Annotated in this window: 42 protein-coding genes, 2 tRNA genes and 1 pseudogene; 6 read left to right on the top strand and 39 right to left on the bottom strand. The window is 54.5% G+C overall.

Translation table 11 applies throughout. The features are described from left to right. The 33 genes and pseudogenes from GXP52_00225 to GXP52_00065 all read right to left on the bottom strand — a co-directional run. A partial coding sequence (locus tag GXP52_00225) for a cyclic nucleotide-binding domain-containing protein (protein NOY85715.1) occupies positions 1 to 226 on the bottom strand: 226 nt, incomplete at its 3' end. A 219-nt stretch (positions 227 to 445) separates the two neighbouring features. Then, positions 446 to 520, bottom strand: a tRNA-Gly gene (locus GXP52_00220). A 92-nt stretch (positions 521 to 612) separates the two neighbouring features. After that, the gene (pgsA, locus tag GXP52_00215) at positions 613 to 1197 is read right to left on the bottom strand and encodes a CDP-diacylglycerol--glycerol-3-phosphate 3-phosphatidyltransferase (protein NOY85714.1); all 585 of its coding nucleotides are present in this window, start codon (positions 1195 to 1197) and stop codon (positions 613 to 615) included. 85 nt (positions 1198 to 1282) lie between these two features. Next, positions 1283 to 1822 carry a lytic transglycosylase domain-containing protein gene (locus GXP52_00210; protein NOY85713.1) on the bottom strand — a complete coding sequence of 180 codons (540 nt, stop codon included), beginning with the start codon at positions 1820 to 1822 and terminating at the stop codon, positions 1283 to 1285. 199 nt (positions 1823 to 2021) lie between these two features. After that, the gene (gene mobB / locus GXP52_00205) at positions 2022 to 2528 is read right to left on the bottom strand and encodes a molybdopterin-guanine dinucleotide biosynthesis protein B (protein NOY85712.1); all 507 of its coding nucleotides are present in this window, start codon (positions 2526 to 2528) and stop codon (positions 2022 to 2024) included. Then, a complete protein-coding gene (gene uvrC / locus GXP52_00200) occupies positions 2528 to 4372 on the bottom strand; it encodes an excinuclease ABC subunit UvrC (GenBank protein NOY85711.1) in 1845 nt (614 codons plus the stop codon). The genes mobB and uvrC overlap by 1 nt, the downstream gene beginning before the upstream one ends. Positions 4373 to 4382: 10 nt before the next feature. After that, the gene (gene uvrB / locus GXP52_00195) at positions 4383 to 6413 is read right to left on the bottom strand and encodes an excinuclease ABC subunit UvrB (GenBank protein NOY85710.1); all 2031 of its coding nucleotides are present in this window, start codon (positions 6411 to 6413) and stop codon (positions 4383 to 4385) included. Between the two features lies 1 nt (position 6414). Next, positions 6415 to 7809, bottom strand: a complete 1395-nt coding sequence (locus tag GXP52_00190; GenBank protein ID NOY85709.1) for a VCBS repeat-containing protein — start codon at positions 7807 to 7809, stop codon at positions 6415 to 6417. 31 nt (positions 7810 to 7840) lie between these two features. Next, the gene (locus tag GXP52_00185; GenBank protein ID NOY85708.1) at positions 7841 to 8545 is read right to left on the bottom strand and encodes an ABC transporter ATP-binding protein; all 705 of its coding nucleotides are present in this window, start codon (positions 8543 to 8545) and stop codon (positions 7841 to 7843) included. Positions 8546 to 8806: 261 nt separating this feature from the next. Then, a complete protein-coding gene (locus GXP52_00180) occupies positions 8807 to 9463 on the bottom strand; it encodes an ABC transporter ATP-binding protein (protein ID NOY85707.1) in 657 nt (218 codons plus the stop codon). A 270-nt stretch (positions 9464 to 9733) separates the two neighbouring features. Next, positions 9734 to 9985 (bottom strand): annotated as a pseudogene (locus GXP52_00175) (ATP-binding cassette domain-containing protein). Positions 9986 to 10005: 20 nt separating this feature from the next. Then, positions 10006 to 11022, bottom strand: a complete 1017-nt coding sequence (locus GXP52_00170; GenBank protein ID NOY85706.1) for a branched-chain amino acid ABC transporter permease — start codon at positions 11020 to 11022, stop codon at positions 10006 to 10008. A gap of 103 nt (positions 11023 to 11125) precedes the next feature. Next, on the bottom strand, positions 11126 to 12019 hold the full coding sequence (locus tag GXP52_00165) for a branched-chain amino acid ABC transporter permease (protein ID NOY85705.1): 894 nt from the start codon (positions 12017 to 12019) through the stop codon (positions 11126 to 11128). A 147-nt stretch (positions 12020 to 12166) separates the two neighbouring features. Continuing rightward, positions 12167 to 13330 (bottom strand): ABC transporter substrate-binding protein, encoded by a 1164-nt coding sequence (locus tag GXP52_00160; GenBank protein ID NOY85704.1) that lies wholly within the window; start codon positions 13328 to 13330, stop codon positions 12167 to 12169. A 456-nt stretch (positions 13331 to 13786) separates the two neighbouring features. Further along, entirely contained in the window at positions 13787 to 14560 is a 774-nt protein-coding gene (truA, locus tag GXP52_00155; protein ID NOY85703.1) for a tRNA pseudouridine(38-40) synthase TruA, read from the bottom strand. 115 nt (positions 14561 to 14675) lie between these two features. Further along, the gene (locus GXP52_00150) at positions 14676 to 15485 is read right to left on the bottom strand and encodes an energy-coupling factor transporter transmembrane protein EcfT (protein ID NOY85702.1); all 810 of its coding nucleotides are present in this window, start codon (positions 15483 to 15485) and stop codon (positions 14676 to 14678) included. A 123-nt stretch (positions 15486 to 15608) separates the two neighbouring features. Next, on the bottom strand, positions 15609 to 16631 hold the full coding sequence (locus tag GXP52_00145) for an aspartate-semialdehyde dehydrogenase (protein ID NOY85701.1): 1023 nt from the start codon (positions 16629 to 16631) through the stop codon (positions 15609 to 15611). Between the two features lie 51 nt (positions 16632 to 16682). Next, positions 16683 to 17852 carry an aminotransferase class I/II-fold pyridoxal phosphate-dependent enzyme gene (locus GXP52_00140; GenBank protein ID NOY85700.1) on the bottom strand — a complete coding sequence of 390 codons (1170 nt, stop codon included), beginning with the start codon at positions 17850 to 17852 and terminating at the stop codon, positions 16683 to 16685. Between the two features lie 69 nt (positions 17853 to 17921). After that, on the bottom strand, positions 17922 to 18437 hold the full coding sequence (gene tsaE / locus GXP52_00135) for a tRNA (adenosine(37)-N6)-threonylcarbamoyltransferase complex ATPase subunit type 1 TsaE (protein ID NOY85699.1): 516 nt from the start codon (positions 18435 to 18437) through the stop codon (positions 17922 to 17924). 193 nt (positions 18438 to 18630) lie between these two features. After that, positions 18631 to 19086: a CBS domain-containing protein gene (locus tag GXP52_00130; GenBank protein NOY85698.1), complete on the bottom strand. Its 456-nt coding sequence runs from the start codon at positions 19084 to 19086 to the stop codon at positions 18631 to 18633. Positions 19087 to 19107: 21 nt separating this feature from the next. Then, a complete protein-coding gene (locus GXP52_00125; GenBank protein NOY85697.1) occupies positions 19108 to 20661 on the bottom strand; it encodes an NAD(P)H-hydrate dehydratase in 1554 nt (517 codons plus the stop codon). 1 nt (position 20662) lies between these two features. Beyond that, positions 20663 to 21040 carry a holo-[acyl-carrier-protein] synthase gene (gene acpS, locus GXP52_00120; GenBank protein ID NOY85696.1) on the bottom strand — a complete coding sequence of 126 codons (378 nt, stop codon included), beginning with the start codon at positions 21038 to 21040 and terminating at the stop codon, positions 20663 to 20665. Then, the gene (locus GXP52_00115) at positions 21037 to 21780 is read right to left on the bottom strand and encodes a pyridoxine 5'-phosphate synthase (GenBank protein NOY85695.1); all 744 of its coding nucleotides are present in this window, start codon (positions 21778 to 21780) and stop codon (positions 21037 to 21039) included. The genes acpS and GXP52_00115 overlap by 4 nt, the downstream gene beginning before the upstream one ends. Positions 21781 to 21840: 60 nt before the next feature. Continuing rightward, entirely contained in the window at positions 21841 to 23208 is a 1368-nt protein-coding gene (locus tag GXP52_00110; GenBank protein ID NOY85694.1) for a phosphoglucosamine mutase, read from the bottom strand. Between the two features lie 62 nt (positions 23209 to 23270). Further along, positions 23271 to 23954 carry a hypothetical protein gene (locus GXP52_00105; protein NOY85693.1) on the bottom strand — a complete coding sequence of 228 codons (684 nt, stop codon included), beginning with the start codon at positions 23952 to 23954 and terminating at the stop codon, positions 23271 to 23273. Then, positions 23920 to 24756, bottom strand: coding sequence for a TIGR00159 family protein (locus GXP52_00100; GenBank protein NOY85692.1), 837 nt, complete (start codon positions 24754 to 24756; stop codon positions 23920 to 23922). Before GXP52_00100 ends, GXP52_00105 begins: the two co-directional genes overlap by 35 nt. Beyond that, positions 24756 to 25958 carry a dihydropteroate synthase gene (folP, locus tag GXP52_00095; protein NOY85691.1) on the bottom strand — a complete coding sequence of 401 codons (1203 nt, stop codon included), beginning with the start codon at positions 25956 to 25958 and terminating at the stop codon, positions 24756 to 24758. Before folP ends, GXP52_00100 begins: the two co-directional genes overlap by 1 nt. Beyond that, positions 25921 to 27867 (bottom strand): ATP-dependent metallopeptidase FtsH/Yme1/Tma family protein, encoded by a 1947-nt coding sequence (locus GXP52_00090; protein ID NOY85690.1) that lies wholly within the window; start codon positions 27865 to 27867, stop codon positions 25921 to 25923. Before GXP52_00090 ends, folP begins: the two co-directional genes overlap by 38 nt. A 97-nt stretch (positions 27868 to 27964) precedes the next feature. Then, complete coding sequence (gene tilS, locus GXP52_00085) at positions 27965 to 29386, bottom strand: tRNA lysidine(34) synthetase TilS (protein NOY85689.1); 1422 nt, start codon at positions 29384 to 29386, stop codon at positions 27965 to 27967. A 119-nt stretch (positions 29387 to 29505) separates the two neighbouring features. Further along, positions 29506 to 29973, bottom strand: coding sequence for a ferritin family protein (locus GXP52_00080; protein ID NOY85688.1), 468 nt, complete (start codon positions 29971 to 29973; stop codon positions 29506 to 29508). Positions 29974 to 30262: 289 nt separating this feature from the next. Beyond that, positions 30263 to 33160: a heavy metal translocating P-type ATPase gene (locus tag GXP52_00075; GenBank protein NOY85687.1), complete on the bottom strand. Its 2898-nt coding sequence runs from the start codon at positions 33158 to 33160 to the stop codon at positions 30263 to 30265. 43 nt (positions 33161 to 33203) lie between these two features. Next, on the bottom strand, positions 33204 to 33365 hold the full coding sequence (locus tag GXP52_00070; protein NOY85686.1) for a hypothetical protein: 162 nt from the start codon (positions 33363 to 33365) through the stop codon (positions 33204 to 33206). A 43-nt stretch (positions 33366 to 33408) separates the two neighbouring features. Further along, complete coding sequence (locus GXP52_00065; GenBank protein ID NOY85685.1) at positions 33409 to 33675, bottom strand: metal-sensitive transcriptional regulator; 267 nt, start codon at positions 33673 to 33675, stop codon at positions 33409 to 33411. A 166-nt stretch (positions 33676 to 33841) separates the two neighbouring features. Between GXP52_00065 and GXP52_00060 the strand changes: the two genes are divergently transcribed. The 4 genes from GXP52_00060 (at position 33842) to GXP52_00045 (ending at position 41089) form a co-directional block, all read left to right on the top strand. Then, positions 33842 to 35491 (top strand): NAD+ synthase, encoded by a 1650-nt coding sequence (locus GXP52_00060; GenBank protein NOY85684.1) that lies wholly within the window; start codon positions 33842 to 33844, stop codon positions 35489 to 35491. Between the two features lie 18 nt (positions 35492 to 35509). Next, on the top strand, positions 35510 to 36634 hold the full coding sequence (locus tag GXP52_00055; GenBank protein NOY85683.1) for a peptidylprolyl isomerase: 1125 nt from the start codon (positions 35510 to 35512) through the stop codon (positions 36632 to 36634). A gap of 142 nt (positions 36635 to 36776) precedes the next feature. Beyond that, positions 36777 to 37802 carry a hypothetical protein gene (locus GXP52_00050; protein NOY85682.1) on the top strand — a complete coding sequence of 342 codons (1026 nt, stop codon included), beginning with the start codon at positions 36777 to 36779 and terminating at the stop codon, positions 37800 to 37802. A 710-nt stretch (positions 37803 to 38512) separates the two neighbouring features. Continuing rightward, positions 38513 to 41089 carry a bifunctional aconitate hydratase 2/2-methylisocitrate dehydratase gene (locus GXP52_00045; GenBank protein NOY85681.1) on the top strand — a complete coding sequence of 859 codons (2577 nt, stop codon included), beginning with the start codon at positions 38513 to 38515 and terminating at the stop codon, positions 41087 to 41089. Between the two features lie 77 nt (positions 41090 to 41166). Here GXP52_00045 and GXP52_00040 read toward each other — a convergent pair. From GXP52_00040 to GXP52_00015, 6 genes are all read right to left on the bottom strand, one after another. Then, positions 41167 to 41243: transfer RNA gene (locus GXP52_00040), tRNA-Met, on the bottom strand. Between the two features lie 36 nt (positions 41244 to 41279). Then, entirely contained in the window at positions 41280 to 41420 is a 141-nt protein-coding gene (locus GXP52_00035) for a hypothetical protein (protein NOY85680.1), read from the bottom strand. Between the two features lie 11 nt (positions 41421 to 41431). Continuing rightward, positions 41432 to 42373: a signal recognition particle-docking protein FtsY gene (gene ftsY / locus GXP52_00030; protein NOY85679.1), complete on the bottom strand. Its 942-nt coding sequence runs from the start codon at positions 42371 to 42373 to the stop codon at positions 41432 to 41434. Between the two features lie 39 nt (positions 42374 to 42412). Next, on the bottom strand, positions 42413 to 42775 hold the full coding sequence (locus tag GXP52_00025; protein ID NOY85678.1) for a hypothetical protein: 363 nt from the start codon (positions 42773 to 42775) through the stop codon (positions 42413 to 42415). Beyond that, positions 42775 to 46347: a chromosome segregation protein SMC gene (gene smc, locus GXP52_00020; protein ID NOY85677.1), complete on the bottom strand. Its 3573-nt coding sequence runs from the start codon at positions 46345 to 46347 to the stop codon at positions 42775 to 42777. The genes GXP52_00025 and smc overlap by 1 nt, the downstream gene beginning before the upstream one ends. Positions 46348 to 46517: 170 nt before the next feature. Then, positions 46518 to 47666: a deoxyguanosinetriphosphate triphosphohydrolase gene (locus GXP52_00015; GenBank protein ID NOY85676.1), complete on the bottom strand. Its 1149-nt coding sequence runs from the start codon at positions 47664 to 47666 to the stop codon at positions 46518 to 46520. A 284-nt stretch (positions 47667 to 47950) separates the two neighbouring features. Between GXP52_00015 and GXP52_00010 the strand changes: the two genes are divergently transcribed. Together GXP52_00010 and GXP52_00005 are read left to right on the top strand one after the other, a co-directional pair. After that, positions 47951 to 49330, top strand: a complete 1380-nt coding sequence (locus tag GXP52_00010) for a class II fumarate hydratase (protein NOY85675.1) — start codon at positions 47951 to 47953, stop codon at positions 49328 to 49330. A 66-nt stretch (positions 49331 to 49396) separates the two neighbouring features. Continuing rightward, entirely contained in the window at positions 49397 to 49969 is a 573-nt protein-coding gene (locus GXP52_00005) for a nitroreductase family protein (GenBank protein ID NOY85674.1), read from the top strand. The last annotated feature ends 318 nt before the right edge of the window (positions 49970 to 50287 follow it).

Here is a 50287-nt window from a genome sequence, read left to right as displayed (position 1 = left end):
TCTGTTCCCTGCCCCCTGCGCTTATCTTCGAAAGCTTGATCCTTCCCTCAACCAGAAGGTAGAATCCCACAGCAGGGTCCCCGTCCTTGAAGAGAACTGCTTTTTTCCGGATGGAGACGATGCGGCAAAGGCGCGCAAGCTCCAGGAGCAGGGTTCTGTCCAGCCCTGCAAACAGGGGAAAGCGCCCCATCTCGTCTGCTTTTTCTTCAAGGGACCATGATCTCATTGTTTTCTCCGGGTATTCGGTAGGGACCGGTCATTAAGAAAAGCTGTGGTAAGTTGGATTTTGACCTTCGGGATTGCTTCCGTCTACCTTTTCGGCTCCGCATGAGATTGCCGCGCCTGCGGTTTCACTCGGGCTCGCAATGACAGCAAAACAATAAAGATACGCATTAACCGAATGAACCAGAAAAAAAGCTCCGACGAGGGAGCCTGAAAAAACGCATGGAGCGGGAAACGGGATTTGAACCCGCGACATCCACGTTGGCAACGTGGCGCTCTACCACTGAGCTATTCCCGCCGGAAGCGGTGTATATATAACAAAATAGACGGCCCTTTTCAACATCACATTGCATTGTTCCTTGAAGCATGGCGTAGAACTCCGAAAAGCTCCTAGGAATCCTGCGTGGTTTGCTCCTGAACCTCCTCGGACCGGCCCCGGAAATCCTTGAAAAAATCGGCGAAATACTCATATCCGGACCACAGTGTGGCAGCGAAAGCCGCCAGGAAAAGGACGAAACCAACCTCGCCGAAAGGGAACCCCCAGAGATGATAGTTGACCAGAAGCCCAATGATGGCGAGGACCTGGAGCGTCATTTTGATCTTTCCCGTGAACCTGGCCGAAACAACCACATTTTTGGTGCCTGCATATGCCCTCAGGCCGGAAACCGCGAATTCCCTGGAAATGATGAGGGCTACCATCCAGGCTGGAACCCTGTCGAGGTGGACGAGCATTATCATGGCCGAAGCCACGATAATCTTGTCGGCGATGGGATCTACCAGCCTCCCGAAATCACTGACCTGCCCCGTCTTTCGGGCAATAAACCCGTCGAGAAAATCGGTGATGGCCGCGAGGGAAAACACAATGGCCGCAGCGACACCGAACCCCTTTTCGGGGAAGGAGGCGAGAACCAGAATAGCCGGCAGGAAAAGAATACGGCCGATGGTAAACCAGTTGGGAAGAGTATTGAAGGGCATGGGTGACAGGTTAAATCAGATGCCGCGTATTGTCCACCGTTGATTTTAAAGCCGTATCTTAACTACCCTTCCGGGGGAAAGTAACCTACTCGCTGATGCCCGAGTAGGTTCGATAACGGGCCATCACCTTCGTTACGTATCTCCGGGTCTGCGGAAAGGGAGGAATCCGGCCGTATTTCACCACATTTCCCGCGCCGGCATTATAGGCCGCGAGGGCGAGGGACAGGTTGCCGGAAAACCTTCCCATGAGACTCTTCAGATACCTTGTGCCTCCCATGATATTCTGCCTGGGGTCGTAGGGATTCCTGACGCCCAGATACCTCATGGTGGCGGGCATCAGCTGCATCAGCCCTCTGGCACCTGTGCTGGAAACCGCGAAACGGTTGTAATCGGATTCCACTTCCATAACAGCACGGATGAGCGACTCCTCGATCTTGTAAACAGTGGAGGCATTTTGCACCTCGTCCCGGTAAGGGTAATAGCCGATTGCCAGAAGGGGTCTGGAAACGCCGTCCCTGAGATAAACCTCGTAGCCGGCGTTCCCGGGGTTGTCCGTGAAGTTTACAACCCCTCGCTCATCCACATAACGGTAGATATCCGCACCGGCCCGGTTTCCGGTGGCCATGACAAGGAAAACCGGAAGAATCAGGAGAAACATGAGTGTCCATGGTCTTTTCAAAGCACGAATACCCCATGATAATGGAAAAATTTCATCGGCCAGGTGACATTTTTGGGCCATTTCGCGGTCATCAACCCCCTCCATGTGCGGTGCCATGGTGGAAATGCAAAATTAATACCCAATTGGTTTCTGTGCCCCGGCGGCATCATCTTTCCAGAAAACGCTTTACAATAAAATCGCAGACCACGCCTGCATTATCAAGCGGTAAAACCGGAACATCGACCTCAAGGGGCGTGTCACTTGCGATGGCCTCGAGAAAGGGGTCACGGGTCCCACCCCTGCAAAGGAGCTCCGGACCCAGACATTCCCTGTGGATCTCGATCTTTGGATAGGGAGCCTGTTTGTGTCCTTCAACCAGCATGATATCCAGATCCGTCAGACCATACCGTTGGACCATGGCGTCGATGGAAAGGTCCTCCTCGGCCTTTCTTCGCAGCGCCACGGACCCGGGGGAGGAGATAACGGTTACGTCGGCTCCAGCCCTGGAGAACCTCCATGAATCGCTCCCCTCTTTATCGAAGGCGACCGAATGACCCGTGTGTTTCATGGCCCCGACTTTATACCCCCTACCCTTCAGCCCAATGACAACCTTCTCCAGGAGGGTCGTCTTCCCAGCGCCTGATGGGGCCACGAAAAGAAGGATCGGGACCATCAAAGGTCCCCTTTCAGGGTCTCTTTAATCTTTTCGGCAACCTTCATGTTCAGCCCCCTGAGAGAAGCAAGTTCGTCCAGGCGGGCCGCCTTGATCTCATTAAGCGACCTGTAGTGCGTCAAAAGGACCCTTCGCCGGGCAGGCCCCACCCCGTCAATGCCATCCAGAACGCTCAGGAGGTCGGCCTTCCCCCTGCCGCTCCTGTGGCCCTTCAGCGCGAACCGGTGAGCTTCATCCCGGAGCATCTGAAGAACGTGCAGGGCACCGGAGTTGCGGGGCAAGCGCTTCGGATTGGACCTTCCGGGAAGATAGATCTCATCAACGGCATTCGCGCCCTCTTTTTGTTTCGCAGACCTGGCCTTGGAGATGGCTGCCAGGAAAGGGGCCTCCACCCCCAGGGAGCCCAGGACCCCGGAAACCCGTGAAAGCTGCCCTTTTCCACCATCGATCAGAAGGAGATCCGGCGTTTCGAGTTCGCCTGCCGCCGACCCGGTGAACCGCCGGGTGATTACCTCCTCCAGGGCCGTGTAATCATCACCTGGAGCGCCGCCGTCGCGGATTGAAAAGAGCCGGTATCCGCTTTTGTCCAGTTCACCCGCTTTCCACGAGACGATGCTGCCGTACGCAAGTCGTCCTGATGTATGGGAAATATCCATGCACTCGATATGTTTCGGGGACGACTCCATACCTAGGGATGCGGCTATTTCCGAGGAGAGATTCGAGGCCGTCTTCCTTCTTGCGCTGAAAGCCTCGAAAGCCTGTCGGGCGTTTTCCTCCGCCAGGTGAAGCAGCCGGACGCCCTTTCCCCTTAAAGGCCGCTGAATCCTGACCGCCCTTCCCGCCAATTCCGAAAGTATCTCCTCATGCTCCGGCGCAAACTCCAGGCCAATGGGAAAAAGAATCCTGTTGGGTACGGCAACACCTTTCCTATAGTGTGAAGAAACGAAAGCCTCCATGGCTTCTTCCGCACTGTACCGCCCCTCAAGGGCCATCTCCTTACGCCCGACGATGAGCCCTGACCGTACGAAAAGACAGATGAGGACCGACAGGGATTCGGAGACCGTGTACCCCAGTATGTCGAGGTCATCTCCCGGGTCTCCCACCGCGTTCTGCCCCTCGAGGATGCTGTTTAACGCCGTGACCCTGTCCCGTATAACGGCCGCCTCTTCAAAACGGAGGTCCGACGAAAGTCTGACCATCTCCCTTTCCCATGAAGCGGCGATTCGTCTCCCCTTCCCCTTTAGAAAGTCGACAACCCCATCCACCATCTTACCGTATTCCCCTGCGCCGATCTCCTCGCCGCACGGTCCAGTGCAGCGACCCATCTGGAAATCAAGACAGGGGCGGCCGGGGGTGGCCCGCCCGCCGGGCTTCGCGCCCTTGCAACGTCTGAGGGGAAAAGCCCTGTGAAGGTACCTCATCATCCTGCGTGCGGAACCAACATCGGTGAAGGGACCGAAATAGGCGCTTCCGTCCTTGAGGACACGTCGTGTGATCTCCAGCCTTGGGAACTCTTCCCTGATCGTAATTCGAAAATAGGGATAGCTCTTGTCGTCCTTGAGATCTATGTTGTAGCGGGGCCGGCGGGTCTTGATAAGGTTGGCCTCCATAAGGAGGGCCTCTTTTTCGGATTCGGCGACGATGATTTCCACCGAATCGATATTTGACACCATGACCGCCGTCCGGATGTTCTGCTTTCCAGTGAAGTACTGTTTGACCCTTTTGCGCAGGTTTTTGGCCTTCCCAACGTACAGAGGGTTTCCTTCCGCGTCCCGGTATATATAGACCCCAGGCGTACTTGGGAGATGCTTGAGCTGTTCCGTAAGCCTTTCATCCATTTCCATATGGGAATCCCTACTGCTGTTTTTTCCTCTTTTTGCCCTTCCCTTGAATCGTCCTGGCAGGAGCGCCCAACATTATCTGCCTGCCTTCAAGCTGTCGAATTCTGTCCCTGATTTCAGCGGCTCGTTCAAACTCGAGCCGGGTCGCGGCATCCATCATCTCGGCCTCCAGGGCCTTGATGGTCCCCTGGAGATCCTCCGGTTGAAAATCACCCTCAACCTGGGCCAGGGTCACGTAATCCACCTCCTCGACGGAGGACAAAACATCGTGAATCCGGCTCCTGACCGATTCGGGTGTTATTCCATGCTCGTTGTTATATGATATCTGAATGGTCCTCCTTCTCTGGGTTTCGGCCATCGCCCTCTTGATGGAATTGGTAATCACGTCCGCATATAAAATGGCCTGCCCCTCCACGTTTCGCGCCGCGCGGCCCATGGTCTGAATAAGGGATGTCTCCGAGCGAAGAAAACCCTCCCTGTCCGCGTCCATTATTGCAACCATGGATACCTCCGGCAGGTCCAACCCCTCACGTAGAAGGTTTATCCCAACGAGCACGTCGAATACCCCCAGGCGCAGTTCCCGTATGATCCGGACCCTTTCAAGGGTATCGATATCCGAATGAAGGTACTGGACCTTTATATCCAACTCCCCCAGATAGCTGGTCAGGTCCTCGGCCATCCTTTTCGTAAGTGTGGTCACCATAACACGGCTGCCCCGGGAAATTACCTCCTTGATCCGTTCCACGAGATTATCCACCTGATGGCCCGCCGGCTCAATGATCACCATTGGATCGATCAACCCGGTCGGCCTGATGACCTGCTCGACAATCTCACCGCCGGTCTTCCCCAGTTCGTATGGTCCCGGGGTGGCGGAGACAAAGATCCTTGGGAGTTTGACAGCCTCGAATTCCCTAAAGGTAAGGGGGCGGTTGTCAAATGCCGAAGGCAGGCGAAAACCGTACTCAATCAGGCTCTCTTTGCGTGACCGGTCACCATTGTACATGGCCCGAACCTGTGGCACAGTCTGGTGGCTCTCGTCGATAACCATCACACTGTCGCCGGGGAAGTAATCAAGAAGTGTCGGGGGCGGCTCCCCCACACTTCGGCCCGTCAGGTGTCGTGAGTAGTTCTCAATCCCCTTACAGTAACCCACGATCTGCATCATCTCCAGATCGAATGCGGTCCTTTCAGCGATCCTCTGCGCCTCCACAAGCCTGCCGCGAGACCGGAAATACTCGACACGCTCTTTCAGCTCATCCTCTATCCCAAGGATGGCTTCCTTCATCCCCGCCTCAGGAATAACATAGTGACTGGCGGGAAAAACGCTGACATCACCGACTTCCTGCGAGGCTTTGAGGGTCAGGGGGTCCAGGTAGACCAGGCGTTCGATATGGTCATCAAACAGCTCGATTCTCAGTCCGTTCTCCTCGTAGGCGGGAAAGAGGTCAATCACGTCGCCCCTGACCCTGAAGGTCCCACGGTGAAAATCGAGGTCATTCCGTTCGTAACGCATTTCCACGAGGCTCGAAAGTATCCCCTCTCGGGTTACCTTCTCCCCAACCTTGAAGTTGACCAGCATATCCCGGTACGCTGCCGGAGAACCCAGGCCAAAAATGCAGGAAACGGAAGAGACAACCAGGACGTCCCGTCTGGTGAGCAATGATCGCGTGGCCGAATGACGCAGACGGTCAATTACCTCGTTTATGGAACTGTCCTTCTCGATGAATGTGTCGGTCTGCGGAACGTAGGCCTCCGGCTGATAATAATCGTAGTAGGAAACAAAATATTCGATGGCGTTGTTGGGAAAAAAGGCTTTGAATTCCTGGTAGAGCTGCGCCGCGAGGGTTTTATTGTGAGCGAGGATAAGCGTTGGACGCTGGATTTCGAATATGACGTTGGCGAGGGTGAATGTCTTTCCGGAGCCGGTGACCCCAAGAAGGACCTGGTAATCCTTTTTTTCCGAAATTCCCCTGGAAAGGGCCTCTATCGCCCGAGGCTGATCTCCCCTGGGAGAATAGTCGGAAACAAGCTGGAAACTCAATATCCTACCGTCCCAGTAGAAAGACTATGGTTCCGTCCTCGTATCCAGCCGCGAGGTCGCCTTTCCCGTCACCGTTAAAATCACCCGAACACAGGTTCGTCGAAAGCCTTTTACCGCTGACAAGGATAGGCGTTTCCTTGATACGGTTCTTCTCAAGGAAAAAGAGCTCAAGAGTCTTTCCCGTTTCATCAGGAGCGATCAGGTCATTGTACCCGTCATTGTTGAAATCGCCTATGAGAGCCAGGTCCAGATTACGTGATCCGGCAATATGGGTTGAAATACTGTTCTTTCGGACCAGCCGGGTCGTAGCCAGATCGGTCCTGAACAGCTCCAGATCGCCCATTCCCGAGGGGTTGGCCACTGTAATAATAAATTGGCGGTTCTCATCTCCAAATGCCGATTTTCCAAGGACCTGAATAAATGATTTGTCGGCTGCCACAGGACTCGTCCTGACTTCCGTCAACCGTCTTTTTGCAAATGAAAAGACTCTGATCGAGGACCCTTCCCCCTCGTTGGTGACGGTGGCCAGGATCTCCTTTCCAGGTCCATCGTAGACATCCGCGAGAACGGGCGTGAGATCCTCGAAGGCTTCTGAGGAATCCAGTTTGAATTCATCCAGGAGCTTGATGATACTTCCGTCCCAGGAGAAGACCGCGACCCCTTGGGCCTCTGTCTCATCACCCAGGCGTCCAAAACTGAACCTGTCGGTAGGCATGGAAAAGGCAACCGCCTCGAGTTTTCCGTCACCGTTAAGGTCCGCCGCCGAAATGCGCGTATCGGGAAGGAGGACCGTGCTGTTGTCCGTTCTTGTGACGTTCCTGCCGGTAACGACGGTAAGGCGGCCTTCATCACTAACCCCCACGATCTCGTCGGTCCCGTCCCCGTCCAGATCGACTGCAACCGGAGGGGTCAGAAGGGAAAAACCATCGGCGATCCTGCTTGATCGGCCCCTTTCTGAACCAAGCGTTTGCAGGACTCCATGATCACTGACGGCAATGATCTTTTCATTGACTGCAACGGTTTTTGAATGAAGGATGACGGGTGGAGCTTGTGCGGAGATCCCTTCAACCGTCCACCTTGTGCTGATGGTTTTATCTTCGGGCCGCAGAAGGCGCAGCGAGCCATTATCGAAAAGTACCAGGGCCTCGTCCGCCCCGTCTCCGTCAAGGTCCCCCGAGACGATCCACCGGGGGCGTTCGTTTGTCCTGATCCTTATGCTTTTGCCGCCCGTCATATCCCCGTTTAAATAAACAATGGGGTTAGACTCCAATGGTCCTCCCATCATGGGGCCACGGGGTTGCTCCAGGCTGTGGTAAACAGGCTCGTAGGCCGGAGCGGGCGCAACCGTCATTGACAGGACGAAAATCGGTAGCGTAATTCCAAAGAGAATCCTGTTCATGACAACTCTCCTTCACCCCGGGACGGCTCACCTACTCCCCCAGATACGCTTCCTTGACCTTGGGGTTGCTCAGGAGGGCGTCCGAGGTGTCCTCGAGGACAACATTCCCTGTCTCGATAACGTACCCCCTTTGGGCAACCTGAAGGGCCATAAAGGCATTCTGCTCGACGAGGAGGATGGTGGTACCCTGCTTGTTGATCTCCTGAATGACGGTGAAGATCTTTTCAACGACAATGGGAGCGAGTCCAAGAGATGGTTCGTCAAGAAGAAGAAGCTTCGGATTTGCCATCAGGGCCCTGCCGATTGCCAGCATCTGCTGCTCTCCGCCGGAGAGTGTGCCACCATCCTGGTTCCTTCTCTCCTTCATTACCGGAAAGAGCTCAAAAACCATTTCGAGGCTCTCTTTCACACCCTCGCTGTCCTTGCGGATGTAGGAACCCAGGAGGAGATTTTCCCTCACCGTGAGATGGGGAAATATACGCCTTCCTTCAGGCACCTGTGAGATCCCCATCCTTACTATGGCGTCAGGTTGAGACCGGGCGATCTCCACATCCTGAAACATGATGGACCCCTTTTTAGGGTGATATACCCCCGAGACGGACATGAGAGTGGTGGATTTCCCGGCGCCGTTGGCGCCGATCAGGGTGACGATCTCGCCGGCACCAACATGAAAAGAGATCCCTTTCAGGGCCTGAATGTTTCCGTAAAAGGTCTGAATCCCATCAACTTTCAGCATCGGTTTTGACAACCTCGTTAAGGATCATCCTGTAAATGAATACCTGATGTGAAACCATGGTGAAATAATAGACACTTCCAAAGCCCATTTACCACAGCGTGACCGTTCGAAGGTCACACCACAGGGTTACACAGAGTTACACAGGGTAAAACCAGAGATTAGTAGTTTTAAACCTTATTTACCTCCTTTTAAACCCTGTTTTTAAACCCCGTGGGGCAGCCTGTGAGTGGCTGCACTGTGGTGGTCACGCCATTGGCGTGACTACTTCGCCGCATATGCCGACCCCAGATAGGCCTCTACCACACGACGGTCGGATTTGATCACCTCCGGCTCACCCTCGGCGATTTTTTGGCCATGATCAAGCACAATGATCCGATCTGAAATCTTCATGATCACTTTCATGTCATGCTCGATAAGGAGAATGGCTATACCGCTTTTCCTGATCCTCTCAATGAGCCGGATGAGCATGGCGGTCTCCTGAGGATTCATTCCGGCGGCAGGCTCGTCCAGCAGAAGAACCTTTGGATTGGTGGCCAGGGCCCGGGCAATTTCGAGGGTGCGCTGTTCACCGTAGGGCAGGTTGGATGCCAGGAACCCGGCCTTGTGCCGAAGACCGACGAACTTCAGGGTTTCCATGGCCCATTCCTTCGTTTCCCTCTCCTCTTTACGCTGAAACTTTGTGCCCAGAACTATGGAAAAGACGTTGGTTGAGGTCCTGCAGTGCCGTCCCAGCATCACATTCTCCACAACCGACAGGTTGGAAAAGAGACGGATATTCTGAAAGGTCCTGGCTATGCCGAGTTTGGTTACCGCGTCAGGTCGGGTGAAGATGCCAAAAAGTGATTTTACGTCCTTTCTCAGGAGGTTAATAAAATAATACCCCGGGTAGGAGATCATGAGAATCGCCGTGGGAATCATGAAATACTCCAGAGGAAAAAATCCAAAGAAGGATTTATCGGTATACGACTCGGCAAACTTCACCAGCAAAACCGCGCCTATTCCCGCATCGAGGGTGGCAAAAAGCAGGGTAACCCCTCTTGTCCAGGGCACAGCGTGCCGAAGCCTTGCTCCGAGAAAAAGACGGAAAGCTCCTACACACAGCATCGCAATGACAAACTCAGTCTGAAACTCGACACTGTCCAGGTAGGTGGACAACATGAGAACTGTCCATAGTATAGAGGTTAAAATAAAAAATCGGCTCATCCCGGCAAGCCGGGTCAGAAGGTTGATCCTCGGCGGCGGAACCAGATCCTCACCCATAAAATTGATCGTTCCCGAGGATGGAATGGTAATGCCTGTAAGGCAGTTAAAGAAGGTGGTTTTACCCGCGCCATTAGGTCCTATGAGGCCTACGATCTCACCCTCGTTGACTGTGAGATCAACATTCTCCAGCGCCGCCAGCCCCCCAAAGACCTTCCCGATACCAGAACCCTGAAGCAATGTTTTGCGCTCAACCACCGTCAGATGTCCTTCACCTTGTCTATTGACCTCATGTCGTAAAGAGAATCATCTTCCGCATCCCGCTCGGAGTCATCCGGATGCATTTCAGCCTTGATCCGGGCAACGGGAAAAAGGCCCTCGGGTCTGAACCTCATCATCAATACCAGGATAAGTCCAAAAACCAGGTACCTGGCCTGGACCAGGTTCTGGGCCGCTTCAACCGGTATGTGGATACCCACATAAGACATGATTCGAGGAAGACTCTGGAGCACGGACCTGAGCACCTCAGTCATGGGGATAAGAATGCCGGCGCCGAAAAGGACCCCTTTTATGTTTCCCATACCACCGAAAACAATAAGACAAAGGATCAGGATGGACTCCCAGAATTTGAACATGTCCGGGTGAATAAAAAGAAACCATCGGGCAAAAAACGCACCGCCCAAAGACCCGATGGAGGCACTGATGGCAAAAGCGATAATCTTGTAGTTGATGATATTGATGCCCACACATTCGGCCGCTATCTCATCTTCCCTGATGGCGAACCATGCCCTCCCGAGTCGCGAGTCCTCGATGCGGCGGACAACAAAGAGCACCAGGCCGAGAAGGGCGAGGATAAGGAAGTAAAACTCCCATCCGCTCCTCAGAACGTGGCCGAAAAAAACAGGGGGCTTAATCCCCGGCAATCCCATTGGACCCCGGGTCAGCCATATCTCGTTTCTGATAAGGAGGACCACCAGCTCGGAAAAACCGAAGGTAACAATGGCAAAGTAATCCCCGGTAAGCCTGAGGGTGGGCGCACCAAGAAGAATCCCCCAAAGGGCCCCGTTCATGGCTGCCAGGGGAAGTATCACCCAGAAGGAGATCCCATAGTGAACAGTCAGCAGCCCAGCCGTATAGGCGCCGATCCCGTAGAAACCTACGTATCCAAGATCCAGCAGCCCGGTGAACCCGACAACAATATTGAGACCCAATGCCAGGATCATGTACAGCATGGTTAAGGTGAGGATTCTGAGAAAATAGGATTTACCGCTTCCCATGGGCAGGAGGGGGAAAATGACTACGAAAAAAAGAAAACAGGCCGCAGCCGTTTTTCCGCTCAGCAATCTGCCTGGATTGAACCTATGAAAGCTCAATGACATGTCAGACCTTTTCCGCCGTCGATTTGCCCAGTAAACCAGCCGGTTTGAATATGATGACAAGTATCATTACAGCGTAGGCGATCCCATCCCTGTATGGCGAAGATATGTATCCGGCGCCCATGACCTCCGCCATGCCCAATATTCCGCCGCCGAGCATGGCGCCGGGGACGGAACCTATGCCCCCGAGCACGGCGGCCGCAAACGCCTTGATGCCGGCGATGTACCCCATGGTGGGCCAGATGGCGTTGTAGTACATCCCCACGAGGATGCCGGCCACACCGCCCATGCCCGAACCGATGGCGAAGGTAAAAGAGATGACGCGATTGACGTTGATGCCCATAAGGGAAGCTGTAACCTTGTCCTGGGCGATGGCACGCATGGCGGTTCCCACCTTGGTCCGGTGGATTATGGCGTGCAGTCCGGCCATTATCACGATTGCAACGCCAAGGATAAAGACCTGGAGCCAGGTGACCTGTATGCTTCCGATGGTTAAAGCGACCTTTGAGAAAATGGGGGGCAACTTGGCCCGGGGGAAGGATTTTATCTCCGCTCCCCAGATCACAAGAGCAAGGTTCTGAAGGAAAATCGACATCCCGATGGCTGTAATAAGGGCGGCTAATCGAGGCGCATTCCGTAAGGGCCGATATGCCACGATATCCAGGATGACCCCCATGACGGCACAGAGGGCGATGGCCACCGGGAACGCCACCCAGATGCTCAACCCCATGGAAGTTACCATGGTGAAGGAGAAAAACGCTCCCATCATGTAAACTTCGCCATGGGCGAAATTAATGAGTTCTATAACACCATAGACCATGGTGTAGCCCACTGCTATCAAAGCATATACCGATCCCAACGTAATCCCATTTATTACCTGCTGTCCAAAAAGGGAGATGGAATCCAGAAAGGCGTGGGACAATCTTGATTTACCTCATTAATATCTATTTAACATTGTTAAGGATCCTTGAAAAAGACAAAAAGAGACAGGCGGGCAAAAGGTGCCTGAACCCGCCTGTTTCTTCCTGTCCAAATTGCACGGAACTCAGTCCGTCATCTGTTTCTCAGCGCTGAGCCATTTTCCGTTGCGGATTGTCTTGACAAAAGCTGGTTTAAGGCAGTCTCCATTCTCGTCAAAATAGGTGGCGCCGGTCACGCCCTTGTAGGCTTTCTCCGGAGAGTTCATGGACGCAAGGTAATCCCTGATCTTCTCCCTGTTCGTGCCGACTTTCCTGATAGCCTGCACAGCCATCCCAACGGCGTCGTAGGTGTTGGCGGCAAACCAGTTCGGCTCCACACCGTACTTTGCCTTGTAGGCTTTGATAAATCCCTGAGCGCCCGGTCCGGCCTTGTCGGGAAGGAAGGGACTGGTAATGAGGAGCCCCTCGGCATCGGGGTTTTCCAGCATAATTTTGTCATCCAGACCGTCGGCACCGAAATACCCTACCTTCATTCCGAGTTTGGCGGCCTGCGAGATAATGAGGGTTGCCTGAGGCGCGTATCCGGGGATAAAGATTGCGTCGGGTTTTGAACTTTTTATCTTGGTGAGCTGGGGGGTGAAGTCCGTCGTATCGCTGGTATAGGCCTCCTCGCCGACGATCTTAATTCCCAGGGTCTTGGCTTCGCCCTCGAAGGCGTTCTTCAGACCTATGGAATAATCGTTGGTTTCGTAAAAAACAGCGATTTTATTCCACCCCATGGCTTTTTTGACGTACTTGGCAAGGAAAACACCCTGGAAATCATCCTTGTAAACGTCGCGGAAGTAGTAGGGGCTCATCTTCCCGATGGAGGGGTTTGTGCTCGCCGGGGAGATGGCCGGAAGCTTGGCTTCCTTATAGATGGGAAGGGCGGCCATGGTGGAGGAACTGCACAGATGCCCGATGACGATGTAGACATCAGGATCGGCGGCGAATTTGGTGGCGACGTTGGCGGCTTCCTTTGGATCACAGAGATCATCGCCGAGAACGATCTCTACCTTTCGTCCGTTGATCCCACCTGCGGCGTTAACTTCCTCACCCATCAGCAGGGCGGCGTTCTTAACACCCTCACCGAATGTTGCGAGCGGCCCGGTGAAGGGCGAAGCGACAGGGATTTTAATCGCCTTTTCAACCTTTGCCTCTTCCTTTTTCTTCGCACACGCAGCGAAAATAAAGGTGAGCCCCACTGCGACTAATGCCAGTTTCCAGACCAAGCTTTTTTTCTTCATCATAACCCTCTCCTATTTTATCCCGTTTGGTTTTCTCCATCCCAATTTCCCGGACTATTAAACAAAAGGCCTTGCGGAAGCATAAGGATTTTTTGTGAAGTCGTCAATAGGGATGCCACCCTCATGGATTAAACAGGCTATAGGTGCAGTATAAAGAATGTTCAACGTTCAAAGTTCAACGTGACAGAGAAAAAGAACGTTCAATGCTTGCCGCGTTACTCTCGTCTGCCTCGATGCTTCTCGCAATGACGGCAAAATAATAAATGTACGCTGATTTCCGCTGATAGGTCTAAAACTAAAACCTGATCATTGTGGCAAAACCTTATCCGCGTCCATCTGCGTCCATCCGCGGTAAATGACTTTAAGGCTTATTGGCCATAGCCCATAGCCTGCTTTTCTCCATTGCTTGCCTTATCCCCTCCATCCATGTTAGACCAAGCCTTTGCATCCGCTTTTCCCCTACAGACTCTGGACTGTTGGCTCTGGACACTGGACTCTGGACTGGTAATACACTTCCATCAGGGTCAGCCCCTGGGCGGGAGCTTTACGGGGAGCATTCAGGCGGGACCCGGCATCCAGGAGTTTCTTCAGGTCCCCCGGCGACATCCTGCCTTTTCCCACTTCAACGAGAGCGCCCGTGATATTCCTGACCATGTGTTTGAGAAATCCATTGGCCTCAAAGAAGATGGTGACGATATCTTCGTTCTGTTCGATGGAGATCTCCCTCATCTCCCTCACAGTTGTTCCGGGATCTCCGGAGGACCGGAAGGCGAAAAAATCTTTCTCCCCTATGAGGTGAAAAGCGCCTGCCCTCATACTCTCCAGATCCAGGGGATGCCGGACATTCCATACCCTGTTTCTGAGGAGAGCCGTGGGTTTCCGACGATTGAGGATAAGATAACGGTATCTTTTCCCAGTTGCGCTGAAACGCGAGTGAAAACCCTCGGGGGCCCATCTGCAGTCAACCACCCTCACATCTCCGGGCAGGAGGCTGTTTAACCCCAGCGCTACGTTTTCAGGTGGAATCCTTTTGGGAACATCACAGTGGGCCACCTGCGCAAGGGCATGAACACCGGCGTCTGTTCTTCCCGAGGCTGACACCCTGATCGTTTGACCCATCATACAGGTCAACGCATTCTCCATATCCCTCTGGACAGTCCGAAGGCCGGGCTGTACCTGCCAGCCGTGGAAGAAGGTCCCGTCGTACTCGATGGTAAGTACAAGCCTTTTCACGGGTTCAAAGCCATATCTGAATTAGATCGTAAAAAGTCCATTCGTGGCTTTTTACTCCACGGAAAGCGAAAAGTGTCATTTTCACTGGGCGCGTTGATGACTTTTTACAAAGTCATCAAAACTGGAGGGTCAGAATCGCCGATGCCCAGATAAGGATTACGATAAGGGCCAGGCTCTCCCTGCCGGTCCAGAGAAGCTGCTTCATGCTTGTCCTGCGCCCCCCCGGCACATATCCCCTCGCCTCCAGGGCCTTTGCCAGGTCATCTGCTCGTCTGAAGAGGCCGACGAAAACCGGCAACAGGATGGAGACAAGAGCGTTGGCCCTTCTCTTTATCCCTCCGTGTCCCAGATCGGCCCCTCTGGATTTCTGCGCTTTCCAGATCTTCTGGGTTTCATCCGAAAGCACGGGAATAAACCTGATGGCCATCATCATCATGAGGGAGAAATCCTGAACGGGGAAACGCAGCTTCTCCAGCGGTGACAGGATGGATTCCATACCCCTGGTTATCTCAAGGGGGGTAGTGGTGGCGGTCAGGAGGGAAGAGAGGGCGATAACCGTAATAAGCCTCCATGATATGAGCCCGCCTTCAGCTATCCCCTCGTGTGTGATCCGGATAAATCCCAGAAAAGGGCTGCCGGGAATGGGCTCTCCGGGGGTGAAGAACAGGTGGAGAACCGCCGTGAAGAAAAAGAGCCAGACAAAGAACCTCAGGCTCCTCAGGAAATAGGTCATGGGGATTCGGGACAGCCATACAGCCGCAAGAAGCGCGAATGATTGCAACAAAACAGCCCACGGATTGCTGACGGCGAAGGTCATACCCATCAACAAGGCCATGGAGGTCATTTTCAGACGCGGGTCAAGGCGGTGCACGACCGATTCGGCAGGATAATAGTTGCCCAGAGTGATGTCCTGAAACCAGCGCATTTTTTATGGCCACTTTAGATATGGTCGTAAAAAGTCCATCCGTGGCTTTTTACTCCACGGAAAGCGAAAAGTGTCATTTTCACTGGGCGCGTTAGGAGTCCGGCAGGGTTCTCCACCAGGCTCCTAGAGGTACTTCTCGGCAAGGATCTCCGCAATCTGGACGGCGTTGGTCGCAGCGCCCTTCCGAAGCTGGTCGCCCGAAACCCAGAATGCCAGGCCGTTCCCTGTGGAATAATCCTTTCTGATCCTTCCCACGTAGCAGACGTCACCGCCGGCGCTATAGATGGGCATCGGATATTTATTTCCCGCCGGGTCGTCGAGCACTTCAACCCCGGGAGCGGCCGACAGAATTTCCCTGGCCTTTTCCGGTGTGATCTCGTTTTCGGTCTCTATGTTCACAGCCTCGGAATGGGCAGTCAGAACCGGCACTCTGACACAGGTTGCGGTAACCTGGATCTCATCGTCATGGAACATCTTGCGGGTCTCGTTGTGCATCTTCATCTCTTCCCTGGTATAGCCATTTTCAAGGAAGGAATCTATGTGCGGGATCACGTTAAAGAGCAGCGGATGAGCAAATGCCTGGACCTCCAGTGGGTTACCGTTACTCCAGTCCCTCGTCTGTTTTTTCAGGTCCTCGATGCCCTTGGCTCCGGCGCCGCTTGCTGATTGGTAGCTTGAGACGATAACCCTTTTGATCCGACTGTAGTCGTAAAGGGGCTTGAGCGCCACTACCATGATAATGGTAGTACAGTTCGGGTTGGCCACAATCCCTTTCTTTGCAAACTGTCCTGCGTCCCCGGGATTGACCTCGGGGACGACCAGGGGCACATCCCTGTCCATTCGGAACGCCGACGAGTTATCCACGACCACCGCCCCGGCCTCCACCGCCGCCGGGGCAAATTCCCGGCTTCTTTCACCACCGGCGGAAAACAGTGCGATATCAACCCCGGAAAATGAGTCTTTCGTCAGTTCCCTGACGGACACATCTTCACCCCTCCACTTGAGGATTTTTCCTTTGGAACGGGACGAAGCGAGGTAACGGATCTCCCTGACCGGAAAGTTCCTCTCCTGGAGGACTTTAATCATCAGTTCTCCCACGGCGCCGGTAGCGCCGGCGACAGCCACCGAAAAATTTTTTTTGCCCATCTGAACTTCCCCTCGTTCCAGGGACCGGAGTCCCATGTTCTCTACTTATGTTTAGAACAGCGCACGCAGCCCGCGAACAGCCTGTCTCGTCCTGTGTTCGTTCTCCACAAGAGCGAACCGTACATGACCATCACCCCCGGCACCGAAACCGATCCCGGGAGATACAGCCACCTTGGTTTTTTTCATGGCCATGAGTGAAAATTCAAGGCTTCCCATCTCACGAAATTTTTCGGGGATGGGGGCCCATACGAACATCGTCGCCTTAGGTTTTTCCACCTCCCACCCGATCCGATTCAACCCCTCAACGAGGACATCACGGCGGTGCCGGTAAATTTCAACCGTCTCCTTGACGCACTCCTCGGGACCGTTCAGGGCTATTATGGAAGCTATCTGGATAGGTTGAAACATCCCATAGTCCAGATAACTCTTTATGCGGACCAGGGCCCCTACAAGCCTCGGGTTTCCCACAACGAACCCCACACGCCACCCCGGCATATTGTAGCTCTTCGAAAGTGTGAATATCTCGACGCCGATATCCTTTGCACCCGGCACCTGAAGCAGGCTGGGAGCTCTGTAGCCATCAAAGACGATATCCGAGTAGGCCAGATCATGGATCACGAACAGTTCATACTCCCTGGCCAATTCAACTACCCTTTCGAAAAAGGAAAGCTGGACCGTATAGGTCGTGGGGTTATTGGGATAGTTGAGCATGAGGATCTTCGGTCTCGGCCATGTACCCTTGATCGTTTCTTCCACTCCCGCGAGGAAGTCATCCTCATTGCCAAGACTGGGGACGCTTTTGACGTCGGCGTTGGCGATGACCGCGCTGTAAAAATGGATTGGATAGCATGGATCCGGGACAATCACGGTGTCTCCGGGCGCTACCATAGCGAGGATCAGGTGTGAAATACCCTCCTTGGAACCGATGGTGGCAACTACCTCGGTATCAGGGTCCAGGTTCACGCTGTACCTTCTGTCGTACCAGTCGGCCATTGCGGATCGAAGTTTATATATCCCTCGGGAGACGGAATATCGGTGATTCCGTGGGTCCTTTACGGCCGAAAGCATCTTTTCAACGATATGGGGAGGCGTAGGAAGATCGGGGTTGCCCATGCCGAAATCAACGATATCATCACCCCTGACCCGGGCCTTGTATTTGTGCTCGTTGACAATGTTGAAAACGTAGGGCGGCAGTCTTTTTATTCGGTAGAACTCTTCCATTGGGAATCCTTTCCGTGAGCTGATCCATACCAAAGAAGGACATTTTCTTATCACCAGGCCCGGGAGGTGTCAATGAAGTATGAGATACTCGTCAATAACCGAGGACGCCAGTGATCTGTATGCGTCTCCTTTCGGGGAAAAAACAACCTTCCTGCCGATCTCTTCATATTCCATCTCAATTATCAGGTTCTCGGGGGTCATGGAGTCCGGCTCCCGTTCAACCCATTCGATGACGATGACTCCGCTGCCGCCGAAGACATCCCGGTAGCCGGTGGAATCGAGGTCCTCTCTTCCCGAAATCCGGTAGAGGTCAAGATGGTACAGGGTCAACTCACGGCATGGATAGCTTTGCAGGATGGTGAATGTCGGGCTGGAAACAGAATGTCCCTCGGTGATCCCCATACCCTCCGCTACACCTCGTACAAGGGTCGTCTTCCCCACACCCATAGGCCCCGAGAGGCCAATGACGGCGCCATCGAATACATGCTTTCCAACGGTCATCCCCAGGACCAGCATCTCCTCGGGCCCGGTGATGCAAAGAGACTCAGACTCGTTCATCCTCTGGCAGGGTCGTAAAAAGTCCATTTATGGCTTTTTACTCCACGGAAAGCGAAAAATGTCATTTCCACTTTCCTCACAAATCTTCGATTTGGGCGCCCCTTAATGGGCGCAGTGGTTAAATATTATCCGCGTTCATCTGCGGTAAAGGAATTTTTAAGGCTTATTGGCCGCTGATGCACGCTGATTTTCGCTGAGTTGATGACTTCTTACGAAGTCATCAACCGGTTGAAGCTAGAGCTTTGATAATTTCCCGTTTTCCAACAATACCGGTGGCGTGACCGTTCTCCATAACGGGCAGAAAATGGATACCATCCTCGGTCATGAGGGTGGCGATGTCAGGCAGGGTGGTGTCGGGTTTGATGGTAACCGGGTTCCTGGTATAGATATCATCGACCTTGCTGGCGAGCATCCGATGAAGTTCTTCCTTGAAATGCTCGGAACTCTCCAGGTAGATCACCGCATCGAAGAGCGAGACGACCGTGGGCAGGTGAAGGTTCTTCTCTTTGGCGATGAGGTCGCTTCCGGTCACTACCCCAAGAAGTTTACCCTTCTTGTCCACCACGACCGCCCCGGTAATATGCCGCCTTGAAAAGAGCCGCGCGAGTTCCTCAACCCCCATATCGGGAGAAACGGTCAGGAACGTTTTTTTCATCATCTGTGACGCTTTTAACATCGGCAACTCCATATGGCTAGATCACCCATCCACATCCTCGCTTCTCAACGCCGGGCCGATGTTGTCAAGGATGCTGACGGCCGTCAGGCTGTGCTGGGTTAACGCTTCAGCGGCCAGGTCGCCGGCAACCCCGTGAAGATAAACGGAAGCCAGAGCGCTTGTAAGGGCATCCTCGCCCCGGGCCAGGAGAGCACCGATCATCCCGGTCAGAACATCACCGGCGCCCGCTGTCGCCATGCCTGGATTTCCTGTGGGATTAATGAAAAATCTACCATCCGGGGCGGCCACAACCGTCCCGGCACCCTTAAGAACGACAACGCAATCGGACCTGCTGGAGCAGGAGAGGGCTGCCCCCACCCGATCCCCCTGGACCATGGATGTGCTTGAGTCAAGCAGCCGGGCCATCTCCCCTGGATGGGGTGTCAGAACCGTTTCCCCTCTCCTTTTGCGCAGATATTCCGGATTTCCGCTCAGGGCGTTCAGGGCATCGGCATCAACCACGACGGGAAATCCGTCCCAGGAGAGAACATCCCTCACCAGGGCCGCGGTCTCTGCCTGCACTGTGAGTCCCGGTCCGATGGCCATGGCGTCCCTCTCCCCGATAAGCTGTTTCAAGGCATTCTTCCCGTTGGCGGAGAGGGTTCCATCGCTGGTTTCAGGAATCGGGGCCGTCATAACCTCCGGAACTGCGGCATCCACCGCCCAAACCGCAGACACGGGCAGAGCGAGGGTCACCAGACCCGCCCCGGAGCCAAGAGCGGCCTTTGCCGCAAGGATTCCGGCGCCGGTTTTCCCTATGGACCCGGAACAGACCAGAAGGTGTCCGAAGGTACCCTTATGGGAATCCTCCCATCGCCGGGAAAAGCCGGAAGTGACCGTTTCGGGCCCCGAAATTTTCCCGGGAAACTCCGTTCCGATTTCCGCGGCCCGGGGGATGCCGATATCGGCAACAACGATTTCTCCGGCGAAATGAGCTCCAGGATATTGAACGAGCCCCAGTTTAGGGTAGGCAAAAGTCACCGTCACGTCAGCCGTCACAGCCTCACCCATGGGAAAACCGGTTTTACCGTTGATACCGGAGGGGATGTCTGCGGAGATAACAATGCCCGGACAGGCGTTTATGGCCCTGACCGATTCCGCCGGCAGCCCATCGATCTCCCTGTGGAGGCCCGTACCAAAAAGCGCGTCGATGACGACGTCGGAATTCTCCAGGCGCCTTCGCTCCATTTCCACGTCGGCGGGAGAACCGACTACCCGGACAGGTATGCCCAGCTTCCTTAGAATGCGAAGTTGGGCCCTCGCATCCCCACGGAAGGAACTCTTTCGCGCGGCCAGAAACACCAGCACTTCGTGCCCCCGGTCAGCGAGGTGCCTGGCAGCCACCATGCCATCGCCTCCATTGTTCCCGGGCCCGCAGATAACCGATATCTTCCCGGGTCCTTCGGAAAGGCGTTTCTCAACCTCTTCAACAAGAGAAAGACCCGCATTTTCCATAAGAACCATGGATGGAATCCCGAGCTCCCGTATGGCCCTGGAGTCGATCTCCCTCATCTGCGCAGGGGTGACCAGCTTCAAATCACTTCTCCAAAATGACAACCGCTATGGCGGATTCGTCGGTATGCGTCAGGCTCAGGTGTGTAATTTTCACCTCCATGGAATCCGCCAGTTCCCTGGCCCGTCCGCGGAGGGTAATATACGGTTTTCCCAGTTCATCGTTCAGGACATTAACATTTGTCCAGGACATGCCCTCGCTCAATCCTTTGCCCAGCGCTTTGAAAAAGGCCTCCTTGGCGGCGAACCGTGCCGCCAGGTGGAAATGCGGCTCCCCCTTGGTCCTGGAATAGGCTAACTCCTCCTCCGTAAATATGCGGTTCTCCACCCTGTCGGCCCACTTAAGGAGCACTTCCTGCATACGTTTGGTCTGCACATTATCCAGCCCCACGCCAACAATCATGATGCCCCTCCTATCACCGTCTTCATCTCACGGACGGCCCTCTCAATCCCGACCATAATGGCCTTGGCTACTATACTGTGGCCGATGTTCACCTCGATAACCTCTGGAATACCAACGATCCTTCGAACATTCCTGTAATCAAGCCCGTGTCCCGCCACGACCTCCATCCTCAGCTTGCTGGCGACCTTGGCCGCGTTAAGGATTCGCTGAAATTCGGTCTCAGCATCCTCAGGGGATTTGGCATCGGTATATTTTCCCGTGTGGATCTCCACAGCGTCTGCACCTATTCTGTGACATGCCTTGATCTGGTCAATGTCGGGATTCACAAAAAGACTCACCCGTATCTCGGCATCCTGGAGGAGACGAACGGTTTTTTTGAGGAAGTCGACGTTCATACCCACTTCCAGGCCCCCCTCCGTCGTCAGCTCCTCCCTGCGCTCCGGAACCAGGGTGGCGGAATCCGGTTTTACCTCCAAGGCGGTCTTCACCAGGTCCGATGTGGCTGCCATCTCGAGATTGAGTCTGGTTTTTACCGTCTTCCTCAGGATAAACAGGTCCCGGTCCTGAATGTGCCTCCGGTCCTCCCTCAGGTGCACCGTAATCCCGTCGCACCCGGCCAATTCGGCCAGGACAGCCGCTTCCACCGGATCGGGCACCTGGATTCCCCGAGCCTGCCTGACTGTGGCTACGTGGTCAACATTGACCCCCAGTCTTACGTATCCTTCAGCGGTTCCGCCCATCATAATTCCGTCACCCTCTTTCTTCTGGGTTTTCCCATTGACAACCTCGTAAAAAGTCTCTTATTCCGGATTTCCACACCCCAGGCGCCCGGACAGCTCATCACATATCCGCTCGGAAACCTCTTCGGCCAACCGTCCCGAAGCGCACGATACGGTCACACGGAGGAGAGGTTCGGTTCCGGAATACCTCAGGCTGAGGAGGTGCCCCTCCCCCATGGCCTCTCTTGCCTCCAGGATGATCTGCCGATACCACGCCTGGTCCTCAAGAGGTGGTTTACTCTTAACCTTGAGGTTTCTCATGACCTGGGGATATCGCACCCATCCGCTTCTCAACTCACTGAGGGTCAGGCCGGTTTTCACCATGACTTTGAGAACCTGAAGAGCGGTGATTATCCCATCACCCGTGGTGGTATGGTCGAGGAAAATTATATGTCCGGAGGGTTCTCCCCCGACAACAGCGCCGGCGCGAATCATCTCCTCGAGAACATAGCGGTCTCCAACCGGAGCTCGGATGACCTTGATGCCCCTGCTGTTCATGCTGATCTCAAGGCCCATGTTTGTCATTACAGTTCCAACCATGGTATGGCCCGAAAGAAGTTTACCCTCGTCCATCCGGGAGGCGCAAATAAAGAGGACGTCATCACCGTCGACGATCTCACCACTGGAATCGGCCAGAATCGCCCTGTCCCCGTCACCGTCCAATGCCAGGCCCAGATCGGCCCCGGTTTCGACAACCTTGCCGGCCATCACCTCCGGATTGGTTGAACCACATCCGGAGTTTATGTTCATGCCGTCCGGATCGTCGCCAATGGTAATGACGTCGGCTCCAAGCTCGGAAAAGATGGCGGGGGCCACTTTGTAGGCGGCTCCGTGGGAGCAGTCCACGACAATTTTAATACCGTCAAAGGTCATATCCTTAGGTATGCTGGACTTGGCGAAAACGATGTAGCGTCCCTCTGCATCGTCTAAACGGAAGGCCCGTCCGACGTGAGAATGGGTCGGTCTGGGGAGGTCTTCACGATCCATGAGCTGTTCTATTTGCGCCTCATCGGCATCGGGAAGCTTCATACCGTCACGCCCGAAAAATTTTATCCCGTTGTCCTGAAAGGGATTGTGGGATGCGGAAATCACGATCCCTGCATCGGCCCGCATGGAACGGGTAATAAAGGCGATGGCGGGGGTAGGCAAAGGACCGACCAGGTAAACGTCCGTTCCCATGGAACATATGCCGGACATCAGGGCCGATTCGAGCATATAGCCGGAAAGCCTGGTATCCTTTCCGATAATAATCCTCGGTTTGACCTTCTGGTTTTGGAAAAAAACCCCTGCGGCCATACCCAGTTTAAGGGCAATTTCAGGCACAACAGGAAATCGGTTGGCCTCTCCTCTCACTCCATCAGTGCCAAAAAGCTCTCTTTTATTAGACATTTATGATATTTACCTCATTTTTTACATTAGCTATATTCTTCCAGGCGGCTTTCATTTTCTGATCAATTTTGATTCCCTTCCTTGATCTTCGTCTTTATGGGCGTTATGGGTACGGTGACGGTGACCTTGGGCTTTCCCGCAACACGCAGCAACGGATCAGGCATTACAAGGGACACATCCATCGTTACGGTCTCAACCGCATTATCGATGATCACCGGAGCTGTCTTAACCGAACGGACGGGCTTTACCTGGGAGCTCGGGCCGCGGATCTCAACGGTCGGCGGATCGACCACAGGGTCCCCTGCCATAAACCCTTCAGCAGGTTTGCCCTTAACCACAAGGTGCACAGGCAGCCGCTTCTGGATGGTCCTCTCAAGTTTGAGACTCACGGAAGAGGGACTGATCCTCGTTACGGTTGTTCGTTCCGGAACCTTGACATCCCCCGGATAAAGTTCGAAAGTCGTCTCCCCTTCCACGGCTCCGCTCAGGTCCAGGGGAATGGTAATCCCCATCTGGGATATTCGGGAGACGATTCTTCTGGGTCCGGAGATACGGACATCCACCCTCTCCACAGGCCCCACAACCACCTCCATCTCCGACGGAAGATTATGAAGTTCCAGGGGAATTCCCAGGCTGACCTCCATCTCTTTGCCCCCTGTACCCCTGTTGATTACGACCCAGAGGAAAAGGGCTAAAAACAGGGAAAACAGTTTAAGCGGCAGGTTTTTTTTCAGTACCGACAGCAAGGCGTAATCTCTCCCACCAGTGCCCGGGCTTCCGCGGTCTTCCGCTTCCGGCCAGGAGTTTTTCCAGCATTCTCTTCAGTTCATCCGTTTCCAGGCGCGAATACAGCTTTCCCTCGCACGCTGTTGATATTTTCCCGGTCTCCTCCGAGACGACGACAACAACCGCGTCTGTCTCCTCTGTAAGCCCCAAGGCGGCCCTGTGACGTGTCCCCAGGATCTTTTCCAGGCGGGGATTAAGGGTCAAGGGGAGAAAGCAGCGGGCCGCGGCCACGGTGCCGCCGCTTATTATTACCGCGCCATCATGAATCGGCGAAAAGGGCATGAAGATTGACATAAGAAGATCCTTGCTGATATTTCCATTGATGGCCAATCCCTTCTCAATGTAGTTCTTCAGCCCCGTGGAACGTTCCAGAACGATCAGTGCCCCGATACGGCGGTTCGATAGCGCCGCGACGGTCTTGGCAACCTCCTCGATAAGATGCTTTTGCTCCCGCGGATTGGTCCCTGTCAAAGGGTTGGACCCGACAAGGGCCAGTGCTCTTCTTATCTCGTTCTGGAATAGGATAACGATGACGATGACGATGGATCCAAGGAAGTTCTGAAGAATCCAGGTGAGTGTATTGAGTTCGGTGCTCTGGGCGAACAGATAGGCGATCCCAAGGATAACGAGCCCGAAAACCATCTGGATGGCCCTGGTCCCTCGGATAAGGGCCAGAAGCCAGTAGAGGACCACCGTTACGGCGGCGATGTCGGCAAAATCCTGCCACCTGAGGCTTTTGAGAAACTCCAAAACGGCCGACATCAGTTTACCCGTACCTTGATCCGGTCAATCACCTTCACTGCCTTGACCGTCTGCGCCACATCGTGAACCCTGACCATGTCGGCCCCACTGAGCACAGCTGCCGACGCCGCGGCTACAGAACCTTCCAACCTGTCGGTCACCTCGGTTCCGATGATGCTTCCGATAAACGATTTTCTGGAGACCCCAACCATGACGGCTGTCCCGAGGGACCTCAATTCTCCCGTCCTGGCGATAAGTTCCACATTCTGGGCCACGTTTTTCCCGAAACCGACCCCCGGGTCCACACAGAGCCTTTCGCGCGGGGTCCCTGCCGCCTCCGCCTGACACACAGCCCCTTCAAGAAAGGAGTAAACCTCCGCCAGGAGGTCATCATATGTGAGGTTGTCCTGCATGGTCCGCGGCCTTCCCCTGGTATGCATGAGGATGGCGGATGCACCAGCCTCCCCTACTACGGGCTTCATTCTTTTGTCGAAGGACATCCCGCTTATGTCGTTGATGATCGAGGCGCCGGAGGCAAGGGCCTTCCCGGCCACCAACGCCCTCGTGGTGTCAACAGAGATAACGGGAACCCCCTTACCGGCCAATTCCTCAATAACGGGAATTACCCTGGATAACTCCATCTCCGGGTCCACCCGATCAGCGCCTGGTCTGGTGGACTCTCCACCGACATCCACGATGTCGGCACCCTCCCGGATCATCTCCAATCCTCTGGCGACAGCTGCTGCCGGATCGATGTAGCGTCCGCCATCCGAGAAGGAATCCTTCGTGACGTTGAGAACCCCCATGACAAGGGTCTTGCCATCCTCCAGGAGGTTCCGGCCATTCACGACAAAACGGCGGGAAGGACCCAGGGTTTTCACGACCTCAGCCAATGAGTCGGCAAGGTCCCCGAGACCGAACGGCTGCCCCTTCAGCTTTTTGATCAGCTTCCCAATCTGGCGGGAAGTGCCCATGATCAAAGCCGGCGTCCTGTCAATGGTCAACCCCGCGGCGTCACGCCGCAGCGCCACATCTCCGCCGAGGGAAAGCATATCCTGCTTGAGGATCAGGGCGGCTCTGAGATCCAAAGCATCAACTCGAATCAGACGGTGGGAGGCCTTGCCCTGCATGATCCTGCTCCCCTCAGGATCAACACCCAGACGGGTCATTTCATCACGGACACCTTCAGGAGTCAGACGAAGGATTCTCGGTCGCAGTGTCATCTGAACTTTCCGGGGAATCGGTCTCCGGCTCTTCCAACGGTTCTGCCGGTGAGTCTTCAGGCGGTGTCTCGATCTGTTGTTCCTCTGATTTATGTGTATTGTTCCTCTTGGGCGCGGGCAGCTCTTCGCCTTTGATAATCGCCTCTATCTCAACCCCGTCGAGGACCTCCCGTTCCAGCAGAATGTTGGCCAGACTGTGCAGGATCTCTATATTGTCACGCAGGATTTCAGTTGCCCTGTCATGTGCATTCTGGACCAGTTTTTTGACCTCCTCGTCGATCTTGATGGCTGTGCCTTCGCTGTAGTCGCGATGCTGGCTGATCTCACGGCCCAGAAAGATCTGCTCTTCCTTCTTTCCAAAGGTCAGCGGTCCCATCGTCTCGCTCATCCCCCATTCACACACCATCTTCCTGGCGAGTTCCGTCGCGTGTTCGATGTCGTTTCCGGCACCGGTCGTCTGCTGTTTGAGCACCAGTTCCTCGGCAACACGGCCACCCATGAGGATGGAAATCCGATCCACCAGGTAGTCCATGGGATACGTGTGCCGCTCATCGATGGGAAGCTGCTGAGTGAGGCCCAGGGCTCTACCCCTGGGAATAATGGTAACCTTGTGAATGGGATCGGTCCCGGGGATCATCTTGGCCACAAGCGTGTGCCCCGCCTCATGATAGGCCGTTATCCTCTTTTCCTCATCGCTGATAATCATGCTCTTTCGCTCGACGCCCATGAGGACCTTGTCCTTGGCGTCCTCGAAATCTTCCATGACAACAGCCTTCCGGTCCCTGCGCGCCGCCAACAGCGCAGCCTCGTTAACCAGATTGGCAAGATCCGCCCCCGAAAAACCGGGTGTCCCTCGCGCGACGACCTCGAGGTTCACATCCTCATCCATGGGAATATTCTTTACATGAACCAGCAGGATACCTTCCCGTCCCTTGACATCCGGATTCGGGACCACTATTTGCCTGTCAAACCTCCCCGCCCTCATGAGGGCGGGGTCCAGAACGTCGGGGCGGTTGGTCGCCGCAATAAGGATTACCCCCTCATTGGATTCGAACCCGTCCATCTCAACGAGAAGCTGGTTGAGGGTCTGTTCGCGCTCATCGTGCCCGCCTCCCAGGCCGGCTCCCCTGTGACGACCGACGGCGTCAATTTCATCGATAAAAATAATGCACGGCGCGCTTTTCTTCCCCTGTTCAAAGAGGTCTCTGACCCTGGAGGCTCCGACGCCGACGAACATTTCCACAAAATCGGACCCGCTGATGGAAAAAAATGGGACGCTCGCCTCACCGGCAATTGCTTTGGCAAGCAGGGTTTTGCCCGTTCCTGGAGGCCCCATGAGCAGAACACCTTTGGGAATTTTGCCTCCAAGTCGTTGGAATCTCTGGGGATCCTTAAGAAAATCGATAATTTCTTCCAGTTCCTCCTTGGCCTCGTTTACACCGGCCACATCCTCAAAAGTGACTTTTACCGAGGAGTCCGTCAGCAGACGGGCCTTCGACTTTCCAAATGAAAGGGCTTTGCTGCCCCCCGCCTGCATCTGCCTCATAAAAAAGATCCAGACCCCGATCAGCAAAAGCATGGGGAACCACGAAACCAGGATGGTTACATACCATGGACTTTGCTGGGACGGCGCTGCATTAATTTTTACTGCCTTGCCCCTCAGGAAAGAGACGAGATTGGGATCATCCGCAGCGTAGGACTTGAAGTGCCCCCCATCGGTAAACTCGCCCGTGATTGTTTTTCCCTTGAGAAGGACATCCTGGACGTCACCTTTCTCGACGCGGGAGAGGAAGTCGCTGTATCCCAATTCGGTTATCTGCTGCGGCCGGACGGAAAAAAGGTTATATAGCAGGATCATTACCAGTGCGATAACGACCCATAATGAGAGATGACGAAAGAAGTTGTTCAAGGGTAGCTACCTCCATTTTCTTTAGTTAAATTATACATTTACCACATTTTACCTTATGTAACAACCACAATTTTCCAGCTTGACCCTATTAAACCGTCTATGATGTTTCCCCAGGCCCTTTTGAACTGAAAGAATCAAGCCGGAGGAGATAGGCCTCGGATGGGCTTCCCGGCTTCAAGGCGATCCTTTGAGAGATTTCAACACCCCCGATCCAGATTATAGCCCCTTCCCGATCAGTAATAACAGGAAGATAGTCCCTGTCCTGCCGGGGAACCTTCCGGTCCATGAGAAAACGCTTCAGGGTCTTCGAATGACCCATCCCCAATGGCTGAAACCGGTCCCCCGACCTTCGTTGGCGGACAAAAAGAGGCGTTTTCAGGCCTTTTTTTGCAACCAGGGCCTCCGAACCCCGTGGAAAGATGCGTTGGCCGTCATAAAGCACCTCAGAGGCTGTCAGAAAAGCTCCCAGCTCCGGCAGATTGACCCTCCCCGGCACCCGCCACTCCCTTTCACGGAAGGGCGATGGGCCATGGCCACGGCAAGGGCTGTTTCCAAGGACCACCCTGTCGTGATAAACCTCGATCTCCAGGCGGTCAGACAGTCTGACCTTTCCCGCTCCCTTCTTCAGACATCTGACAAATTGTTGCACAAGAGGCATCTTGGGATGTCCCACAATCACCGTCTGAAGCATTCTGATGGCGGCCCCCTCAAGCAGGCACCGGGGAATGCGGTCGATAGCCCCGCGGTCTACGGCAGCCACTGACGGGTCAAGCCGTTGTCCGGTCAAATGATCAAGTGCCCGGGATTCCCATTCCGTCAATGCTGCGGCGGCTTTTCCAAGCCGCACGAGCAACGGGGAAATATCCTTTTTAAATAGACTGTTTAACCCCGGGATGGTGAGATGTCTTAACCTGTTCCTGGAATAAACGATATCGAGGTTGGAACTGTCCTCCAGTGGAATCAGCCCTTCCATGGCACAGTATTCCTCGGTGTCACGACGAAAAACGCCAAGCAATGGACGAAGAACTTTCCCCTCCTTTTCACTGATCCCGCCCAGGGACCGCCAATCCATTGCTCTGAGGGTGCGGAAGAGTACGGTTTCCGCCTGGTCATCGGCCTGGTGGCCGGTCAGTATCCATCTCGCCCCGACCCTCAGGGCGGCATCACAAAGGAAACTGTAGCGCATTTCCCTCAGGGCCGCCTCCATGGATCGCAACCGACTCCTCGTCACGCGGACATCTTCTTTTCGGAGAAGGCCGGTGACAAGGGGTACGCCCATTGTTCTGCAGATTTCCCCGACAGCCACGGCATCCCGCCTGGAATCCTCCCCCCGGACAGCATGGTCAAGATGTGCAGCCGTCAATATCCCGGAGCGGCCTGCCTGCAGTCGAGAGAGTATTCCAAGAAGTGCAAGGGAATCAGTCCCTCCGGATACGGCAACAAGAAGACAGTGTCCGGGCTCAGCACCCAACCGCCCGAGGGTCTCTGACACCTTCTTTTGAAGTTTCTCCACTTTCATTGCTTTAGAATCAACCACCTGCTTTTTTTAGATCGACGTTCACAAAAAACCCAGGGCCCTGGGGCTCTGGGTTCATTCCATGGGTGGAGATTGTTTCTGGAAATATCGCCAAAGCCGGGCTATTTTTCGATCTCCTGATTCTCCCAGCCCGGCCTGCTTTTTATCAGGTCAAGTTCCCTTGAAAGGATTTCGTAGTGCCCCAGCTCCATATCGGCAAGGTACTCGAGAAAACCCTTTGACCGGGCATCGTCAGCCTTGTGGGCCATTTCATCGTATCGCTCCGCGGCATCTTTTTCGTTTTTCATCGCCAACTGGAGGATACTCTCCATAGACATTTCCACCATATCGGGAACAACTGTTTCCCTGTTTCCAGACATCACATCGCCCGGTTCGATTCCCGTCTGCGCCCAGTAGAGGCGGCTCAGGGTCTTCCGGTGTTCCAGTTCGTCTTCGGCCAGGCCCAGAAGCCTCCTTCGAACAAGCGGGTTTTTGACCTTTTGGGCCGCTGCAAGGTAGAACTCTCTTCCCTCCATCTCGGCTTTAATTGCTTCAAGGATCGTCTCTCCGGTTTTCACGTTTGCAGCCAAGGTATTACTACCCCCTTTGAATTTTTCATGAACCTATCATTTTCCGGCGATCCGTTCCAGAGAAAGATGATGGCTTCGCAAGAAGTTATCATCGCGCCCACTCAGGGCCGCGCAAATCGAAGATTTGTGAGGAAAGTGAAAATGACACTTTTCGCTTTCCGTGGAGTAAAAAACCATTAATGGGCTTTTTACGACCCTGTCAAAGATGATGGCTTCGCAAGAAGTTATCATCGCGCCCACTCAGGGCCGCGAAAATGGATGGATTTTTTACGACCCTATCAAAAGATGATTAAATTTTCCGCCTGTACCTGCGCATCGTCAGGGAGTTGGTGACCACGGAGACGGAGCTGAAGGCCATGGCCGCGCTGGCGACGATGGGGCTTAGCAGGATACCCGTGAAGGGGTAAAGGATTCCGGCCGCAATGGGGATGCCGAGGCTGTTGTAGCAGAAGGCCCAGAAGAGATTCTGTTTGATCTTCATCATGGCATACCTGGAAAGGTCTATAGCCATGACCACATCCCTGAGGTCATCGCGGATTAAAACGATGTCCCCGGATTCGATTGCGACATCCGTCCCGCTTCCGATGGCAATTCCCACGTCGGCCTGGGTAAGAGCCGGGGCATCGTTTATTCCGTCACCCACCATGGCAACGCGGTGCCCTTCCTGCTGAAGCTTTATTATCTCTTCAGATTTCTCATGGGGCAATATCTCCGAAAGGACCCTCTTGATTCCAAGTTCCTTCGCTATGGCATCACCGGTTCTCCTGTTGTCCCCTGTGATCATCACTACCTCTTTGCCCATTTTTTTCAGGGCGCTGACTGCCTCCCTCGAATATTCCTTCAAGGTATCGGCCACCGCCAGGACTCCTGCCAGGATCCCATCCGAAGCGACGATCATCGCTGTCTTTCCCTGTGTTTCAAGACTCCTAAGGGTCTCCTCAACCGGGGCTACATCAATCCCGATTTCGACCATGAGAGCCCTGTTTCCCATAACCAGCTCACTACCTTCAACCCTTCCGCTGATCCCTTTCCCCGTTGTGGAGCGGAAATTCTCCGGATGGGTCAGATTCAGACCTCTTTCTTCGGCCCCCTTCACGATGGCGTCCCCCAGGGGATGCTCGGAGTTCTTCTCAAGGGAGGCCGCGACCCGGAGCAGTTTATCTTCCTGCCAACGGCCCGATGGGATGATATCGGTCAGTTTGGGCTCACCCTTGGTCAGTGTACCGGTTTTGTCAAAGACCACGGTGTCAACCTTGTGCGCGGTTTGCAGCACTTCGGCTGTTTTGATCAGCACCCCATTCTTGGCGCCCAGCCCTGTTCCCACCATTACGGCGGTAGGTGTGGCCAGGCCAAGAGCGCATGGGCAGGCGATAATCAGGACCGAGATGAAGACTGTAAGCGCGAAGATGAAGCTTTGTCCCGCAATGATCCATACAAAGAAGGTAAGTATGGCAAGACCCACAACAACAGGAACAAAATAGGCGGAAATGCGGTCGGCAAGGGCCTGGATAGGTGCCTTTGACCCCTGGGCATCCTCCACCATCCGGATGATCTGGGCAAGCGCCGTATCGCTTCCAACTTTAGTTGCCTCGAACCGGAAAGAACCGGTCCTGTTGATGGTGGCGCCGATGACCTGGTCTCCAGGTGCTTTTTCCAGAGGGATGCTCTCGCCCGTGAGCATGGACTCATCCACCGTTGAGTGACCCTCCAGAACGGTCCCATCAACGGGAATCTTCTGCCCGGGCTTTACCAGAACCACATCGCCCGTATGCACCTTTTCTATCGGGATTTCCATTTCCACCCCATCCCTGACGACGGTGGCCATTCTTGCCTGAAGCCCCATCAAAGCCCTTATGGCTTCGGAAGTCTTTCCTTTGGCCAGAGCCTCGAGCCACTTCCCCAACAGGATGAAGACGATAAGAATCCCGGCCACCTCGAAGTAGAGGTTTTGGGCGGTAAACGTTCCACCGCCGGACCAGATCGAAATAGACACGACCACTGAATAAATCCAGGCGGCCCCAGTCCCCAAAGCCACGAGTGTGTCCATGCTGGCCATACGTGTTTTTATCACCGCCAGGATGCCCCGGGTGTAGAATTGGTAATTTACTACCAGAATGGGCGTAGCCAGGGAAAACTGGAGTATGGCCATCCAGAGGTCGGAAATGTCAGGCATGGGAAAACCGAGGTGGGGCGCCATTGCCAGGTACATGAGGGGAGATCCCAGGAGTGCCGAGATGATGAATTTGAGTTTGGTAGTCCGTATATCCTTCGCCCTGGCCTCCTTCTCCCTGTCAACCGTTGCCGCAACACGTTCCAATGGTGTAAAGCCGAGTGCCTTTATGGCTTCCATGATTGATTCGGGAGACACTACCGATGGGTCGTAATCCACGGCCGCCGACTCGGACGCCAGGTTCACACGGGCGTCTGAAACTCCATTCAAAGCCTTGACGGCCTTCTCGGTATTGGCCACACAGGAAGCGCAGGTCATCCCACCGATGGAAAGGTTGAGGGTTTCATTGCCATTCCCTCTCGGGTGAGGCGTATATCCGACCTCCCGGACCTTGGCCATGATGTCTTCCGGAGAGACGATATCGGGGTCAAAGCGAAGGGCGGCGGATTCCGAGGCGATGTTCACAGACGCCTCCACCACACCGGGCATCTTCTTTAATGCCTTCTCGATGTTGGCCGCGCACGAGGCACAGGTCATCCCCGTGATTCCGATGGTCAGGCTTTCCACCTCCTGTTCCCTCACAAAGGCGGAGTAACCAATTTCTCCGACCGCCCTGGTGAGATCATCACTGGAGGTTTTTTCCATGTCGAATTGGACCGTTGCGGTTTCTGCGGCATAGTTCACAGAGGCCTGCGTGACGCCGGGAACCTTACCAAGGGCCTTTTCAGTATTCACCGCACAAGAAGCGCAGTGCATTCCGGTGATCCCCAAGGTGATTTTCCGGGTATGAACACTTTCAGTTTCCTCGGCACCACCGAGCGGGACTTTACATGCCTCACCCTCGGTCAGGCTTTCAGGTGTCATGTTTTGGGAATCAGCCTCAGAATTTACGGACGTTGGACTTAAAAATTCCTCCTTACACCCCTCGCTGCAGAAATAGTATCTCTTTCCGTCCTTTTCGCCGGACAGTGCCGTATTCTCATCCACTTCCATATTGCACACAGGATCTCGTGCCATTAACGTCTCCTTATCCAGGACTATCCGGCAATGTTCACCGGGTTTAATCTACTTCATTTTCCATAGATTCTTCTTCCTTATTCTCGTTGGAGTCATGTTTTTTCCCCCCGTGCTTTCCGCCATGACCTCCGCAGCACCCGCCGCGGAACATCATGTAACCGAAGCCTACAACCAAAAGTATCGTTATAATATTTCCAGACGTCATATCCTGTCTCCTATCGCTGGGAGAGATATTGGAAAGACTTGGATCACCGGAATTTGCCCAGAAGTCTGATGACCTCTTCCACTTTTTTTTCTTTATCCTCCTGTTTGCTTCCGCTTAATGAATCTTTCACACAGCTTTCCAGATGGTGGCGAAAGATATTCTCCTGGACCTTGGCCAGTGCGCTGGATATGGATTTTAACTGGATCAGGATATCCACACAGTATCGCTCTTCCTCTATCATCCGCTTGATCCCCCTGACCTGTCCCTCAATTCGGTTAAGCCTGGGCACCTGCTCTAAATGGGTCGTCACTTTCTTCTCCAATGTCACACCCTCCTTTTGACGAAAATACCATACCCCCCTATGGTATACAAGTAAAATATTCCCCCCCTGTCTCTGACACAGGGGTGCATAGAGCTTCGGTCGACAAGAGGCTATGGTTGACAGAAGGGGCCTTATCTATGATTATGGCCCTCGCATGAAGATCTCTCTTCACCAGGTCAACACGACCGTTGCGGATTTTTCCGGAAACATCGGGAAGATCCTCTCCGAAGCCGGGAAGGCCCGTGAATCCGGGTCATCTCTGGCCATATTCCCGGAACTGTCCGTTACCGGCTACCCCCCCCTGGACCTGCTGACCAACCCGAACTTTACCCGGCAGACCGCGGATGCCCTCCGGACCCTCGTTGAACGGACTGCGGGCCTGGGACTGTCCCTGCTTGTTGGAACCATCCTGCCCAGCGATACACCGGGAGAGGGCAAGCCCCTGCACAATTCGGCAGTCCTGATCAGAGATGGGCGTATACTTGACATTCACCGGAAGGTCCTGCTTCCCACTTACGATGTCTTCGATGAGAGCCGTTACTTCGAGCCCGGACGGAAGCTTACCTCCTTTGATCTGGAAGGTTCGAAAGCGGGCGTCTCCATATGTGAAGATGCCTGGAACGACAAGACATTCTGGCTCACCAGGCAGTACCACCTGGACCCCGTTGAGGAATTCCTCTCCTCTAACCCTGTGCCGCTTATCAACATCGCATCCTCGCCTTTCAGCCGGGGCAAGGGGCACCTGAGAATAGAGATGCTGGCCAATATCGCCAGGCGTTTTGAAGTCCCGGTGATCTACGTCAACCAGGTTGGAGGAAACGATTCCCTGGTTTTCGACGGGCGAAGCCTGGTAATGGATAAAAACGGCCGGATCGTGGCGCTGGCTAAAGGATTCGAGGAGGATATGCTCCTCGTTGACCTTGTTGACCTACCCTCACCTGTCACCGATATCCCCGACATGGACGGAACCGAGGCCGTCTACAGGGCTCTGGTGAGGGGCCTTGGGGACTACGCCTTGAAGTGCGGTTTCCCTTCAGCGGTCCTCGGGCTTTCAGGTGGCATTGATTCGTCCCTGACGGCCGCGGTGGCTGCCGACGCCCTGGGACCTGAAAACGTCCTCGGTATCCTCATGTCCTCTCCCTACACGTCCCGGGAGAGCGTAACGGATGCGCAGGCCCTGGCTCACAATCTAAAAATTAATATAAAAAAAATAGACATATCAAATATTTATACGTCTTACCTTAATGAATTATCTGATGGTCTTGAGGGCCTGCCTGGTAACGTTACCGAGGAAAATATCCAAGCACGGATCAGGGGAAATATCCTCATGGCCCTATCCAACCGCTTCGGCCATCTCGTACTGTCCACCGGGAATAAATCGGAACTGGCCACGGGATACTGCACACTCTATGGGGATATGTCCGGCGGGCTGGCGGTCATCAGCGACCTTTACAAAGGGGAAGTCTATGAGATCTGCAGGTATCTCAACCGGAACGAAGAGCTGATACCTGGCAGAGTACTTACCAAGGAGCCATCCGCCGAGCTGCGTCCCAACCAGCGAGACGAGGATTCACTCCCCCCCTATGTCCTCCTGGATCCCATATTGAAAGCGTACATCGAGGACCACAAAACTCTGTCGGAAATCGTCGGTTTGGGGTATAAGGAGGACCTTGTGCGTTCCATTTTGAACATGGTGGAGGGCAACGAGTACAAGAGACAGCAGGCCGCCCCCGGAATCAAAGTCAGCTGGAATGCATTCGGACTCGGGAGACGGTATCCTATTGCCAAATACAGGCTTTATTAGTTAAGAAAGGATCCAACCATGAAATTATTCCGTTACCTTTTCGCCTGTACCATGGCGCTTCTAATTACCCTGCCGGTGGTCTCCTGTGCCAAGGATGGGGGACAGCCGTCCACCGAGGTATCCCCGCCCAACGCCCCATCGGAGGCGGTATCGGCCGGAAAGACCACAGCTGTAGCCGGCAGTGGAGTTGCCGCCCTCGTCAACGGCGATCCAATACCCCTGAGCGCGGTTGAAACGGCGGTGAGAAACACAGCCATCGGAATGAGTGGGGGTGAGAACGTGTCCACGGAGGCATTGATGAATCAACTCGGCCCCAGGATTCTGGACCAGCTGGTCTCCGGAGAACTGCTTTATCAAGAAGCCACCAAGGAAGGTTTCAAAGCATCCAAGGAAAAGGTGGACGAATCGTTCAATAAACTCGCGGGCCAATTTCCAACCAGGGACCAGTTCAATGCCGAGATGGTGAAACGAGGCTTCACCGAAGACTCCCTCAAGACCAACATTAAAAAACAGCTGACTATTCAGGGATTCCTTAACAAAACCATCATCTCCGGCATTGCGGTTACGGACGATGAGGCAAAGAAAAACTACGACAGCAATCCTGACTCCTTCCGCAAAGACGAGCAGGTGAAGGCCAGTCACATTCTGATCAATGTCGCCAAAGACGCGTCCGAAAAGGAAAAGGGCAAGGCCCTCGCACGCGCAAGAGAGATTGCGAAAAAGGCCCGGGAGAAGGGTGCCGATTTCGCCGCCCTGGCACGGGAGAACTCTGAAGGGCCCAGCGGCCCTTCCGGTGGTGACCTGGGATATTTCGGGCGGGGAAGAATGGTTAAACCGTTTGAAGAAGCCGTCTTCGGGATGAAGGTGGGAGAGGTAAGCGACCCGGTGCTTACCCAGTTCGGGTATCACGTCATCAAGCTTACCGATCGAAAGGAAGCACGAATTGTACCTTTTGAGGAGGTTAAAGGCAAAATCGTCTCAGACCTCACGAACTCCAGGATTAACGAAGCGATTGGAAAGAAGATCAAGGAGCTTGCCGGCCGGGCCGACATTCAGATTCTGTTCAAGCCGTCCCCACAAAGCGGGCTCTCCCCCCACAGCGGCCGGCCGGGACTGCCTCCAGGGCACCCGCCATCGAACTAGGAGCCTGTCGGGAAACCCCATCGGCCTTATGGATTATCGACAGTTGCATTGACAAATCGGTCCGGTTGGGTTAGTAAAGAAATGGAGGGGCGGTTCTGAAAGGGCCGCCCCTTTCTTTTCTCGGAACAGGATTAACGTAATAATGCTATCCAGGTCACAAAAACAGATTATCCACCCTTTCCATATCGGCCTGTCAACGGGTCCCGTGTTTTTCCTGGTTTTTTTGTGCCTCCTGCTTGTTCCCCCGGCCTATTCCCAGTCATCACCCCAGGCGGTTGCAAAGGTGAACGGGATGCCTATTTATCGGTCTGATATCAGCTGCGCATTGGAGGCATCTCTCGTACGGCAGGGACCGGCTCAAAAAGAACTATCGCAAGATGGAAAACCCCCGGCCCCCGACAATAACAGGGCATTGAGGCGCCTTATTGACATAGAGCTTCTCTACCAGGAAGGGCTCAAACAGAGTTTCCCGGGGTTGGATAAAGAGGTCGAGCGCCGCTACCGGATGGAGCTCGCCAGAATAGGTGGAAAGGAGCGTCTCTCCGCGGCCCTTAGCTGCATAAACATGGATATTCGGGATCTAAAAAAGAACATCTTCAGGAATCTGGTTATCAACCATTATCTGGATAAAGCTGTCTACTCCAGGATCCATGTGTCACCTGCGGAGATCGAACCTTTTTACAGTGCGAATCTGGAGATGTATCGCGTTGCCAGGGCTGCCCATGTAAACCAGATTTTCATACGGGTCAAAACATGGAAAAACAAATCCGAGGTCCATTCCGCCCTCTCCAGAGCAAGGTTGATCCACAACGAAGCGGAGAAAGGTTCCGATTTCGCATCCCTCGCACGGAAATATTCCCAGGATCCGGCTGCCGGAGCCACCGCCGGCGACATGGGACTCATTCAGGAAGGCAACCTTCACAACTCCATCGAAAAAATCGTCTTTTCCCTCCCTGAGGGGGGGATCAGTCCACCTGTTGAGACGCGAGGAGGCTTTCGCATCTTCAAGGTCGTATCCTACCGACCTTCAGCCTATCGACCGCTTAACGAGGTCCGCGATGAAATCGTCGCAAAATTGCGGCGAAAAAAGGCCAGGGCAATGATTTCCGAACTTGTGGAGGTGCTTCGATCAAAGGCCAAAATCGAGATTATGGACCCACGACCCTGAAAGAACGTTCAACGGGGTAAATCAGTCCAGAGTCCAGTGTCCAGAGGGGAAAAGCGGATGCAAAGGCTTGGTCTAACAGGGATGAAGGGGATGGAAGGGATAAGGCAAACATCGGAAGCGGATAAAACCTGAAATCTTTCGGGTTAAAGAGCTGCTCTCCGCAACAAGGCACATTATTTCACCACCCGTTCGCTGTCTCACTGGAGACACCCCCCCATATTATGGTTCAGTTTTAGATCTATCAGCGGAAATCAGCGTGCATCAGCGGCCAATAAGTCTTGAAGTCATTTACCGCGGATGAACGCAGATGGACGCGGATTAAGTTCAACCCCTAAGGTTTAGACTTAGATTTATCAGCGAGAATCAGCGTGCATCAGCGGTTAGTAAGCCTTAGAAGTCGGTTCATCCGGTTAATGCGTACATTTATTATTTCGCTGTCATTGCGAGGAGCATCGAGGCAGACGAGAGTGACGCGGCAATCCCGTGACAGGTCGAAGTTTCCTGGACCCTAGACCCAAGATCATGGACCCTGCTTTCAGGACCTTAGACCCCGGAATACCATATGAAACCCTTTATTTTCACCCAAAAATTGTATACAGTATACAGAGACAGTCCCAATCTCCGGGACCCGTGTCCCGTTATTTGCATTCACCAGTTAGGAAAAGGTCTACATCGCACTGAGGAGGCAATCCATGAGCAATCTGAACCCTATTTTCCAAAAATATTTAAAGGCTGTCGAGGAGCGTCTATCCAAGGGAATCCCCCCCCTTCCTCTGAGCGATGAGGAGACGAAAGCGGTATGTGAATCCCTGCAATCGAACAGCCTTGATCCCAAGGCTATGGTCAAGCCGGGCCTTGAAGACACCGCACAGACCCTCCTTTACATGCTCCGGGAGAGGGTCTCTCCCGGAGTTACCGATGCGTCCTACGTCAAGGCTGAATTTCTCGGCGGGATTCTTAGGGGTGAGAAATCATCCAGATACATCTCCCCTCAAGACGCCGTGGAAATGCTTGGGCAGATGGGGGGCGGTGCAAACATCCCCTTCCTGGTGGAAGCCCTTGACGCCGGTGAGGACATTGCGGCCGCAGCTGCAAAAGCCCTATCCCTGACCATCCTCATTTCTCCCTTGATGATCACCAAAATCGCCGAACTGGCGTCGGACGGCAACCCCTTTGCGCTGGATATTCTCCGCAATTGGGCCGAAGCCAAGTGGTTCGAGAACATGCCGCCGGTACCCGAAAGGGTTGAATGCGTTATCATCAGGACGAGCGGGGAGATCAACACCGATTTCCTGTCCCCGGCGCAGGAAGCTATTACCCGGGACGACATTCCGTTCCATGCGTTGTCCATGCTGTCCACCAGCCCGAACGATACCGATTTTCTCCATCGCCTTGAACAGATCAGGTCAGAACATCCCGGAATGCCGATCCTTTTCGCCGGCGACGTGGTCGGAACGGGCAGCAGCCGTAAATCAGCCTCCAACTCGCTGGTCTGGTGGATCGGAAACGACATTCCACAGACTCCGAACAAACGCCGCGGCGGAATCATAATGGCCTCGAAAATCGCCCCCATCTTTTTTAATACCCTCAGGGGCTGCGGGGCCATTCCTGTCCGCTGCCAGTCGGGGAACCTTCTGGAGGGAAAGGTTGTGGAGGTTGATTTTTCCAAGGGAACGGTCACCGAAAAAGGTTCCGGCGATATTCTCGCCAGATTTTCCGTGGACCCAATCTCCATCATGGAGGAATCCAGAGCCGGGGGAAGAAATCTCCTGATTATCGGGCGTAAACTGACGGCCCGCGCCAGGGAACTATGCGCAAAACAGGGCATCGAGGTTAAAGAACCCACCGTCACCCTGCCACGCAAACCGGAGCTGCCCGAAGGTCAGCCATTCTCCCTCGCCCAGAAACTGGTGGGAAGAGCGGCAGGCCTGCCGGGGATCCTCCCCGGACAGTACGTTGAGCCCCAGGCGCATATCGTGTTCAGCCAGGATACCACCGGGAAGATGACCCGCCAGGAGCTAGAGGAGCTGGCGTGTACCCATTTCGCCACAGTGTTTATTCAGTCCTTTTGTCACACCGCCGCGGGGCCACGAAGCAAGGACGCCTCCATGCAGACGAATCTGACGCGCTTTACCAACCGTCTGGGTGGAATCGCGCTGAGGCCCGGTGACGGCATCATCCACGTCAACGGCAACCGTCTCCTGCTCCCCTACTTCGTCGGCACCGGCGGAGACAGTCACACTCGGTATCCCATCGGCCTAAGCTTCCCGGCCGGTTCGGACCTGGTGGCTTTCGCCGGAAGCCAGGGCTACCTGCCTCTTGACATGCCCGAATCAGTGCTGGTCCGCTTCAAGGGGGAGGTGCAGCCCGGAATCACCATCCGCGACCTGGTCAACGCAATCCCTTACGCCGCCCTACAGCAGGGAAAACTCAACCTGGAAAAGGGCGACAGCAAAATCAACGTATTTGCGGACCGAATACTGGAGATCCAGGGACTTGAGCACATATCCGTGATGGATTCCTACAAATTCACCGACACCTCCGCTGAACGCTCCTCCGCTGCGTGTACCTTTGCGCACGACCCTGACAGGATAATCGAGTATGTCCGGAACAACTTGAAGTTCCTGAAAGAAAACTTCAAGAAAAGGAACCCCTCCAAACAGATCCAGGTAATAATCAACCTGATGGAGAAGTGGCTGGCGGCGCCGGAGGTTATGGAAGCCGATGAAGGCGCGCCATACGCCGACATCCTCGATGTGGATCTTAACACCATTACGGAGCCTCTTCTCGCCGCTCCCAACGATCCGGACAAGATCGTCACCCTTTCGGAGGCGGCCGGGACAGCTATCGACGAGGTATTTGTAGGATCCTGCATGACGGATATCACCGATTTCAGGGCCGTGGCCAAGATCCTGGACGGAAAACTCCTACCGCCGGCCATGCGCTTCTGGACCGTTCCACCTGACAGGGAGAGCAACACAAAGCTCGCCGACGAGGGGGTGCATCAGACCCTCCTGTCGACCGGCGCCAACGTCCACGTCCCTGGATGCTCCCTGTGCATGGGAAACCAGGCCCAGGTCGCCACCGGAGCCACGGTGGTCTCCACCAGCACCAGGAACTTCGACAACAGGATGGGAACCGGGGCTCAGGTCTTTCTCGGATCCTCCATCGTGGCCGCGATGTCCGCCCTGGAAGGAAAAATCCCGACCCTCGAGGAATACCGGGCTGTTTATAAGGAAAAGGTCGGGCCGATTGAGAAGGAGATCTCAACACCAATGGCGTTCTAGCGGTCCAGCGCATCCGCAGGTCTTGCGAGATGCCACAGATAAAAAAAAGCTCCCGAAAAGGGGGCTTTTTTATTGGTTGGTGGCGGTGCAGGGACTCGAACCCCGGACACTGCGGATATGAGCCGCATGCTCTAACCACCTGAGCTACACCGCCGGGAACGGACCTAATTACCCCTATTCACCTGAAAAGTCAACGAAACACCTCTCCACAGCGGCTCAGAAAAACACCTGCCAACAGCGCCGCCGCCACAAGATATAAAAAGCACCCCAACCCCTCAAGAAGTTTTCTTTTTGTCTGTTTATCACCTTTGACGGTCATATTATTTTTCACCCGGGCTGCCCTCAACCAATCAAGGCTTCGGCATAGGCGCCCGGATCGAAGGGTACCAGGTCATCGATACCTTCCCCCATCCCGACAAAATAGATGGGAAGCCCCAGTTCACAGGAAATGGGGATGAGAATTCCCCCTTTGGCCGAGCCGTCCATTTTGGTGATTATTATCCCGGTCACGCCTACAACCTCCATAAATGATCGGGCCTGGACGAGGGCATTCTGTCCGGTTGTCGCATCCAACACAAGGACGACCTGGTGCGGCGCCCCATCCACCACCCTGGAGGCAACCTTTGTTATTTTTTCAAGTTCCCTCATCAGCGGTTCTTTTGTATGGAGGCGCCCCGCCGTATCAACCAGAACAGTCTCCAGGGAAGCGGAGCAGGCCCTGGTTAACGCATCGTGCACCACGGAGGCCGCGTCCCCGCCTTCGGGCCCCCTATGGTACATGGCGCCGGATCTTTTTGCCCAGACCTCCAACTGTTCCGCCGCGGCCGCCCTGTAGGTGTCTCCAGCCACAAGCATGACTCCCCGCCCTTCCGTCATGAAAAACCGCGACAGTTTTCCGATGGTGGTGGTCTTCCCCGTACCGTTGACTCCCACGAAAAGGATCACTTCCGGACGTACAGCCGGATCCCGGGAACCGAAGAACCCGCGGCCGTTTTCCCCACCTTGATCGGTGACCGCCCGTACCACCCAGTTCAACAGGAACGACCGGAAGTCCCTCTCATCCCAGCTTTTTCGACTGACCAGGGCCTTCCTCATTTCGTCTATCATTCTGGTGGTATAGGCCACCCCCACATCCGCCTGGATAAGGACCTCCTCCAGGCGATCCAGATCCTCCTCGCTGACGGACGCCTTCCCACCGAAAATGGACCGCATACGACCCATGAGTGATCCACGGGTCTTCTCCAGTCCCTTTTCATACTTCGTTTTTTCGGCTTCTGTCGTCATGGGGTTTTCTTGGCGTGTAAAGGCCGGTGCAAAATCCGGCTAGATCAGCGCGGCGATCTCCTCTACCGCTTCACGGAGAACCCTCAGCCCCTGGGAGCGGATACCGGTACGATCCTGGACCAGTACGAGAAAGTTACCATCCAGGACCGGAAGCAGCGTATAGATGTTTTTGTCGGAAGTGATGGAAATTTCGCGGAGCATGTCCCCGTTGGCGGATATGTTTTCCAGCGATCTTTGAACTATCTGAAGGACAATTCCATTATGGGCTCCGGCAAGCCGGATGTCACAAAGACCGCCGGAGGTATACTGATCTATGGTTTCCCCATCCTCGGCGACGAAAACGATCCCCAACGCGCCCGAAGCCCTGGTAACAGCCTTCTCAAGGGGCCCCTTGAAAGGCATCAGGCAACGTCCACCATCTTCACGGAGACCACCTGGGAAACCCCCGGCTCCCTCATGGTAATTCCGTAAAGGACATCGGCGGCTTCCATTGTTGTCTTGTTATGTGTAATGAGGAGGACCTGGTAGGTTGCGGAAAGGTCCTTTACGATCCTGGAAAACTGCTCCAGATTCTCATAGTCGAGGGGGGCGTCAACCTCATCAAAGATACAGAATGGGCTGGGCCTGACCAGGAACATTGAGAGGATCATGATAAGGCTTATGAGGGCCTTCTCGCCACCGGACAGGAGCTGCATGTTTTTCAGCTTCTTGCCCCGTGGCTCCACCTGGATATCCACCCCCGTGTTCAATGGGTCGCTCTCGTCAAGGAGAACCATCCTCCCCGTACCACCGTCGAGTAAAACCGGGCAAAGCTTGATGAAGTTCTCATTGACCTCCCTGAAAGTTTCCAGGAACTTCTCCCTGCTCTTCCGATTGATCTTTCGGATGGCCTTTTCGAGGGAATCGATTGATTCCTCCAGATCCTCCTTCTGGGATGTCAGGAAATCGTATCTCTGGTTAAGCTCCTCGAACTCTTCCACCGCACCGGGATTCACCTCTCCCAGGGTGGAGATCTTCTGTCTCAGGCTGCCTATCCTTTCGCGGGCGATGTCCTGATCAAATTCCTGTCCCTCAAAGTCAGCCGCCGTCAGCGAAGCCAGGTCAAGGTCGTGTTCCTCCCTGACCCGCTGTATGAGGTTCTGTCTCTCCGTCCTCAATTCATGGACCTTGATGTCAATGGATGAACACTCAGCGCGGATAGCCCCCGCTTCTGATCTTGTTTCCCGGGCCTTGCCGGCCAGAAGCACAGCCTCGGATCTGGCTTCCTGTTGTTTCTCACGCATCAAAACGAGGTGTCCCTTCTTTTCCTGCAGATCGGAGGCGGACATCTCCACCGCCTCGGCACCGGCCTTCATCTCTGCACGATGGAGTAGAATGCGTTTTTTCGATTCTTCAATCTCCTCATGGATCCGTTCCAGCCTTACATCAACCTCCTGGGAACGGTCCATGGCGGTCTGGAGTACACGATGGAAGTTTTCCTTTCTCAAGGTGACCGTATTGACCTTGAGCCTCGCCTCTTCAAGCTGTTTTCTGCGTGTTTCCACGAGGGTGCCCAGCTGTTGAGACTTCCTCTCATTTGCCTCCATGGTCTTCCTGGCGGCAAGCTCTTCCTGCTCCACCTGCGATTGTCTCGCCTGTCCGGCGGCCAGGTGCTCCCTGATGCCGGCTTCCTCCTCCTCTACCATCCCACGCTCCGCCTGAAGATCCTCCAGCGCCCTGTTGAGATGATCCCGTTCCTTCCTGAGAACAACCAGGTTTCCATCCTCATCCAGACACTTCCTGTCCACGTCCCGGTGGCGTTTCTCCAGTTCCAGCAGGAGGGCATCAAGCTCCGTTATCCTGGCTCTGACGTGTTTCCTCCCGGCCCGGGCTTTATCCAGTTCCGCCTCCAGAGACTCTGAAGCCTGCCGCACCTCCCTGAGCCGTCTCCTGCGAACCAGAACGTCGCCTTCCCCTCCCTCCATGGCCCCTCCGGTTATAACACCTGTCGCCTCCACCACATCACCGTCAAGGGTCACCATGGTTGCGGAAAAACCATTCCTTTTCCATAGATTCAGGGCCTTGCCGAGATCCTCGACGACAAGGGTGTTTCCAAGAAGAAACTCTCCCACACCGTTCAGCTTGTCTGAAAAGGCCACCTTGTCGGAGAGAGGGCCGAGAACCCCGTCACCCTTCACATTTCTGAGCCCATCGTGCGGAGAATCTCCTGATCTCGGCGACATGGGAATGAAGCCTCCTCTGCCTATCGACCGTTCCTTCAGGTAATCCACCGCGGAAAGACCCCTCTCGGGCCTGTCAACTATGACGTGCTGAAGCCGTTCTCCAAGAACCGCCATGACGGCGATTTCAAACTTCTGGGGCACCTCGATATAATCGGCGACTACCCCAAGAACCCCTGAAGAATCGGACCCGGCAAACTCGGTCATCACCCCCCGTACCCCGTCGGAGAATCCCTCCATCTCATCCTCCATCGAGGCCAGGGTCTTCTGGAGTCCCCTGACTTCCGCCAGCCTTTCGGAGACGGAAGAGATTTCTTCCTCCAGGATCGACAGCTCCTCCCTGCTTTTCGACAGCGCATCCCTGTGGTTCCGGAGGTCGCCTGACAGTTTATCCCTGTCGTTCCTGGACTGTTCAACATGTGATTCGCCATGGGAGATGGAATCGCAGGCCTTCCGGAACCTTGCACCCAATTCCTCCTCCCGATGGAGAATCTCATTTTTTCTTCTTTCAATACTCTCCAGGGAACGCCTCCCCGATTCGATTTCGGATACCAGACGCAACCGTTCCGACTCGATAGTAAAAAGGTTGGATCGACTCTCATCCATGGATTCGCGGGCGGCTTTCAGTTCCGCCTCAACCTCTTCAAAAAGGGACAGGGCTTCCTTCAATTCCTCATCGTAACGGAGATACTCATCCTCGATACCCTTGAGCTCAAGCTCAAGTTGAACCCGCTCGGTACGTTCCATCTCGCATTTTTCCCGGAGCCGGGCCTCATCCCCGTTCAGCCTGATTATCCGCTCCTCAAGGGAGCTAATGGAGCTTTCACGTACGGAAATATCCCCTTCCAGCCTGGCGATCTCGGACTCGATGGAGCGAACCGTCTCATAAAAACCGGCTATCTGGTCCTCGCCTGCCGCCAGGTCCACACGGAGGGTTTCCTCCCTGGCCTCAAGACCACTGAGCGCCACCTCTTTTGCCTCGAGCATACCCGTCTTTACGGAAAGTTCCTCCTCCAAACGGCCGAGTTCACCGTCGATCCCTCCAAACTCCACGAAGCGAAGCCGCAGGACGAGACCCGCAAGTTCGTCCCTGAACCTTCGGTAGCGTCTTGCCTTGGCCGCGCTTCTTTTGAGGGAATCCAGCTGACGCTTGACCTCCCGGATAATGTCGCTGACCCGAAGGAGGTTCTGTTTCGTCCTCTCAAGCTTCCGCTCGGCCTCAATTCGCCGCATCCTGTATTTTAAAACCCCCGCAGCCTCTTCAATAAGAGCCCGCTTCTCCTCGGGTCTTGAGTTGACAAGGAGAGAAATACGCCCCTGCTCGACAATGGAGTAACCACGACTGCTTCCACCGGCATCAGCCAGGAGTTCCTTCACGTCCTTGAGGCGGCATGGAACCCCATTGATGATATAGTCGCTCTCCCCCGTCCGGTAGAGCCGCCTGGAAATGGATATTTCAGCGTAATCCTTCCACTGGCCGTTCAGGGAGCCGTCGTTATCGAAGAGGAGCGTTACCTCCGCGAGCCCCATGGGTTTGCGCCGGTCGCTCCCGTTGAATATGACGTCCTCCATCATCTGGCCCCTGAGAAGTTTCGCACTCTGCTCACCGAGGGTCCATCTGACGGCATCAACGATATTGCTTTTGCCGCACCCGTTGGGTCCGACGACGACGGTAAGTCCTCCGGGGTGAAAATCGAACACCGTCCGGTCCGGAAATGATTTAAACCCCTGTATTTCGAGACGCTTGAGCTTCATAGACACCTTCCATGACCGGACGGGGAAAACGCGAGCCACGGGCACAGCGACCTACGTTGCGACGCTATCCGCGTAACCGTCAAGTCATACTTAATGCTTTATGGGAACTTTAGCATGGAAGGAGGTTCATATCAAGATCATTTCCCGGCATTGACAAGCAGGTATTCAATCTAAACCCTCGCCAACGGATCGAAAAGCTTTCTATGCTCATCGAGAGCAAACTTGTCCGTCATTCCCGCCATGTAGTCGCATATCACCCGAACGGTACTGCCGTCTTTTTCTATCTTCCCGTAAACATGAGGGGGAAGCTGTTTGGGCTTTTCACAGTAGGCCATGAACAGGTCCTTGAGTATCCTCTGTGCCTTTTCGGCCATTCGCACAACACGGTAATGACCGTAAAGGTTTTCCCTCAGAAAGGACTTCAGTTCACTGTTCATACCATCCATCTCCGCGCTGAAAGCGGCTGCCCTCGAAGGAGCTTGGGCCAGTTCGCTACGGTTCGAAATACCCATCGATTTGAGGTTTCCGGCAATTGTGGAGATGAGATCCGTCACCTGCCAGTTAATAATCCTCCTGATAGCCTCGTTGCGCAGCATGGAGGGAGAGATCCGCGGCATTTCCTTCAGAACCTTCCGCTTGACCTCCCGCCAGATTGTGATCTCCTCCAATTGATCGGGTGTAATCAGCTTTGAGGTCAGGCCATCATCGAGATCGTGGTTGTTGTAGGCGATTTCATCGGCCAGCTCAACGATCTGGCTCTCCAGGCTCGGTTGGGTGGGTCCGAAAACCGAGCTATCCGGTCGGTCATAATCAGTGCTGTGCTTGGCGATCCCCTCCCGGACCTCCCATGATAGGTTCAGACCGGGAAACCCGGGATATCTATATTCCAGGAGGTCTACCACCCGAAGGGTTTGAAGGTTGTGTTCAAAACCTCCTTCGCCCGTCATGAGCGCGTCCATTGCTCTTTCCCCGGCATGGCCGAACGGGGTGTGCCCAAGATCGTGGGCCAGCGCGACAGCCTCGGCGAGAACCTCGTTGAGATTCAGGGCGAGGACGGCGGAACGGCTGAGTTGAGACACTTCCAGGGAATGGGTCAGCCGAGTCCGGAAATAATCGCCCTCGTGGTAGAAGAATACCTGGGTCTTGTACTCCATTCGCCTGAAAGCGCTGCAGTGTATTATGCGGTCTCTGTCCCGTTCGAAAGGCAGGCGGTAAGGGTGCTCTTCCTCGGGATGCCGGCGGCCCCTGGAAAGGGAGTTGAGCGCCGCATAGGGCGCCAGGTCCGCCGCTTCTTTTTTCTCTCTATCCACACGCAGCATCGCTTGTCCTCATGGTTGTGATCAGCAGATCCATAATGAGATGGGGTCACAAGATTATCACGGATCTTACGGGTCTGAAAAGACTTTCGCAGAAAAGGTCGGATCCATGTCTCACGCAAAGCCGCAAATGGTGAGAATTTGGAACCACGAGGTTGTCATTAATGAAAGAAAAGAGTTAACTTATCGGAATTACGCAATTCTTCGCGAGCTTTGCGTCTTTAGTGAGTCAGCCTGCATTATCTGACGAGCGAGCGTGAGAGAATGAGTTAAAAGGGAGGGAAATAATGATTAAAGTGAGCGATTCCATGGGAGATATGATGGTTCCGGAAGATGCCTACTACGGCGCCTCCACCCAAAGGGCTATCCTCAACTTCCCTGTCTCTGACACCACGATGCCGGACAGGGTCCTTCATGCCTTGGCCCTGATAAAACAAGCGGCGGCCCGGGTCAATGAAGAGTTGGAGCTCCTGACCGGCGAGGTCGCCTCGGCCATAGACGATGCCGCTACAGAGGTTATGGAGGGAAAATTCCAGGGCCAGTTCCCCCTTGACGTCTACCAGACCGGGTCGGGCACCTCCACGAATATGAACATGAACGAGGTCATCTCGGCCAGAGCCAACGAAATCATGGGGTCCCAACGCCAGGGGAAAACCCCCGTGCACCCCAATGACCACGTCAACCTCGGCCAGTCCAGCAATGACATTATACCCTCCTCGATTCACATCGCGGCGAGGGTGTACGCTGGAAAATCCCTTCTTCCGGCAATGGAGACGCTCAAGGGTTCTCTATCCGACAGGTCGAAGGAATTCTCCGAAGTGGTCAAAGTCGGCAGAACGCACATGCAGGACGCGGTTCCCATTACCATGGGACAGGAATTCTCCGGCTACGCCTCCCAGGTCGAACACGCCATGGAGGCCATCATGAATACCTTTAAACACCTGGAGGAAATACCACTTGGCGGGACGGCAGTAGGCACCGGCCTCAACAGTCACCCGCGTTTCGCCGATATGGTCGTATCACGGATCGCGTCGCAAACGAAAATTCCATTTGCCATAGCCCGGAATCGGTTCGCAGCGATGGGCGGCAAAGATGCGCTGGTTTTCCTTCACAAGGCCCTGGCGGCCTACGCCTCATCCCTTTACAAGATCGCGTCCGATATCCGGTTCCTGGCCTGCGGCCCTCGTTGCGGCATCGGGGAGATAACTATCCCCGCCCTCCAGCCGGGGTCCTCCATAATGCCGGGCAAGGTCAATCCGGTCATACCGGAATCGGCCCTGCAGGCCGCCACGAGGGTCATGGGGAACGATGTGACCGTAACCCTGGCCAATGCGTCGGGGAACCTTGAACTTAATGTCATGATGCCCCTTCTGGCGCATGTGATGATGGAGTCCCTCACCCTTCTCACCAACACCGCCCTGCTGCTGGCGAAAAGGTGCGTGGACGGTATTTCAGCCAACATTGAACGGTGCGAGGAACTTGTGGAGCAGAGCCTGGCCCTGGTTACTCCTCTGGCGCAGGTCATTGGGTACGATGAGGCATCACGCCTCGCAAAGGAGGCTGGTCTGACCGGGAAGACCGTTCGACAGCTTGTGAGAGAAAAGGGCATCCTCACCGAAGCCGAGATAAAAAAGGCGCTGGACCCCGCCGGGATGGTCGGTAACTGACCCACAAAACCCTTTTTCCAGCCCTTTTTTCGGGGTATGATCCGGGATGTTAGGAAGGAGGAGGGAATGATTGAGGAACTTGTTCGATCCAACCGCAGCTACCGGCGCTTTCACCAGGACCACAGGATATCTGAAGAAACCTTGAAGTGGTTCATCGGCCTGGCAAGGCTGACTCCGTCCAGCGCCAACAGGCAGCCCATTCGGTACATCCTGTCCCGGGACCCCGAGAAAAATGCCCGCATCTTTCCCCATCTTGCCTGGGCCGGATATCTTACGGACTGGAGCGGCCCCTCCGAGGGAGAACGCCCCTCCGCATACATCGTTCTCCTGGGTGATTCGAGGATAACCAGCTCTTTCGCCTGCGACTATGGAATTATTGCCCAGACCATTCTCCTCGGAGCCGTGGAAAAGGAGCTTGGCGGATGCATGATCAGTTCCATTAAAAGGGATTCCCTCCGGGCCGCCCTGAAAATCCCGGAACATTACGGGATTCTCCTCGCGATAGCCATCGGAAAACCGAGGGAAGAAATATCCATCGACCCCTTAGGCGAGGATGGAAGCATCAGGTACTGGAGGGACGAAAAAGGGGTCCACCATGTCCCGAAACGAAGCCTGGATGAACTAATCCTGGACATTTAGGTGTCCCGCGACTGCCGGGCCCGAATCGACGAAATACAAATCAGGGAAGGAGCGACCTGTTAATTCTATTAACAATCAGCCCTTCAGTGGGCTTCACGTTCCTGGAAGCAGGGTCTAAGATCTGGGACACTTCGACACCTCGATACTCCTATAAAAAGCCACCTCCTTTCTTTTCCCCTCCCTTAAAGGCCAACCCCCCACCCCTGTCTCTGACACCTTTTTTCTCCCACGGAGCAGTTGGCACGAATTGTGATAGTACCCGTGTATGGGAAGACCGCTTCGTATACTCCAGACTGAATATCCTTACCACCTGACCTG

The sequence above is a fragment of the Deltaproteobacteria bacterium genome, from assembly GCA_013151915.1.
Classification (GTDB): domain Bacteria; phylum BMS3Abin14; class BMS3Abin14; order BMS3Abin14; family BMS3Abin14; genus BMS3ABIN14.
Note: the sequence above shows the minus strand (reverse complement) of the source record. Positions and strands in the feature narration are given on the sequence as shown.

Coding starts and splice junctions, on each gene's coding strand:
- pgsA (NOY85714.1), bottom strand. CDS start 1,197: ATGCCCTTCAATACTCTTCCCAACTGGTTTACCATCGGCCGTATTCTT.
- GXP52_00210 (NOY85713.1), bottom strand. CDS start 1,822: ATGGCCACCGGAAACCGGGCCGGTGCGGATATCTACCGTTATGTGGAT.
- mobB (NOY85712.1), bottom strand. CDS start 2,528: ATGGTCCCGATCCTTCTTTTCGTGGCCCCATCAGGCGCTGGGAAGACG.
- uvrC (NOY85711.1), bottom strand. CDS start 4,372: ATGGAAATGGATGAAAGGCTTACGGAACAGCTCAAGCATCTCCCAAGT.
- GXP52_00190 (NOY85709.1), bottom strand. CDS start 7,809: ATGAACAGGATTCTCTTTGGAATTACGCTACCGATTTTCGTCCTGTCA.
- GXP52_00185 (NOY85708.1), bottom strand. CDS start 8,545: ATGCTGAAAGTTGATGGGATTCAGACCTTTTACGGAAACATTCAGGCC.
- GXP52_00180 (NOY85707.1), bottom strand. CDS start 9,463: ATGATTCCCACGGCGATTCTCATGATCTCCTACCCGGGGTATTATTTT.
- GXP52_00170 (NOY85706.1), bottom strand. CDS start 11,022: ATGGGAAGCGGTAAATCCTATTTTCTCAGAATCCTCACCTTAACCATG.
- GXP52_00160 (NOY85704.1), bottom strand. CDS start 13,330: ATGATGAAGAAAAAAAGCTTGGTCTGGAAACTGGCATTAGTCGCAGTG.
- GXP52_00150 (NOY85702.1), bottom strand. CDS start 15,485: ATGCGCTGGTTTCAGGACATCACTCTGGGCAACTATTATCCTGCCGAA.
- GXP52_00145 (NOY85701.1), bottom strand. CDS start 16,631: ATGGGCAAAAAAAATTTTTCGGTGGCTGTCGCCGGCGCTACCGGCGCC.
- GXP52_00140 (NOY85700.1), bottom strand. CDS start 17,852: ATGGAAGAGTTCTACCGAATAAAAAGACTGCCGCCCTACGTTTTCAAC.
- tsaE (NOY85699.1), bottom strand. CDS start 18,437: ATGGACTTTTTACGACCCTGCCAGAGGATGAACGAGTCTGAGTCTCTT.
- GXP52_00130 (NOY85698.1), bottom strand. CDS start 19,086: ATGTTAAAAGCGTCACAGATGATGAAAAAAACGTTCCTGACCGTTTCT.
- acpS (NOY85696.1), bottom strand. CDS start 21,040: ATGATTGTTGGCGTGGGGCTGGATAATGTGCAGACCAAACGTATGCAG.
- GXP52_00115 (NOY85695.1), bottom strand. CDS start 21,780: ATGGGCGGAACCGCTGAAGGATACGTAAGACTGGGGGTCAATGTTGAC.
- GXP52_00110 (NOY85694.1), bottom strand. CDS start 23,208: ATGTCTAATAAAAGAGAGCTTTTTGGCACTGATGGAGTGAGAGGAGAG.
- GXP52_00100 (NOY85692.1), bottom strand. CDS start 24,756: ATGTCGGCCGTTTTGGAGTTTCTCAAAAGCCTCAGGTGGCAGGATTTT.
- folP (NOY85691.1), bottom strand. CDS start 25,958: ATGACACTGCGACCGAGAATCCTTCGTCTGACTCCTGAAGGTGTCCGT.
- tilS (NOY85689.1), bottom strand. CDS start 29,386: ATGAAAGTGGAGAAACTTCAAAAGAAGGTGTCAGAGACCCTCGGGCGG.
- GXP52_00075 (NOY85687.1), bottom strand. CDS start 33,160: ATGGCACGAGATCCTGTGTGCAATATGGAAGTGGATGAGAATACGGCA.
- GXP52_00070 (NOY85686.1), bottom strand. CDS start 33,365: ATGACGTCTGGAAATATTATAACGATACTTTTGGTTGTAGGCTTCGGT.
- GXP52_00060 (NOY85684.1), top strand. CDS start 33,842: ATGAAGATCTCTCTTCACCAGGTCAACACGACCGTTGCGGATTTTTCC.
- GXP52_00055 (NOY85683.1), top strand. CDS start 35,510: ATGAAATTATTCCGTTACCTTTTCGCCTGTACCATGGCGCTTCTAATT.
- GXP52_00050 (NOY85682.1), top strand. CDS start 36,777: ATGCTATCCAGGTCACAAAAACAGATTATCCACCCTTTCCATATCGGC.
- ftsY (NOY85679.1), bottom strand. CDS start 42,373: ATGACGACAGAAGCCGAAAAAACGAAGTATGAAAAGGGACTGGAGAAG.
- GXP52_00025 (NOY85678.1), bottom strand. CDS start 42,775: ATGCCTTTCAAGGGGCCCCTTGAGAAGGCTGTTACCAGGGCTTCGGGC.
- smc (NOY85677.1), bottom strand. CDS start 46,347: ATGAAGCTCAAGCGTCTCGAAATACAGGGGTTTAAATCATTTCCGGAC.
- GXP52_00015 (NOY85676.1), bottom strand. CDS start 47,666: ATGCTGCGTGTGGATAGAGAGAAAAAAGAAGCGGCGGACCTGGCGCCC.
- GXP52_00010 (NOY85675.1), top strand. CDS start 47,951: ATGATTAAAGTGAGCGATTCCATGGGAGATATGATGGTTCCGGAAGAT.
- GXP52_00005 (NOY85674.1), top strand. CDS start 49,397: ATGATTGAGGAACTTGTTCGATCCAACCGCAGCTACCGGCGCTTTCAC.